The 56,318-nt window shown below is 65.1% G+C and carries 52 protein-coding genes and 1 tRNA gene (2 of these 53 cut by a window edge); 22 read left to right on the plus strand and 31 right to left on the minus strand.

The window, feature by feature from the left end; genetic code table 11:
- From dcd to F3J17_RS20190, 3 genes are all read left to right on the plus strand, one after another.
- On the plus strand, window positions 1-382 hold the 3' portion of the coding sequence (dcd, locus tag F3J17_RS20180) for a dCTP deaminase (RefSeq protein WP_167062572.1). It extends 188 nt beyond the left edge of the window; 382 of the gene's 570 nt are visible here — the last part of the coding sequence; its start codon lies off the left edge, out of view; its stop codon occupies window positions 380-382.
- Window positions 383-471: 89 nt separating this feature from the next.
- A complete protein-coding gene (locus tag F3J17_RS20185) occupies window positions 472-2,751 on the plus strand; it encodes an arginine/lysine/ornithine decarboxylase (RefSeq protein WP_167062575.1) in 2,280 nt (759 codons plus the stop codon).
- A 15-nt stretch (window positions 2,752-2,766) separates the two neighbouring features.
- Window positions 2,767-3,471 carry a lysozyme inhibitor LprI family protein gene (locus F3J17_RS20190; RefSeq protein WP_167062578.1) on the plus strand — a complete coding sequence of 235 codons (705 nt, stop codon included), beginning with the start codon at window positions 2,767-2,769 and terminating at the stop codon, window positions 3,469-3,471.
- A 96-nt stretch (window positions 3,472-3,567) separates the two neighbouring features.
- On the opposite strand, the gene F3J17_RS20195 is transcribed toward F3J17_RS20190, so the two are convergent.
- The 3 genes from F3J17_RS20195 to F3J17_RS20205 form a co-directional block, all read right to left on the minus strand.
- The gene (locus tag F3J17_RS20195) at window positions 3,568-4,497 is read right to left on the minus strand and encodes a bestrophin family ion channel (protein WP_167062581.1); all 930 of its coding nucleotides are present in this window, start codon (window positions 4,495-4,497) and stop codon (window positions 3,568-3,570) included.
- A 231-nt stretch (window positions 4,498-4,728) separates the two neighbouring features.
- The gene (gene argH / locus F3J17_RS20200) at window positions 4,729-6,135 is read right to left on the minus strand and encodes an argininosuccinate lyase (RefSeq protein ID WP_167062584.1); all 1,407 of its coding nucleotides are present in this window, start codon (window positions 6,133-6,135) and stop codon (window positions 4,729-4,731) included.
- Window positions 6,136-6,264: 129 nt separating this feature from the next.
- A complete protein-coding gene (locus F3J17_RS20205) occupies window positions 6,265-7,104 on the minus strand; it encodes a helix-turn-helix transcriptional regulator (protein WP_167062587.1) in 840 nt (279 codons plus the stop codon).
- Window positions 7,105-7,225: 121 nt separating this feature from the next.
- On the opposite strand from F3J17_RS20205, the gene F3J17_RS20210 reads away from it, so the two are divergent.
- Window positions 7,226-7,990, plus strand: coding sequence for a class I SAM-dependent methyltransferase (locus F3J17_RS20210; RefSeq protein WP_167062590.1), 765 nt, complete (start codon window positions 7,226-7,228; stop codon window positions 7,988-7,990).
- Between the two features lie 10 nt (window positions 7,991-8,000).
- On the opposite strand, the gene F3J17_RS20215 is transcribed toward F3J17_RS20210, so the two are convergent.
- Window positions 8,001-8,207 carry a type II toxin-antitoxin system VapB family antitoxin gene (locus F3J17_RS20215; protein ID WP_167062593.1) on the minus strand — a complete coding sequence of 69 codons (207 nt, stop codon included), beginning with the start codon at window positions 8,205-8,207 and terminating at the stop codon, window positions 8,001-8,003.
- Between the two features lie 132 nt (window positions 8,208-8,339).
- The gene (gene ppc, locus F3J17_RS20220; RefSeq protein ID WP_167062596.1) at window positions 8,340-11,492 is read right to left on the minus strand and encodes a phosphoenolpyruvate carboxylase; all 3,153 of its coding nucleotides are present in this window, start codon (window positions 11,490-11,492) and stop codon (window positions 8,340-8,342) included.
- Between the two features lie 587 nt (window positions 11,493-12,079).
- On the opposite strand from ppc, the gene hemC reads away from it, so the two are divergent.
- From hemC to F3J17_RS20235, 3 genes are read left to right on the plus strand one after another with little or no spacing between them, the layout of a single operon-like run.
- Window positions 12,080-13,144, plus strand: coding sequence for a hydroxymethylbilane synthase (gene hemC / locus F3J17_RS20225; RefSeq protein WP_167062599.1), 1,065 nt, complete (start codon window positions 12,080-12,082; stop codon window positions 13,142-13,144).
- On the plus strand, window positions 13,141-15,378 hold the full coding sequence (gene hemDX / locus F3J17_RS20230) for a fused uroporphyrinogen-III synthase HemD/membrane protein HemX (RefSeq protein WP_167062602.1): 2,238 nt from the start codon (window positions 13,141-13,143) through the stop codon (window positions 15,376-15,378). Before hemC ends, hemDX begins: the two co-directional genes overlap by 4 nt.
- A gap of 3 nt (window positions 15,379-15,381) precedes the next feature.
- Window positions 15,382-16,581, plus strand: a complete 1,200-nt coding sequence (locus tag F3J17_RS20235) for a heme biosynthesis protein HemY (protein ID WP_167062605.1) — start codon at window positions 15,382-15,384, stop codon at window positions 16,579-16,581.
- A 79-nt stretch (window positions 16,582-16,660) separates the two neighbouring features.
- Here F3J17_RS20235 and F3J17_RS20240 read toward each other — a convergent pair whose 3' ends face one another.
- The 3 genes from F3J17_RS20240 to F3J17_RS20250 all read right to left on the minus strand — a co-directional run bounded on the left by F3J17_RS20240 (window position 16,661) and on the right by F3J17_RS20250 (window position 20,364).
- Window positions 16,661-17,980 (minus strand): MFS transporter, encoded by a 1,320-nt coding sequence (locus F3J17_RS20240; RefSeq protein WP_167062608.1) that lies wholly within the window; start codon window positions 17,978-17,980, stop codon window positions 16,661-16,663.
- 149 nt (window positions 17,981-18,129) lie between these two features.
- On the minus strand, window positions 18,130-18,888 hold the full coding sequence (locus F3J17_RS20245; protein WP_167062611.1) for an SDR family oxidoreductase: 759 nt from the start codon (window positions 18,886-18,888) through the stop codon (window positions 18,130-18,132).
- Between the two features lie 36 nt (window positions 18,889-18,924).
- Window positions 18,925-20,364, minus strand: a complete 1,440-nt coding sequence (locus F3J17_RS20250; protein ID WP_167062614.1) for an aldehyde dehydrogenase family protein — start codon at window positions 20,362-20,364, stop codon at window positions 18,925-18,927.
- A gap of 325 nt (window positions 20,365-20,689) precedes the next feature.
- Between F3J17_RS20250 and ppa the strand changes: the two genes are divergently transcribed.
- Window positions 20,690-21,217, plus strand: a complete 528-nt coding sequence (gene ppa / locus F3J17_RS20255; protein WP_167062617.1) for an inorganic diphosphatase — start codon at window positions 20,690-20,692, stop codon at window positions 21,215-21,217.
- Between the two features lie 76 nt (window positions 21,218-21,293).
- Here ppa and F3J17_RS20260 read toward each other — a convergent pair whose 3' ends face one another.
- Both F3J17_RS20260 and F3J17_RS20265 read right to left on the minus strand, forming a co-directional pair.
- Window positions 21,294-21,620, minus strand: a complete 327-nt coding sequence (locus F3J17_RS20260; protein WP_167062620.1) for a GIY-YIG nuclease family protein — start codon at window positions 21,618-21,620, stop codon at window positions 21,294-21,296.
- A 2-nt stretch (window positions 21,621-21,622) separates the two neighbouring features.
- Window positions 21,623-22,795 carry a GNAT family N-acetyltransferase gene (locus tag F3J17_RS20265; RefSeq protein WP_167062623.1) on the minus strand — a complete coding sequence of 391 codons (1,173 nt, stop codon included), beginning with the start codon at window positions 22,793-22,795 and terminating at the stop codon, window positions 21,623-21,625.
- Window positions 22,796-22,932: 137 nt separating this feature from the next.
- Between F3J17_RS20265 and F3J17_RS20270 the strand changes: the two genes are divergently transcribed.
- The gene (locus F3J17_RS20270; RefSeq protein ID WP_167062626.1) at window positions 22,933-25,014 is read left to right on the plus strand and encodes an NAD(+) synthase; all 2,082 of its coding nucleotides are present in this window, start codon (window positions 22,933-22,935) and stop codon (window positions 25,012-25,014) included.
- Between the two features lie 88 nt (window positions 25,015-25,102).
- Window positions 25,103-25,441, plus strand: a complete 339-nt coding sequence (locus F3J17_RS20275; protein ID WP_027816588.1) for a P-II family nitrogen regulator — start codon at window positions 25,103-25,105, stop codon at window positions 25,439-25,441.
- Between the two features lie 209 nt (window positions 25,442-25,650).
- On the opposite strand, the gene F3J17_RS20280 is transcribed toward F3J17_RS20275, so the two are convergent.
- The 5 genes from F3J17_RS20280 to F3J17_RS20300 all read right to left on the minus strand — a co-directional run bounded on the left by F3J17_RS20280 (window position 25,651) and on the right by F3J17_RS20300 (window position 30,717).
- A complete protein-coding gene (locus F3J17_RS20280) occupies window positions 25,651-26,802 on the minus strand; it encodes a porin (protein ID WP_167062629.1) in 1,152 nt (383 codons plus the stop codon).
- 607 nt (window positions 26,803-27,409) lie between these two features.
- Entirely contained in the window at window positions 27,410-28,192 is a 783-nt protein-coding gene (locus F3J17_RS20285) for an ABC transporter ATP-binding protein (protein ID WP_167062632.1), read from the minus strand.
- 16 nt (window positions 28,193-28,208) lie between these two features.
- Window positions 28,209-28,922 carry an ABC transporter permease gene (locus F3J17_RS20290; RefSeq protein WP_167062869.1) on the minus strand — a complete coding sequence of 238 codons (714 nt, stop codon included), beginning with the start codon at window positions 28,920-28,922 and terminating at the stop codon, window positions 28,209-28,211.
- 41 nt (window positions 28,923-28,963) lie between these two features.
- Complete coding sequence (gene hisQ, locus F3J17_RS20295; protein ID WP_167062635.1) at window positions 28,964-29,653, minus strand: histidine ABC transporter permease HisQ; 690 nt, start codon at window positions 29,651-29,653, stop codon at window positions 28,964-28,966.
- Window positions 29,654-29,940: 287 nt separating this feature from the next.
- Window positions 29,941-30,717, minus strand: a complete 777-nt coding sequence (locus F3J17_RS20300) for an ABC transporter substrate-binding protein (RefSeq protein ID WP_167062638.1) — start codon at window positions 30,715-30,717, stop codon at window positions 29,941-29,943.
- Window positions 30,718-31,165: 448 nt separating this feature from the next.
- On the opposite strand from F3J17_RS20300, the gene F3J17_RS20305 reads away from it, so the two are divergent.
- Window positions 31,166-31,864 (plus strand): pirin family protein, encoded by a 699-nt coding sequence (locus tag F3J17_RS20305; RefSeq protein WP_167062641.1) that lies wholly within the window; start codon window positions 31,166-31,168, stop codon window positions 31,862-31,864.
- 133 nt (window positions 31,865-31,997) lie between these two features.
- Here the strand turns inward: F3J17_RS20305 and F3J17_RS20310 are convergent, their stop codons facing one another.
- Window positions 31,998-32,558, minus strand: a complete 561-nt coding sequence (locus tag F3J17_RS20310) for a periplasmic heavy metal sensor (RefSeq protein ID WP_167062644.1) — start codon at window positions 32,556-32,558, stop codon at window positions 31,998-32,000.
- A gap of 236 nt (window positions 32,559-32,794) precedes the next feature.
- On the opposite strand from F3J17_RS20310, the gene F3J17_RS20315 reads away from it, so the two are divergent.
- Both F3J17_RS20315 and F3J17_RS20320 read left to right on the plus strand, forming a co-directional pair.
- On the plus strand, window positions 32,795-33,526 hold the full coding sequence (locus tag F3J17_RS20315) for a response regulator (RefSeq protein WP_027816580.1): 732 nt from the start codon (window positions 32,795-32,797) through the stop codon (window positions 33,524-33,526).
- Window positions 33,510-34,823: an ATP-binding protein gene (locus F3J17_RS20320; RefSeq protein ID WP_167062647.1), complete on the plus strand. Its 1,314-nt coding sequence runs from the start codon at window positions 33,510-33,512 to the stop codon at window positions 34,821-34,823. Before F3J17_RS20315 ends, F3J17_RS20320 begins: the two co-directional genes overlap by 17 nt.
- 82 nt (window positions 34,824-34,905) lie before the next feature.
- Here F3J17_RS20320 and F3J17_RS20325 read toward each other — a convergent pair whose 3' ends face one another.
- The 3 genes from F3J17_RS20325 to F3J17_RS20335 all read right to left on the minus strand — a co-directional run bounded on the left by F3J17_RS20325 (window position 34,906) and on the right by F3J17_RS20335 (window position 37,671).
- A complete protein-coding gene (locus F3J17_RS20325; protein ID WP_027816578.1) occupies window positions 34,906-35,172 on the minus strand; it encodes a hypothetical protein in 267 nt (88 codons plus the stop codon).
- Window positions 35,173-35,370: 198 nt separating this feature from the next.
- Complete coding sequence (locus F3J17_RS20330; protein ID WP_167062649.1) at window positions 35,371-37,050, minus strand: sensor domain-containing diguanylate cyclase; 1,680 nt, start codon at window positions 37,048-37,050, stop codon at window positions 35,371-35,373.
- Between the two features lie 180 nt (window positions 37,051-37,230).
- The gene (locus F3J17_RS20335) at window positions 37,231-37,671 is read right to left on the minus strand and encodes a hypothetical protein (protein WP_167062652.1); all 441 of its coding nucleotides are present in this window, start codon (window positions 37,669-37,671) and stop codon (window positions 37,231-37,233) included.
- A 27-nt stretch (window positions 37,672-37,698) separates the two neighbouring features.
- On the opposite strand from F3J17_RS20335, the gene F3J17_RS20340 reads away from it, so the two are divergent.
- Together F3J17_RS20340 and F3J17_RS20345 are read left to right on the plus strand one after the other, a co-directional pair.
- Window positions 37,699-39,474, plus strand: a complete 1,776-nt coding sequence (locus F3J17_RS20340) for an ABC transporter permease subunit (protein ID WP_167062655.1) — start codon at window positions 37,699-37,701, stop codon at window positions 39,472-39,474.
- A gap of 95 nt (window positions 39,475-39,569) precedes the next feature.
- A complete protein-coding gene (locus F3J17_RS20345) occupies window positions 39,570-40,919 on the plus strand; it encodes a nitrate/sulfonate/bicarbonate ABC transporter ATP-binding protein (protein WP_167062658.1) in 1,350 nt (449 codons plus the stop codon).
- Window positions 40,920-40,994: 75 nt separating this feature from the next.
- On the opposite strand, the gene F3J17_RS20350 is transcribed toward F3J17_RS20345, so the two are convergent.
- From F3J17_RS20350 to F3J17_RS20360, 3 genes are all read right to left on the minus strand, one after another.
- A complete protein-coding gene (locus tag F3J17_RS20350; RefSeq protein ID WP_240161070.1) occupies window positions 40,995-41,531 on the minus strand; it encodes a hypothetical protein in 537 nt (178 codons plus the stop codon).
- 8 nt (window positions 41,532-41,539) lie between these two features.
- Entirely contained in the window at window positions 41,540-42,178 is a 639-nt protein-coding gene (locus tag F3J17_RS20355) for a hypothetical protein (RefSeq protein ID WP_240161071.1), read from the minus strand.
- Between the two features lie 247 nt (window positions 42,179-42,425).
- Complete coding sequence (locus F3J17_RS20360) at window positions 42,426-43,604, minus strand: sigma-54 dependent transcriptional regulator (RefSeq protein ID WP_167062664.1); 1,179 nt, start codon at window positions 43,602-43,604, stop codon at window positions 42,426-42,428.
- Between the two features lie 513 nt (window positions 43,605-44,117).
- On the opposite strand from F3J17_RS20360, the gene F3J17_RS20365 reads away from it, so the two are divergent.
- The 5 genes from F3J17_RS20365 (at window position 44,118) to otsA (ending at window position 48,987) form a co-directional block, all read left to right on the plus strand.
- The gene (locus tag F3J17_RS20365; RefSeq protein WP_167062667.1) at window positions 44,118-44,435 is read left to right on the plus strand and encodes a hypothetical protein; all 318 of its coding nucleotides are present in this window, start codon (window positions 44,118-44,120) and stop codon (window positions 44,433-44,435) included.
- Between the two features lie 384 nt (window positions 44,436-44,819).
- A complete protein-coding gene (locus F3J17_RS20370; protein WP_167062670.1) occupies window positions 44,820-46,214 on the plus strand; it encodes a sigma-54 dependent transcriptional regulator in 1,395 nt (464 codons plus the stop codon).
- 245 nt (window positions 46,215-46,459) lie between these two features.
- A complete protein-coding gene (locus tag F3J17_RS20375; RefSeq protein ID WP_167062673.1) occupies window positions 46,460-46,819 on the plus strand; it encodes a hypothetical protein in 360 nt (119 codons plus the stop codon).
- 177 nt (window positions 46,820-46,996) lie between these two features.
- Window positions 46,997-47,263 carry a hypothetical protein gene (locus tag F3J17_RS20380; RefSeq protein WP_167062675.1) on the plus strand — a complete coding sequence of 89 codons (267 nt, stop codon included), beginning with the start codon at window positions 46,997-46,999 and terminating at the stop codon, window positions 47,261-47,263.
- 248 nt (window positions 47,264-47,511) lie between these two features.
- The gene (gene otsA / locus F3J17_RS20385; protein WP_167062678.1) at window positions 47,512-48,987 is read left to right on the plus strand and encodes an alpha,alpha-trehalose-phosphate synthase (UDP-forming); all 1,476 of its coding nucleotides are present in this window, start codon (window positions 47,512-47,514) and stop codon (window positions 48,985-48,987) included.
- A 66-nt stretch (window positions 48,988-49,053) separates the two neighbouring features.
- On the opposite strand, the gene F3J17_RS20390 is transcribed toward otsA, so the two are convergent.
- The 9 genes from F3J17_RS20390 to F3J17_RS20430 form a co-directional block, all read right to left on the minus strand.
- Window positions 49,054-49,602 carry a hypothetical protein gene (locus tag F3J17_RS20390; protein ID WP_167062681.1) on the minus strand — a complete coding sequence of 183 codons (549 nt, stop codon included), beginning with the start codon at window positions 49,600-49,602 and terminating at the stop codon, window positions 49,054-49,056.
- A 131-nt stretch (window positions 49,603-49,733) separates the two neighbouring features.
- Window positions 49,734-51,167 (minus strand): MFS transporter, encoded by a 1,434-nt coding sequence (locus F3J17_RS20395; protein WP_167062701.1) that lies wholly within the window; start codon window positions 51,165-51,167, stop codon window positions 49,734-49,736.
- Between the two features lie 119 nt (window positions 51,168-51,286).
- Window positions 51,287-51,790 carry a YbhB/YbcL family Raf kinase inhibitor-like protein gene (locus F3J17_RS20400; RefSeq protein WP_167062704.1) on the minus strand — a complete coding sequence of 168 codons (504 nt, stop codon included), beginning with the start codon at window positions 51,788-51,790 and terminating at the stop codon, window positions 51,287-51,289.
- Between the two features lie 87 nt (window positions 51,791-51,877).
- A complete protein-coding gene (locus F3J17_RS20405) occupies window positions 51,878-52,345 on the minus strand; it encodes a very short patch repair endonuclease (RefSeq protein ID WP_167062707.1) in 468 nt (155 codons plus the stop codon).
- Between the two features lie 6 nt (window positions 52,346-52,351).
- A complete protein-coding gene (gene dcm, locus F3J17_RS20410) occupies window positions 52,352-53,722 on the minus strand; it encodes a DNA (cytosine-5-)-methyltransferase (protein WP_205194879.1) in 1,371 nt (456 codons plus the stop codon).
- Between the two features lie 129 nt (window positions 53,723-53,851).
- Window positions 53,852-54,151 carry a hypothetical protein gene (locus F3J17_RS20415; RefSeq protein WP_240161072.1) on the minus strand — a complete coding sequence of 100 codons (300 nt, stop codon included), beginning with the start codon at window positions 54,149-54,151 and terminating at the stop codon, window positions 53,852-53,854.
- A gap of 376 nt (window positions 54,152-54,527) precedes the next feature.
- The gene (locus F3J17_RS20420; protein WP_167062710.1) at window positions 54,528-54,818 is read right to left on the minus strand and encodes a hypothetical protein; all 291 of its coding nucleotides are present in this window, start codon (window positions 54,816-54,818) and stop codon (window positions 54,528-54,530) included.
- Window positions 54,819-55,027: 209 nt separating this feature from the next.
- Window positions 55,028-55,102 (minus strand) — tRNA-Arg (locus F3J17_RS20425).
- Between the two features lie 170 nt (window positions 55,103-55,272).
- The gene (locus F3J17_RS20430) at window positions 55,273-55,455 is read right to left on the minus strand and encodes a rubredoxin (RefSeq protein WP_167062713.1); all 183 of its coding nucleotides are present in this window, start codon (window positions 55,453-55,455) and stop codon (window positions 55,273-55,275) included.
- Between the two features lie 243 nt (window positions 55,456-55,698).
- Here F3J17_RS20430 and F3J17_RS20435 point away from each other — a divergent pair, with 243 nt between their 5' ends.
- Window positions 55,699-56,085, plus strand: a complete 387-nt coding sequence (locus tag F3J17_RS20435) for a DUF4399 domain-containing protein (RefSeq protein WP_240161079.1) — start codon at window positions 55,699-55,701, stop codon at window positions 56,083-56,085.
- A 75-nt stretch (window positions 56,086-56,160) separates the two neighbouring features.
- Window positions 56,161-56,318, plus strand: partial view of an ATP-binding cassette domain-containing protein gene (locus F3J17_RS20440; RefSeq protein WP_167062719.1) — the start only. The gene runs 1,771 nt beyond the window's last position; the window shows 158 of its 1,929 coding nt (coding positions 1-158); the start codon lies at window positions 56,161-56,163; its stop codon lies beyond the right edge, outside the window.

Genomic DNA, 56,318 nt, shown 5'->3' on the forward strand with positions numbered 1-56,318 from the left:
CATCGTCGATCCGAAGAATTTCGACGAAAAGTCGTTCGTGGACTTCAAGGGCGACGTCTGCATCATCCCGCCGAATTCGTTCGCGCTGGCGCGTACCGTCGAGTATTTCCGCATTCCGCGCAGCGTCCTGACGGTGTGTCTGGGCAAGTCCACTTATGCGCGCTGCGGCATCATCGTGAACGTCACGCCGTTCGAACCCGAGTGGGAAGGTTACGTCACGCTCGAATTCTCGAATACGACACCTTTGCCTGCCAAAATCTACGCGAACGAAGGCGTAGCCCAGGTGCTCTTCTTTGAGAGCGACGAGGTCTGCGAAGTGTCTTACGCGGATCGCGGCGGCAAGTATCAAGGCCAGCACGGCGTTACTTTGCCGAAGACCTGACGTTCGAGCGCACTTAACCCACCGGATTTACGACATACGGGGACCGCTGCGCGTTACATGCAGCGGTCGTTTCATTTGGAGAATCGCCCATGAAGTTTCGTTTTCCCGTCGTCATCATCGACGAAGACTTTCGCTCCGAGAACATCTCGGGTTCCGGCATCCGCGCTCTCGCCGAAGCCATCGAGAAAGAGGGCGCGGAAGTCCTCGGGCTGACGAGCTACGGCGACCTCACGTCGTTCGCGCAGCAGTCGAGCCGCGCCGCGTGCTTCATCCTGTCGATCGACGACGACGAGCTGCTGCCCTACGTGGAAGGCACGGACGGCGACGCGCCGGAGCACGCGCCCGCGATCGTCGCGCTGCGTGCGTTCATGGAAGCGGTGCGCACGCGTAACGCCGACATTCCCATCTTCCTGTACGGCGAAACGCGCACCTCGCGCCATCTGCCCAACGATATCCTGCGCGAGCTGCACGGCTTCATTCACATGTTCGAGGACACGCCGGAGTTCGTGGCGCGTCACGTGATTCGTGAAGCGCGCGTGTATCTGGACGCGCTTGCGCCGCCGTTCTTCAAGGAACTCGTCAAGTACGCCGACGAAGGCTCGTACTCGTGGCACTGCCCGGGTCACTCGGGCGGCGTGGCGTTCCTGAAGAATCCGCTTGGCCAGATGTTCCACCAGTTCTTCGGCGAAAACATGCTGCGCGCGGACGTCTGCAACGCCGTGGAAGAACTCGGCCAGCTGCTCGATCACACCGGCCCGGTTGCGGCATCGGAGCGCAACGCGGCGCGCATTTTCAGCGCCGACCACGTGTTCTTCGTGACCAACGGCACCTCCACGTCGAACAAGATCGTCTGGCACGCAACGGTGGCGCCGGGCGACATCGTGCTGGTGGACCGCAACTGCCACAAGTCGATCCTGCACGCGATCACGATGACGGGCGCGATCCCCGTGTTCCTCACGCCGACGCGCAACAACTTCGGCATCATCGGCCCGATTCCGCGCGACGAGTTCAAGCCGGAAAACATCCGCAAGAAGATCGAGGCGAACCCGTTCGCCCGTGAAGCGCTGGCGAAGAATCCGAACGTCAAGCCGCGCATTCTGACGATCACGCAGAGCACGTATGACGGCGTGGTCTACAACGTCGAGATGATCAAGGATCTGCTCGGCGATATGCTCGACACGTTGCACTTCGACGAAGCCTGGCTGCCGCACGCCGAATTCCACGAGTTCTACCAGGACATGCACGCGATCGGCGCAGGCCGTCCGCGCACCAAGGCGCTGGTGTTCGCCACGCACTCCACGCACAAGCTGCTGGCCGGGATCTCGCAGGCTTCGCAGATCGTCGTGCAGGACTCGGAAGACAGCGCGTTCGACCGCCATCGCTTCAACGAGGCGTATCTGATGCACACGTCGACCTCGCCGCAATACGCGATCATCGCGTCGTGCGACGTGGCGGCCGCGATGATGGAAGCGCCGGGCGGCCCGGCGCTGGTGGAAGAGTCGATCGCCGAAGCGCTCGATTTCCGCCGCGCCATGCGCAAGGTCGACGCCGAATACGGCGACGACTGGTTCTTCCAGGTCTGGGGTCCGGACGATCTGGCCGAAGAAGGCATCGGCTCGCGCGAAGACTGGATCCTGCGTCCGAACGATCACTGGCACGGTTTCGGCGCGCTGGCCGAAGGCTTCAACATGCTGGACCCGATCAAGGCGACCATCGTCACGCCGGGTCTGGACGTGGACGGCGAATTCGGCGAAACCGGCATTCCGGCCGCCATCGTCACGAAGTACCTGGCCGAGCACGGCATCATCGTCGAGAAGACCGGCCTGTATTCGTTCTTCATCATGTTCACGATTGGCATCACCAAGGGCCGCTGGAACTCGATGGTCACGGAACTCCAGCAGTTCAAGGACGACTACGACAACAACCAGCCGCTGTGGCGCGTGCTGCCGGAATTCGTCGCGCAACACCCGATGTACGAACGCGTGGGCCTGCGCGATCTGTGCCAGCAGATCCACAGCGTCTACCGCGCCAACGACATCGCGCGTCTGACGACCGAGATGTATCTGTCGACGATGGAACCGGCGATGAAGCCGTCCGACGCGTTCGCCAAGCTCGCGCACCGCGAGATCGATCGCGTGCCGGTCGACGAACTCGAAGGCCGCGTCACGTCGATCCTGCTCACGCCGTACCCGCCGGGCATTCCGCTGCTGATTCCGGGCGAGCGCTTCAACAAGACGATCGTGAACTACCTGAAGTTCGCGCGCGAATTCAACGAGCGCTTCCCGGGCTTCCACACCGACATCCACGGACTCGTGGGCGAGACCATCAACGGCCGCATCGAGTACTTCGTGGATTGCGTGCGGGCCTAAGCGGGAGCGCGCGGTATGACGGTGCGGCTTCTGCGCAAGGCGGTGCGGGCGTTTGTATCGGCAGGGGTGCTGGCGGGTGCGCTTGCAGGTGCATCGGCGGCGCACGCCGAAGTCTCGGCGGCGGACCCGATCGATGCGGGCATGCGCGCGTGTCAGTCCCGCGCCGACCGCTCGTCAACGGCGGGCCAGGTCCAGTGCATGGATGAAGCGCGCGCGGCCTGGCGCAGCGCCGCCGACGCCGCGCTCGCGCAGTTGATCGCGAAGCAACCGGCCGCGCAGCAAAAGCGCTGGAAGGCGAGCCAGCAAAAGTGGGTCGCTTGGCGCGACGCCGAAGATACGATGCTGGGCGCGGCCTTCGCCACCTCCAGCGGTTCCTCGTATCAGCTTTACGAGGCGGATATGCGCCTGCAGCCCGTGCGCGACCGCGCGCTCGCGCTGCGCGCATCGCTGGCGACGGCGACGGGCAAGCCCGTGCGTGCGCGTGCCTGTAGCGCCGATGCGCGCTGCGAGCATGTGAGCTACGACCTGGACCGTTACTACCGTCAGTTCTACGCGCGCATGCCGAAGCACGCGCGGCCCGCGGTGGCGCGCGCTCAGAGCGCGTGGCGCGCCTATCGTGACGCCACCACGCCGCTCATCGACGAACATGCGCGGCTCGATCTGCTGGGCGCGCGGCTGGCGACGCTCAAGCGGCTGTCGGAGACGGTGAATAACCGCTGAAACCGCTGCATCAATCGATACGAAAACGGGCGTGAATCCTTGCGATTCACGCCCGTTTCTTTTGGCGCCGTCTGGCGGCACAAGCGCGCGCCGCGCTCAGTCGATCACGAAATCATCGGGCGCATGGGTGGGCAGCGTGGTCGGATCGCCGAGCAGGTCGTGCAAGGCGGCCTCGATATAGATGGACATGGCGCTGAGCGCGAGATCGTTGTCCTCGGTGCCGAACGGGTCTTCGATCTGCGAAGCGATGGCTTCGTGCGCCATGAACGCGTAAGCGACGAACACCGCGAAGATCGGCGTGAGCGAGCCGATGCTGTCCACCAGACCGAACGGCAACAGCGCGCAGAAGAAGTAGACCGTGCGGTGGATCATCACCGTGTAGGCGAAGGGCAGCGGCGTTGAGGCGATGCGCTCGCAGCCGCCGATCACATCCGATAGCCCATTCAGATTGCGCTCGAAGGCCAGCACCGCGAAACCGTCGAGGCGGCCTTCGCGCGTTTCGTTGCGCACCCACTCGGAAGCGCTGAGCAGCAAGGTCATCGGCCGGAAGCGCGAGGCCATCACGCGCGCGAGCAAAGCGGGCGGCAGCAGTCGCGCGAGATCGGCTTGCGGGTCGGTGTGGCGCAACTGATGGCGCAGGGCGTGCGGCAGTGCGCTCAATACGGTGACGAATGCGCGGGCGCGCGCGATGGCGTCGCTGGCATCGCCGCCATTCGGCAGCGTCAGCGCCTCGCGCGTGAGCGAGCGGGTTTCGTTGAGCAACTGGCCCCAGAGCTTGCGGCCTTCCCAATAGCGGTCGTAGCTGGCGTTATTGCGAAAGCCCAGAAAGACGGCCAGCGCGATGCCGATAAGCGAAAACGGCACGGTGCTGAGATTCACCGTCACGCGCAGGATGTGATCGTGCGCGGCCACGGCCACGAACGACAGGCACAGCACGATAAAGAGGCGTGGCAACAGTTGCGGCAGGACGGAACCGCGCCACGCCAGCAGCATGCGGAACCATTCGAGATGAGGGCGGACGATCATGAGTGCGTGCAGGTCGGGTCTGACGGGCAACCCTGCAACGATACGATGCCGCGGGCCGCTTCTGCAAAAAATCATACGCGGATGGATCGGTGCGTCGGGCGCACACTTCGCGTAATTTGGGGCGGGTACAGCGCCCCGCTATGTGTCTAACACTGATCTGCGGATAAAAAACGGGGCGCGCGACAGAGAATCGTCGCGCGCCCCGTTTCAGGCGTATTGGCCGCTGAAGGCTTACTTCAGCGCCGCACGCGCCGCAGCCACCGCCGCGCGAACCTGCTCCGGCGCGGTGCCGCCCGGATGATTACGCGCCGAGACTGAGCCTTCCAGCGTCAGCACTTCGAACACGTCTTCGGCGAGCAGATGCGCGACGGCCGGCAGTTCGCTGCGCATTTCGTCGAGCGTCAGATCGGCGAGATCGCAATTGCGGTCCACGCAGATACGCACGGCGTGCGCCACGGCTTCGTGTGCGTCGCGGAACGGCAGACCCTTCTTCACGAGGTAGTCGGCCAGATCGGTGGCCGTCGAGAAGCCTTGCAGCGCGGCGGCGCGCATCGCATCGGCCTTGACCGTGATGCCCGCGACCATTTCCGCGAAGATGCGCAGCGTGTCCGCGACCGTATCGACGGTATCGAACAGCGGTTCCTTGTCTTCCTGGTTGTCCTTGTTGTACGCGAGCGGCTGGCCCTTCATCAGCGTGAGCAGGCCGATCAGATGGCCATTCACGCGGCCGGTTTTGCCGCGCGCGAGTTCGGGCACGTCCGGGTTCTTCTTCTGCGGCATGATCGACGAGCCGGTGCAGAAGCGATCGGCGATATCGATGAAACCGACGCGCGGGCTCACCCACAGCACCAGTTCTTCCGAGAAGCGCGACACGTGCGTCATCACCAGCGCCGCGGCGGCGGTGAATTCGATCGCGAAGTCGCGGTCGGACACGGCGTCGAGCGAGTTCGCGCAGATGCCGTCGAAGCCCAGCGTCTTCGCCACGGCGTGACGGTCGATCGGATAGCTGGTGCCCGCGAGCGCCGCCGCGCCCAGCGGCAGACGGTTCACGCGCTTGCGGCAGTCGACCATGCGCTCGGCGTCGCGCGAGAACATTTCCACGTAGGCGAGCAGGTGATGGCCGAAGGTGACCGGCTGCGCCACCTGCAGGTGGGTGAAGCCGGGCATGATGGTGCCCGCGTGCTGCTCGGCCAGATCGAGCAGCGCGCCGCGCAGATCGCCCAGCAGGCCGCCGATGCGATCGATTTCGCCGCGCAGCCACAGGCGGATGTCGGTTGCGACCTGGTCGTTGCGCGAGCGGCCCGTGTGCAGGCGCTTGCCGGCATCGCCGATCAGCGCGGTCAGGCGCGCTTCGATGTTCAGGTGCACGTCTTCGAGGTCGAGCTTCCACTCGAACTCGCCGCGCTCGATCTCACCCTTGATTTGCGCCATGCCGCCCTGAATGGCGGCGAGGTCGTCGGCGGAGATGATCTTCTGCGCGGCCAGCATCGACGCGTGCGCAAGCGACCCCTCGATATCGACCAGCGCGAGGCGCTTGTCGAAGAAGACCGACGACGTATAGCGTTTGACCAGCTCCGACATGGGCTCGGAGAAGCGAGCCGACCAGGCTTCGCCTTTTTTGTGCAGTTGGGACGTCATGGTGATGGGGCGTGATGAGACGTGAGCGAACGGGCAGGGCGCTCTGGAGCGAACTCCAGCGCCGCGCACAGCGGGAAAGTTAGCGATTTTAACATCGGCGCGAGCCTTGCCCGGCGCGGCCGACGTTGCTTACAGGCGCACCAGCACGACCAGCTTGAGGTCTTCGCGATGCGCGGGCTTGAGCGTGATCTGGTCGTAGGCGATGCGGCCGTGGCGCGGATGGTTGAATTCGCGCCGGCCGCCCTCGCGCTCGAACACGTCCTGCGAACCCCAATAGCGCGCGAATTCGTCGCTTGAGGCCAGCAGGGAATCGATCAGCGCGCGGGTGGGCGCGTCGTTCAGATGGCGGATCGAATCGGCGCGAAATTCGGCGGCCAGACGCCGCGCGCGCGTTTCCCAGTCGACGATCAGCTCGCGCCCGAGCGGCTGCGTAAAGGTGAAGCGCAGCAGATTGCGGTCGTGATCGCCGTCGAGCCAGCCCGTGAACAGATCGGCGGCATGGGCGTTCCAGGCGAGCGCGGTCCACTGGCGGTCGAGCACATAGGCGGGTGCATCCACCAGCTGCACGGTCTGCAGCAGCGTTTCGGGCGCGGCGCCCGCGCCTGGTGCGTCGGGCTCGGCCGGATCGCGCTGCGCGGCCAGCTCGAACAGATAGGCGCGTTCGGCGCGCGACAGGCGCAGCGCCACGGCAATGCGCGCGAGCGCCTCCGCCGACGCCGACACCGGGCGGCCCTGTTCGATCCACGTGTACCAGGTGGGGCTGACGCCGCACAACTGCGCGACTTCCTCGCGGCGCAAGCCGGGCGTGCGGCGACGCGGGCCCGGCGGCAGACCGACTTCCTCGGGCGAAAGCCGCTCGCGATGGGCGCGGATAAATTCGCCGAGCGCGCGTGCGGGCGTGGCTTCGAGGGTTCGGGCGGAACCGCTTTCCGGGGAGGCGGGCGACGCTGCGGGGGTATCGATGCTCATGAGACTGGGGCAGGTGCTGTTGATACCAGAATAAATGCTTAACTTGTACTGGTACAGATGGGGCTCTATTGTAGCGGCACGCCGTCCAATTCCCGAGATTCCCCACAAACAGGAGCATGCGATGAAGCATCACGATCAGGTCGCCGACGCCTTCGGCTCGACCGCCGCCGCCTATCTCACGAGCCAGGTTCACGCGAGCGGCGCGGATCTGGACAACCTCGCCGCCACCTTCGCGGCGACCTGCGGCAATGCGACGGTGCTGGACATGGGTTGCGGCGCGGGCCACGCGAGCTTTGCCGTCGCGCCGCACGTGAAGGAAGTGGTGGCCTACGACATCGCCCCGCAGATGCTCGCGACCGTCGAAGCCGCTGCAAAAGAGCGCGGCTTGAGCAGCGTGAGCACGCAGCAGGGCGCCGCCGAGACCTTGCCGTTCGACGATGCGCGCTTTAACTGGGCGATCAGCCGCATGAGCGCGCACCACTGGCGCGACGTGCCGCGCGCGCTTGCCGAAGTGCATCGCGTGCTCAAGCCGGGCGGGCGCATCAAGTTCATCGATATCGCGGGTATCGACGATCCGCTTTACGACACCTGGATTCAGGCGGTGGAAGTGCTGCGCGACGCCTCGCACATCCGCGACTATCGCGCCGACGAGTGGATCGCGATGCTCGACCGCGCGGGTTTCGATGCGAAGGTAAGCGAGCGCTGGCGCATTGATATCGACTTCGATTCGTGGGTGGCGCGTATGCGCACGCCGGCCGAGCGCGTGACGGCGATCCGCTCGCTGTGGGGTAGCGCGCCGGATGAGGTGAAGCAGTATTTCGACGTCAAGGCCGATGGGTCGTTCAAGCTCGATGCGCTGATGATCGAGGCGACGCGGCGGGGGTGAGGGGAGCTTTTTACAGCGTGTCGGCCTCGTCTCGCCGACGCCGTATGTCGATCAGGTCAGGCGTGCTCCCGCCCAGCGCGGCGAGTCGCCTCGCTGTCCGAACCCGAATGAAGGTCTCGATGGCCACGCGAAACAGATCGGCTTCGTCCATGCCGGGGTCTGCCATTGCAAGCGCTGTTTCGTAAAGCGCGTCGTCTAGCGTGACGGTCGTTCGCACGATGCTCCTCTTTGTTGGGCGTCGTTTTCATGGAAGCGGATCAGCGTGCCATCGTGCTGTAAAACAAAAAAGCCTCGCAGATCAACAATCCGCGAGGCTTTTCAACCAATCAGGCACTAACCCAGAACCCGCTCAACCCGTATTGCGCAACCCAGCCGCAATCCCGTTGATCGTCAAATGAATCCCGCGCCGCACGCGCGGGCTCGGATCGCCAGCGCGGTAGCGTTTGATCAGCTCGACCTGCAAGTGATTGAGCGGATCGAGATACGGGAAGCGGTTCTTGATCGAGCGCGCGAGCAGCGGGTTATCGGCCAGACGCCCGTTCGAACCGGTGATCTCGTCGAGCACCTTCGTGGTGCGTTCCCACTCGGCGACGATGCGCTCGAACACGTGCTTGCGCAGCTTTTTATCCGCGACGAGTTGCGCGTAGCGCGACGCCACCGCCAGATCGGTCTTCGCCAGCGTCATGTCCATGTTCGAGAGCAGGTTCGAGAAGAACGGCCAGCTCTTGTACATTTTCTTGAACATCGCGAGACGGCGCGTGCGCTCGGCGTCGCTGCCCGCTTCGTCCAGATACGCCGACACGGCGCTGCCAAAGCCATACCAGCCCGTCAGCAGCAGACGGCATTGGCCCCACGAGAAGCCCCAGGGAATCGCGCGCAGATCGTCGATCTTGCGGTTCTTCGGATCCTGCAGCTTGCGCGAAGCCGGACGGCTGCCGATGTTGAGTTCGGCGATTTCGGTGATCGGCGTCGAAGCGAAGAAGTAGTCGGTGAAGCCGGGCGTCTCGTACACGAGCGAGCGGTACGCGGCCATCGCGTCATCCGAGAGCTTTTGCATCGTCTCTTCAAATGCGGCGAGTTGATCCGGCGCATGCGTGCCGGCCTGCTTGCCCATCGGCAGCAGCGTGGCTTCGAGCGTCGCCGCCACCACGGTTTCCAGATTGCGTCGGCCGATTTCCGGATTGCCGAACTTCGAGGCGATCACTTCGCCCTGTTCGGTCAGGCGGATCTGGCCTTCGACCGTGCCCGGCGGCTGCGACAGAATCGCGTTGTAGGTCGGGCCGCCTCCGCGTCCGACCGTGCCTCCGCGGCCGTGGAACAGGCGCAGCGTGATGCCGCGCTGCTTGTAGAGCGCCACCAGCGCGAGTTCGGCGCGATACAGCTCCCAGTTCGAAGTGAGGAAACCGCCGTCCTTGTTGCTGTCCGAATAGCCGAGCATGATTTCCTGCTCGTTGCCCCAATGCTCGACGATGCCGTCGATGCCCGGCAGCGCCAGCAGGTCGCGCATGATGCCCGAGGCGTGGCGCAAGTCGGGAATCGTTTCGAACAGCGGGATCACCATCAGCGCGGCCTTCGCGGGATCGTCCGCGTGACCCAGACGTCCGCTCAGGAGGCCGGTTTCCTTCTGCAACAGCATCACTTCCAGCAGGTCGGAAACCGTTTCGGTGTGCGAGATGATGTAGTTGCGCACCGCACGCGCGCCGAATTTGTCGCGCGTCACGCGCGCCATTTCCAGCACGCCCAGCTCGCTCTTCACCAGATCGGAATAGTCGAGATACGGCGAGCGCAAGGTGCGCGGCTCGGCCAGTTGCGCGAGCAGCAGGCTTTGCTTGGCTTCTTCGGAGAGCGCGGCGTAATCGGCTTCGACGCCCGCACGCGCGAGCAGTTCGGTGATGACGGCTTCGTGGATGTCCGAGCTTTGGCGCAGATCGATCGACGCCAGATGGAAGCCGAACACTTCGACCGCGCGCAGCAGCGGCGCGAGTCGTGGCGTGGCGAGCGACGCGCCGTGATGCTCGGCGAGCGAATCCATCAGGATGCGCAGGTCGCGCGAGAATTCGGCGGCATCGGCGTAAGGCGTGGCGCGCACCGGCGCGGCGTTGCGGCCGGCGCTGCGCACAGCCACGACGCCTTCGCCCAGACGCACGCGGGCGCTGGCGGCCAGGCGCGTGTACACGCCGATCAGCGCACGGCGGTACGGTTCATCGACACGATGCGGCGACTGATCGGGCGAGGCTTCGGCCAGCGCCTTGAGTTCGTCGCTCGCGCCCGCGAGCAGGTCCGAGACCGACAGCTCGGCGCCCAGCTTGTGCGTTTCGTCGAGGTAGTGTTGCAGGATCACCTGCGCCTGACGCTCGCTCGCGTCTTCGAGCGTGGCGGCCGTGACGTTCGGATTGCCGTCGCGGTCGCCGCCGATCCAGCTGCCCATCTGCAGGAAGGCGGGCAGGCGCGCGGCCAGACCGTGTTCCTTCAGCTGCGTTTCGATCTCGCCGTAGAGTGCGGGAATTTCGCTCAGGAAGGTGGTGTGGTAGTAGGACAGCGCGTTTTCGATTTCATCGCCGACAGTCAGGCGCGCGTCGCGCAGCATGCGCGTCTGCCATAGCGAGGTCACGCGCGCGCGCAGCAGCGCTTCGTTCTGCTCGCGTTCGCGATGCGTGAGCGGCTGGTCGCGCTCGGCCAGCAGACGCGCGACATCGTGCTGCGAATCGAGCGTGCTTTTGCGCTGCACTTCGGTGGGGTGCGCGGTCAAAACCGGCACGATCAGCGCATCGTTGAAGAACTGCTGGAGCACCGGCGTGGCGGCCGCGCCCGCTTGTGCGAGACGTTCCAGCGAATGCGCGATGGTGCCTGCCTGCGGCGCGGAACCGGCCAGATCGTGAATGCGGCGACGACGATTGCGATGGCGGTCTTCAGCGATGTTCGCAAGATGCGAGAAATAGCTGAAGGCGCGCACGACGCTCACGGTCTGTTCGGGCGAGAGCGCGCGCAGCTGTTTTTCCAGTGCGAGCGCGGCGGCGTTGTCGTCTTCGCGGCGAAAGCGCACGGCCGTCTGGCGGATCGTTTCCACCACGTCGAATACGGCGTCGCCTTCCTGTTCGCGCAGCACCTCGCCGAGCAGACGCCCCAGGTAGCGGATGTCCTCGAACAGCGGTTGATCCTTGTCGTCGCGCGCGCGGCCATTGCGGCCGGTGTGGGCGGCTTTCGCGGGCTTGTCCGCGAGGCGGGGCGCTTTGGGCGCTTTCGGCACCTTCGCTGCCTTCATGGCTTTGTCTGCCTTCGCTGCTTTCACCGCCTTGGACGCTTTCGCGGCCTTCGGCGCGCTGGCGGATTCAGCCGCGCTGCGCGTCGTGGTCGGCGTATCGATATCGGTTTGAGTCGTGGCTTTCGCTGTCTTCGTGGTCTTCGTGCCAGTGGATTTTTCCGCCTGCGCCTCGGCGGCGGAAGTTGCGTTCTGCGATGCGTTGTTGCGGCGCTCTGCGCGCGCCGATCCGGAAGACTTCACGATGTTTTCCTTAAGACAAGCCAGCAATTGCCCTGCACGGGCCTCATTCGGGCGCGTTTCGTCCCGACTCAGGCCCACAGGGGTGGACAGATTATTGTTTGGGGACTGCCAACTGCATGGCCGCGGCCAGGGCCGCGACTCAGTACGACTTCGAGGTGCTACCTGGGGTGCTGCCTGGGGTGCTGCGTCAGGTACGACTCGGGGTGCAACCAGGAGCGCTACGCGCGAGGTGAAACAAAAGACGCAGTGGTGAATCGGGAGCAGGTCTTGCGGGGCAGCGTCGCCGAGCGCACGAGTGCGCACACATGGCGGGCCACCAGACGGAAAGGGAGAGAATGAGGCAACGCGCGCGTCATGGCAATGCCATATGGGCGCTTTGTCCGTGCATTGGAACGCACGTGCGGCTCTTGTGGAGCCTGGTCTCTTCCTTGCCGCCGCACACGCTTGAATTGCGACCTGCATTGCTACCTGCAGGGGCATTTCGCCGCCTTCGCTCGCCCAGCGGGCAAGCGGAAAAAGGGGCGCGTGCTAACATTGCCTGTTATCCGATTCTGTTTTTTTCGAACCCGTCATTCGATGTGCTTGCCATGAATTCCGAGACGTTATCCGCGCCTGATCCGGCTACTCCGTCGGCCACACCGCGCACGCTGGTCATCGCTTCGCGCGAGAGCCGCCTTGCGATGTGGCAGGCCGAACATGTTCAAGCTGCGCTGCACAAATTATATCCATCCTGCGAGGTGAAAATCCTCGGAATGACCACCCGTGGCGATCAAATTCTCGATCGCACGCTGTCGAAAGTCGGCGGTAAGGGTCTGTTCGTCAAGGAACTGGAGCAGGCGCTCGCCGAAGGCCGCGCCCATCTCGCCGTTCATTCGCTCAAGGACGTGCCGATGGAGCTGCCCGAGGGCTTCGCGCTCACGGCCATCATGGAGCGCGAAGATCCGCGCGACGCTTTCGTCTCGAATGACTACGACTCGCTTGCTGCACTGCCGCCGGGCGCGGTGGTCGGCACCTCCAGCCTGCGCCGCGAATCGATGATCCGCGCGCGTTATCCGCATCTGGATGTGAAGCCGCTGCGCGGCAACCTGGACACGCGTCTGTCCAAGCTCGATCGCGGTGACTACGCGGCCATCATTCTGGCGGCGGCGGGTCTCAAGCGTCTGGGCTTAAGCGAGCGCATCCGCGCGCTGCTCGCGCCGGAAGACAGCTTGCCCGCAGCGGGGCAGGGCGCGCTCGGCATCGAGATCCGTGCTGATCGCGCGGACATCGCCGCATGGCTTGCGCCCCTGCACGACGACGCCACCGCCAAGGCCGTCGAGGCCGAACGCATGGTGTCGCGGGCGCTGGGTGGCAGCTGCTCGGTGCCGCTCGCGGCCTACGCGCAATGGCAGGACGGCCAGCTCGCGCTGCGCGGCAGCATCGCCACGCCGGATGCGAGCCGCGTGCTGGCCGCCGAAGAAGCCGCCGCGCCTGCCACGGTGGCGGAAGCCGTCGCGCTCGGTCGCAAGGTCGCCGACGATCTGATCGCCCAGGGCGCGCTAGAGATCGTGCGTGCGCTCGCCGAAGCCGGCCCCGACGAGCAGCGCGTGCCGAATCTGGCACCCTCGGCGTCGCCGTCGAACGCCTCATCCAGCGGCACGGACGGACGATGACGAGCCCCTGGCAGCCGCGCCGCGACGGCCCACCCGGCTCGGCCCAGCCCGATGAATGGGGCGGCCCCGCCGATGCTGCGCAGTCCGAACCAGTTCAAGGACATACCGGCGCACCGTTTTCGGTCGTCATAACCCGGCCGGCCGGTCAGTCGGATACGCTCGCCAGCCAGCTCGCCGCACGCGGTCTCAAACCGCTCGATTTCCCGCTCATCGCCATCGCGCCCGTGCGTGACGACGCTCCGTTGCGCGAAGCGCTCGGCGCGCTCGACCGCTACGCGCTGGTGGTGTTCGTTTCGCCCAATGCCGTCGACCGCGCGTTCGATTGCTATCGCGAGATCTCGTCGATCTGGCCGCATGCGCTGCCGGTTGCCGTGGTCGGTCCGGCCAGCGTCGCCGCGCTCGCGCGCCAGGGCGTGGCCGCGCCCGATCATCGGGTGATCAGCCCCGCCGGTTCCGCCGACGAAGAACCGGCGCGCTTCGACTCAGAATCGCTTTATGCGGCGCTCGAAAAGACGCTCGGCGAGAACGCCTTCGCGGGCAAGCGCGTGCTGATCGTGCGCGGCGATGGCGGCCGCGAATGGCTCGCCGACCGCCTGCGCGAAGCAGGCGCCGAAGTCGAGGCCGTGGCCGCCTACCGCCGCATCGTGCCGGAGCCGCCCATTGGCGCGTGGGCGGCGGTGCATGCGCTGCTCGAAGGCGCGCCGCACGCCTGGCTCGTCACCAGCTCCGAAGGCGTGCGCAATCTCGACGAACTCGCGCGCGAACACCTCACGGCGGGCGAAATCGTCGAGCTGCGTCACGCGCATCTGGTCGCGCCGCACCCGCGGATCGCCGAGACGGCGCGCTCATTGGGTTTTGATAGGATTACGGTGTCCGGCGCGGGCGACGAGCGCATCGTCGACACGCTGCTCGGGCTCGCATCGTCCCAGTCTGCGCAGTCAACCTCAGCGGCATCCTCGGTTTCCCCAGAAGGTTCTTCAGCCGCGCAGTTCGCGGCTCAACCGGTTCAGAACACCCCGGCCTCGCCGCCGGCACAATCACGCATGACTGACCAGAACGATTCCAGCCACGTTCCCCATTCAGGCGCAACGCCCGCTTCCGCGTCCGCTATCACGCCAGGCGCCGCTGCGGCTTCGTCCGCTTCTTCGTCCACCGCGCGCCCCGCATCGTCTTCATCGTCGTATGCATCGGCGCCGCCGCCCAGTTCCAGTGCGCGCCGCAGCGGCGCGGGTTCCGCGATCCTCTGGCTCGTGGTGGTGCTGGTGGCCGCAGGCGCGGGTGCGGGCGGCTATGCGCTCAACCGCAAGCTTGAGCGCATGGATGCCGCGCTCGTGCAGCGCCAGCAGAGCGCCGATCAGCAGACCGCCGCGCTGCGCGCACGCGCCGATCAGGCCGTGACCAGCGCCCAGCAGATCGACAAACAGATGGCGCAGCTCGAAGGCAAGATCGCTGACGCGCAGACCTCGCAGCAGGCGCTCGCGCAGCAATATGCCGATCTCGCTAAAAACCGCGACGACTGGACGCTCGCCGAAGTCGGCCAGATGCTCTCTAGCGCCAGCGAGCAACTGCAACTGACCGGCAACACGCAGCTCGCGCTGTTCGCGCTGCAAAGCGCCGATACGCGCCTCGCCGCCTCGGACAGCCCGCAGGCGCTGGCGGTGCGCAAGGCCATCGCGGCGGACACTGACAAGCTCAAAGCCGCGCCGTCCACCGACCTCGCCGGGATGGCGATCAAGCTCGACACGGCGCTCGCCGCGATCGACAAGCTGCCGCTCGCGGGCGAAGCGCTCGTCGCCCACACGCGGCCCGAAGCCGCTACGCCGGCGGATGTGACGAAGACCGCCGCCGCAACCGGCGAGCCGCGCTGGAAGGCCTGGCTCGACACGTTCGTGAATGGCATCGGCCAGCAGATCGCCAGCCTCGTGCAGGTGCGCCGCATCGATAACGCCGACGCCATGCTCGCCTCGCCCGATCAAGGCTATTTCGTGCGCGAGAACGTGAAGCTGCGCCTGCTGTCGGCGCGCCTCTCGCTGCTCTCGCGCAACGAGCCCACGCTCAAGTCCGATCTCGCCGCCGCCGACGCCGCGCTCGCGCATTACTTCGACAGCGCGTCGAAGGAAACGCAGAATGTGCGCGACCTGCTCAAGCAGGTGGATGCGGGCTCGGCTGCCGTAGCGCTGCCCACGCTCGACGAGAGCCTGAAGGCCGTCCAGCAATACAAGAGCCGGGGGTAAGACATGGCGATCCGTGGACTTCTCTGGCTCGCGCTCCTCTTCGCGGTGGCCGTCGCGCTCGCCACGGTGGGGCGCTTTGACGCGGGGCAGGTGCTGCTCGTCTATCCGCCGTATCGCGTCGATGTCTCGCTGAACCTGTTCGTGGTCGGCATCGTCGTGGCGTTTTTGCTGCTCTACGCGATCCTGCGTTTCGTGCGCAATGTCGTGACGATGCCGCGCCGCGTGGCCGCGTATCGTGCGCGCGCACGCAAGGAAAAGGCGAATTCGGCGCTGCGCGATGCGGTGAGCAATCTCTACGCGGGCCGTTTCTCGCGTGCTGAAAAAGCCGCGCGGGACTCGCTCGTCGACGAGAAAAACAAGGGTGCGGCCGGTCTGATCGCCGCGAACGCCGCGCATCGTCTGCACGAGTACGCGCGTCGCGACGAATGGCTCACGCAGGTCGAAGACCCCGAGCTTCAGGAAGCGCGCCTGATGGCCACCGCCGACATGCGCGCCGATGGCCGCGACGCGGATGGCGCGCTCGCCGCGCTCACCGAAATGCGCACCCAGGGCGGCCGCCGCATCCACGCGCAGCAGATCGCGCTGCGTGCGCAGCAGCAGCTCAAGAACTGGGGCGAAGTGCTCAAGCTCGTCAAGACGCTGGAAAAGCGCGAGGCGCTGCATCCGGCCGTGGCGGTGCGTCTGCGTCAGCTGGCGGCGGAAAACCTGCTGCGCGATCGTCGTCACAACGCCGATGCCTTGCTCGAACTGTGGCACGCGCTCACGCCGGTCGAGCGCCATTCGCCGCGTCTGGCCGATTGCGCGGCTGAACTGCTGATCGCGCTGGAACGCCAGAACGACGCGCGCAAGATCGTCGAGGAAGCGCTGGCGCAGAACTGGGATGCGCGTCTGCTGCGCCGCTATCCGGATACCGCGGGCGCCGATGCGCTGCCGCTGATCCAGAAAGCCGAAGCCTGGCGCAAGGAACGTCCTGAAGACGGCGACCTGCTGTTCGCGCTGGGTCGTCTGTGCCTGAAGCAGCAGTTGTGGGGCAAGGCGCAGTCCTTCCTCGAAGCGGCGCTCAAGTCGGCCAACGCGGTCCACAACGAGCCGCTCAAGATCCGCTCGCATCGCGCGCTCGCGCGTCTGCACGAGGAACTTGGCGATGCCGGCAAGGCCGCGACGCACTATCGCGAAAGCGCACTGGCGATGAACGTGGTTTGACGCGTCGACTGCGTTGATATCGCGATAAAAAAGGCCGCTGACAAGCGGCCTTTTTCTTTACAGGCCAGACGCCGCGCGATCAGCGATTCACCAGCTTCGCAGGCGCGGAAAGCGCCAGCAGCCCACCCAGAATCATGCACGCCGCGAGCATATACATGCCCGAGTCATTGGCCGACGTCGCCTGCTTGAGCCAGCCGACCGCATATGGGCTCAAAAAGCCCGCGAGATTGCCGATCGAATTGATCAACGCGATGCCCGCCGCCGCGCCCGTGCCCGCGAGCCAGGCGGTCGGCAGGCTCCAGAACAGCGGCAAGGTCGTGAGGATGCCGAAGGTGGCGAGCGTGAGCGCTGCCATCGCCAGCACGGTGTCGTGCGCCCACGTGACCGACAGCACGAGGCCAAGCGCGCCCACCGCCGCCGGAATCGCGATATGCCAGCGGCGCTCGCGCAGACGGTCGGCGCTGCGCGCGACCAGCACCATGCCGACCACCGCCGCCGCAAACGGAATCGCCGAAAGCAGGCCGATCGCCAGCGCATCCTTCACGCCCGTCGCCTTGATGATGGTCGGCAGCCAGAAGCTCACGCCGTACAGCCCCATCACGAACGAGAAGTAGGTGAGGCTCATCAGCAGCACGCGCGGGCTCGTGAGCACCGTGCGCAAGGGCGGATCTTCCTTGGTGGCGTCCTCGGCGGCGATATTGCGTTCGAGCAGCGCGCGCTCCTCGGCCGTGAGCCATTTGGCCTTGCCGATGCGGTCGTCCAGCACGAAAAACACCAGCACGCCGACGATGACCGACGGCAGCCCTTCGAGCAAAAAGAGCCACTGCCAGCCTTGCCAGCCGTTTGCGCCATTGAATGACTTGAGAATCCAGCCCGAGACCGGCCCGCCGATCACGCCCGACAGCGCAATGGCCGTCATGAACCATGTCGTCATGCGCCCGCGACGGTGCGCCGGATACCAGTAAGTCAGGTAGAGAATGATGCCGGGGAAAAAGCCCGCTTCACACAGGCCCAGCAGAAAGCGCATCACGTAGAACATCGTCGGCGTGGTGACGAACATCGTGAAAATCGATACGAGGCCCCACGTGACCATGATGCGCGCGATCCACACGCGCGCGCCCACGCGATGCAGGATCACATTGCTTGGTACTTCGAACAAAAAGTAGCCGATAAAGAAAATGCCCGCGCCGAAGCCATAGACCGCATCGGAAAGACCCAGCGCCGTGCTCATCTGCAGCTTGGCGAAGCCGACGTTGACGCGGTCCAGATAGGCGACCACATAGCAGAGCATCAGAAGCGGGATCAGCCGCCACGCGACCTTGCGGTAGGTGGCTTCCTCGAAGGCGGGCAGGGGCGCGCCCGCGCCCGCATGCGGCAGGTGATTCGCTGGACTGGCCATGGTGTCTCCGTGCGGGCCGCTGTCTCGGCCTGCTGGTATTGCCACCTCGTTATGGCGGCTATTCGTGGACAAAGCACGACCATTCTATACGCGCCGCCAAGGCCGGGCGGCGCGGGAAAACACCAATGCGTCAATGACTTAGGTGGAGGCTAAACGCAACGCCCGCCGTCCACTTCGACACAGGTTCCGGTGATGAACGCGGCTTCGTCGGAAGCCAGATAGAGGCAGGCGTTCGCCACGTCCTGCGGCGTGGAAAAGCGCCCAAGCGGGATCGTGGCGATAAAGCGCTGACGGTTCTCGGGCGTATCGGGCACGCCCATGAATTCGGCGGTCAAACCCGTATCGCCGATCACGGGATTCACGCAGTTCACGCGGATGCGATCGGGGCCAAGCTCGGCGGCCAGCGCCTTGCTGGCGACGATCATCGCGCCCTTGCTGCCGTTGTACCAGACGAGTCCGGGCCGTGGCCGGATGCCCGCGGTCGACGCGATATTGACGAACGCGCCGCCGCCGCGCTCGCGAAAATGCGGCACGAACGCGCGCACGCTCCAGTAAAGGCCCTTCACGTTGACGGCGTAGACGCGGTCGAATTCGGCTTCGCTCACGTCCATCACCGGTTTGTTGCGATGCGTCGTGCCCGCGTTGTTGACGACGATATCCACGCCGCCGAATTCGTCGACGGCGGCTGCGCGCAGCGTGTCCCAGTCGGCCTCGCGCGTGATGTCGCCCTGCACGGCGATGGCCTTGCCGCCCGCGAGCGCAATATCGCTCGCCACGCGCTGCGCGGCCTCCAGGTTGAGATCGTTGATGACGACGTTCGCGCCCTCGCGCGCGAAGGTTCTGGCGATGCCTTCGCCGAAGCCCGAGCCCGCGCCCGTGACCACGGCCGTCTTGCCTTTGAGTCGCATGGTGTCTCCGTTTTTTTGCTCGCGATGGAACGGGTCTTAGCCGTGGCGGATCGCGATGGTTTTGAGCACGGTGAAGCCATAGAGCGCTTCGAAGCCCTTTTCGCGGCCGTGGCCCGACTGGCGCGTGCCGCCAAAAGGTAGTTCCACGCCGCCGCCCGCGCCATAGTTGTTGACGAACACCTGCCCCGCGCGCACGCGCCGCGCGAGGCGCATCTGGCGCGCGCCGTCGCGCGTCCAGATCCCCGCGACGAGGCCATACGGCGTGCCGTTGGCGAGCGTGAGCGCTTGCGCTTCGTCGTCGAAGGGCATGGCGGCGAGCACCGGCCCGAACACTTCTTCCTGCGCCAGACGGCTGTGCGGCGGCACATCGCGCAAAAGCGCCGGGACTTCGTAAAAGCCGCTATCGGACGCGCGGGCGTCGAGCTGGCCGCGCGCGGCTACGGCAATGCGTTCGCGCTGCGCCTCGTCGAGGAAATCGCGCACGCGCCGCCGCTGTTTCTCGCTGATGAGCGGGCCGCAGTCGAGATCGGCGCTCGCAGGGCCGACGCGCAGCGCGTCGAACGCCGCCGCGAGCCGGTCGAGCAGGGGTTCATACGCGCTGCGCTCGATCAGCACGCGGCTGCCCGCCGAGCAGGTCTGTCCGGCGTTCTGCACGATTGCGGCGACCAGCACGGGCAGGGCGGCGTCGAAGTCGGCATCGGCGAACACGATTTGCGGCGACTTGCCGCCCAGTTCCAGCGTGACCGGGACGTGGTTTTCGGCGGCCATCTGCGCGACCCGCTTGCCGGTGAGCGGCGAGCCGGTGAAGGAGATGTGGTCGATACCCGAATGCGCCGCGAGCGCCGCGCCCGCCTCATGGCCGAGTCCCGTCACGATGTTGAGCGCGCCCGGCGGCAGGCCCGCTTCGCGGGCGAGCGCCGCCACGTGCAAGAGCGAGACGCAGGCGTCTTCGGCGGGTTTGACCACGCAGGCGTTGCCTGCTGCGAGCGCGGCGCCGACGCTGCGGCCGAAAATCTGCATCGGATAGTTCCACGGCACGATGTGGCCCGTGACGCCGTGCGGCTCGCGGATCGTGAGCACCGTGTAGCCGGGCTGATAGGGCAGCGTTTCGCCGTGCAGCTTGTCGGCGGCGCCCGCGTAGAACTCGAAGTAGCGCGCCAGCGCGGCGGCATCGGCGCGGGCCTGTTTGAGCGGCTTGCCGGTGTCCTGCGCTTCGAGTTGCGCGAGCGTTTCCTTGTCGCGCGTGACGAGCCCAGCAAGCGCGAACAGCAGACGGCCGCGTTCGGCGGGGGACAGAGCACCCCATGCGCCCTCGAAGGCGCGGCGCGCGGCCTGGACGGCGGCGTCGATATCGGCGGCATTGCCGCGCGCGAGCTCGGCGAAGGGGAGACCCGTGGAGGGATCGAGGGCGGCGATGGTCTCGCCGCTGGCGGGCGGACACCATTCGCCGCCAATGAAATGCTTTGCTGATTCCATGCATGCGCCTCGCTGGATAGGGAGTGAAACGCCGGACGGGACAGAAAGTAAGGCAGACGGTAAGACAGACGTTACGGCAGACAGCCGCTTCATTATCGCGCCATTCGCGGCGGCGGCGCGCGGGAATTCAGCAGCCGCTACATCCGCGCGATGGAACGCTTGCGGCCCGCACCAGGGTTCGTCCTGGACGGCTTGCCAGATTGGCTATAATGGCCGACAACCTCGAACGTCCGGTTTCGCGCCGGCGCGCCGCGCGGGGTCTGCCTCGCGCGCGCCGCCGTACCGTGCAACCGTCGCTTTTTTCCCTTTTCAACAGAGAGCGCTCATGAGCTTCGCAAACGTGCCCGCCGGCAAGGATCTGCCGCAAGACTTCAACGTCATCATCGAGATTCCGGCGCAAAGCGACCCGGTCAAGTACGAAGCCGACAAGGAAATGGGCGTGCTCGTCGTCGACCGTTTCGTCGGCACCGGCATGCGCTACCCGGTCAACTACGGTTTCATTCCGCAAACGCTGTCGGGCGACGGCGACCCCGTCGACGTGCTCGTGATCACGCCGTTCCCGCTGCTGGCCGGCTCGGTGGTGCGTTCGCGCGCCCTCGGCATGCTGCAGATGACCGATGAGTCGGGCGTCGACGCCAAGCTGATCGCCGTGCCGCACGACAAGGTTTGCCCGATGACGGCCAACATCAAGTCGCTGGACGACGTGCCCGAGTACCTGAAGGACCAGATCAAGCACTTCTTCGAGCAATACAAGGCGCTCGAAAAGGGCAAGTGGGTCAAGGTCGACGGCTGGGCAGGCATCGAAGCCGCTCACAAGGAAATCACGGAAGGTTTTGCCAACGCGCAGAAGTAAGCGTTCCGGCTTTCCGCGAATTTCGCTGGAAAAACCGCAAAAAAAACCGCACGAGTCGCAAGACCGTGCGGTTTTTTTATGCTTCGGGTTCGGCGCTCTCGACGGGTTCTGCCGATTCGGCGGGTTCAGGCGGCGGGGGCAGTACCGAATCGATCGAGCGCTCGCCCGCCGCGAGCGCACGTTTTTCGGTCGGCTTCAGACGCTTGACCCAGTATTCGGCGCTCGACGCGCTGGAGCGGTTGGCGAACTCGAATTGCGCGAGCACCTGCACCGGCTTGCGCGCACGTGTGTAGCGCGCCCCCGTGCCGTTGGCGTGCTGGGCGAAGCGCGCTTCCACGTCGATGGCGATGCCCGTGTAGACGCTGCCATCGGCGCATTCGAGCAGATAGAGAAACCACGACATGGTCAGCTTCGGAAGGGATTGTGCTCGTTCAACTCGTGCACATACGCGTGGATCTGGTTGGTCTCGCTGTCCAGAAAGCGCGCGACCGCATCCGAGAAGGCCGGATGCGCGAGCCAGTGCGCCGAGCGCGTCACTGTGGGCATGAAGCCGCGCGCCATCTTGTGCTCGCCTTGCGCGCCGCCTTCGAACACGGCGAGCTTTTCCTCGATGCAGAATTCCAGCGGCTGGTAGTACGCGGTCTCGAAGTGCAGGCAGGGCACGTGTTCGAGCGCGCCCCAGTAGCGGCCGTAGAGCGTGCCGCCGGTGCCATCGGCGTCACGCTGATAGACCACCAGCGAGCTGGCGATGGGCTTGCCTTCGTATTCGGCGATCACGAGCAGCAGGTTCTCCGGCATGCTCGCGCCGATCATGCGGAAAAAGTCCAGATTCAGATACGGCGACGAAAAATGCTCGCGGTAGGTCTGGCGGTAGCAGCGGCTGAAAAAGCGCCAGTCCTCGTCGCGGATGTCCTCGCCGCGAATGCGCTTGAGCGTGACGCCCGCGTCGCGCACCTTGCGGCGTTCGGCGCGGATGTTCTTGCGCTTCTTCTGTTCGAGCGTGGAAAGGAAGTCTTCGAAGTCGCGATAGCCGTTGTTGAGCCAGTGAAACTGCACGCCCTCGCGCTGCATCATGCCCAGATCGGTGAGCGCGGACGCGTCTTCAGCGGTCGGAAACAGCACATGCAGGGACGACACGTCGGTCTGCTCGGCGAATGCCAGCAGCGTGGCGGCGAGGTGGCGATGCGCGGTGTCGTCGGTCGCCATCAGGCGTGTGCCCTGGACCGGCGTGAACGGCACCGCGCACAGCAGCTTCGGGTAGTACTCCAGGCCGTTGCGCTTGTAGGCATCGGCCCAGGCCCAGTCGAACACGTATTCGCCGTACGAGTGGCCCTTGAGATAGACCGGCGCGGCCGCCGCGAGCTTGCCCGTGCGCGCATCCGTGAGGGTGACGAACTGCGGCGCCCAGCCCGCGTCGGGCGTGGCGCAGCGCGTGGCGTCGAGCGCCGCGAGGAATTCGTGGCGCAGAAACGGCGTCGGCTGCGCCTGGCGCGCGAGCAGCGCGTTCCATTCGGCGGCGTCGAGCTCGGACGGTGAGCCGATAATGCCCGTGCGATAATCGAAATGTTCCTTGTCCAACTGGCGTGCCCGTGTTTGCTGCGCTGTGCAAACGGCCATGGTAAAGCAAACGACCCGAACGGGTGAGACCGCGGGGTGATACCGCGATCGCCATCCTGCCTCCACGCCCTCCGGCTTTTCGCTTATCGGTTATCGAAATGAAAGAGCGCTTCTTCAATCTCTATTCGCACGGTTTCGCGCGCGTGGCCGTGGGCGTACCGCGCTGCCGCGTGGCCGATCCGGCCTTCAACGTCGCCCAGACGCTCGCGCTCGCGCGCGAAGCCGCCGCCAAAGGCGCGGCGCTGGTCGCGTTCCCGGAACTCGGTTTGTCGGCGTATAGCTGCGACGATCTTTTCCATCAGCAGGCGTTGCTCGATGCCTGCGAACAGGCGCTCGCGCAGATCGTCGAGGCTTCGGCGGAATTGCCGCTGGCGATGATCGTCGGCCTGCCGGTGCGCGTGGGGCATGCGCTCTTCAATTGCGCGGCGGTGGTGTCGGGCGGGCGCGTCGCGGGCATCGTGCCGAAGAGTTTCCTGCCGAATTACGGCGAGTTTTACGAGCCGCGCCAGTTCAGCGCCGCCGATAGCGCAAGCGTGGATAGCGTGCGCATCGCGGGCATGGAGGCGCCGTTCGGCGCGTCGCTGCTGTTCGAAGCGGCGCAGATTCCGGGGCTGCGCTTTCATGTCGAGATCTGCGAAGACGTCTGGGTGCCGATTCCGCCGTCGTCGTTCGCGGCGCTGGCCGGTGCTTCGGTGCTGGTGAATCTGTCGGCGTCGAACGTGGTGGTGGGCAAGGCGGGGTATCGGCAGCAGCTGGTGTCGCAGCAATCGGCGCGCTGCCTGGCGGCTTATCTCTATACCTCGGCGGGTCAGGGTGAATCGACCACCGACATGGCATGGGACGGCCAGGCGCTGGTCTGCGAAAACGGCGAAACGCTCGCGCAATCCGAGCGCTTTCTCGCCGACTCGCATCTGATCTTCGCCGATGTCGATCTCGAACGGCTGCAGCAGGAGCGTATCCGTCAGACCACCTTCGGCGATTCGATCCGCCGTTACGCCGACGAAGTGGCCAAATTCCGCGTGATTCAATGCGAACTCGGTGCCGAGGGCGCGTGGACGCGCGAGACGCTGGCGCTCGAACGCCGCGTCGAACGCTTCCCGTACGTGCCGGCCGACCCGAAGCGCCGCGACGAGCGCTGCAACGAGGTCTACAACATTCAGGTGCAGGCGCTGGTGCAGCGTTTGCAGCAGGCGGGCATCAAGAAGGTAGTGATCGGCGTGTCGGGCGGGCTGGATTCGACCCACGCGCTGCTGGTCTGCGCCAAGGCGATGGACCGTCTGGGCCTGCCGCGCGCCAATATCCTCGCGTACACCATGCCCGGCTTCGCGACTAGCGAGCGCACGCTGCGCCAGGCGCGCGAACTGATGAACCTCGTGGGCTGCACGGCGCGCGAGATCGACATTCGCCAGAGCTGCATGCAGATGCTCGAAGACCTCGGCCATCCGTATTCGGAAGGTAAGGAGGCCTACGACATCACCTTCGAAAACGTGCAGGCGGGCGAGCGCACCAATCACCTGTTCCGTCTCGCCAACTTCAATCACGCGATTGTGATTGGCACCGGCGATCTGTCGGAGCTGGCGCTGGGTTGGTGTACGTACGGCGTGGGCGATCACATGTCGCATTACAACGTCAACGCCAGCGTGCCGAAGACGCTCATCACGCATCTGGTGCGCTGGGTCGCGGAAACCGGGCAGATCGGCCAGAACGGCGAAAGCGGCGCGGACGTGCTCGAAGCGATTCTCGCCACCGACATCAGCCCGGAACTGATCCCCGGCAAGACCGATGGCGCGCCCGAGCAGAAGACTGAAAGCACCATCGGCCCGTACGAATTGCAGGACTTCAACCTTTACTACACGCTGCGCTTCGGCTTTGCGCCCACCAAGGTCGCGTTCCTTGCGCGTCACGCGTGGGGCAGCGTCGCGTCGGGCGCGTGGCCCGACAACGCCAAGGTCGCGCGCAATGCGTACGACCTCGTGGCGATCAAGCGCAATCTGCGCATCTTCCTCGACCGCTTTTTCCGCACCAGCCAGTTCAAGCGCACCTGTATTCCGAATGCGCCGAAGGTGGGTTCGGGCGGCTCGCTGTCGCCGCGCGGCGACTGGCGCGCGCCGAGCGATTCGGAAAGCGCGGTGTGGCTCGCCGATCTCGATCGGGTGCCCACGCACGAGCCCAAGGCTTGAGCTGCGCGCGCGCAGCGTAGAATTGCAGGATCAACGCCGTTTTAGCGTTACCGCTTAACCGAAATCACAACCTCCCAAGGGGCACGCCATGAAACGCATTACCGCCGTCATCAAACCGTTCAAGCTCGACGAAGTGCGCGAGGCGCTCGCCGAAGTGGGCCTCACCGGCCTGACCGTCACCGAAGTCAAGGGCTTTGGCCGCCAGAAGGGCCACACGGAGCTGTACCGTGGCGCCGAATACGTGGTGGACTTCCTGCCGAAGGTGAAGATCGAAGTGGTGGTCGCCAACGACCAGAGCGATCAGGTGATCGACGCGATCATCGGCGCGGCGCGCACGGGCAAGATCGGCGACGGCAAGATTTTCGTCACCGACGTCGAACGCGTGATCCGCATCCGTACCGGCGAAGAAAACGAAGCCGCGGTTTAAGGCGCGTTGCGCTTCACACCATAAAAAACAAAAGGGACGGCGCCGCAAGTCAACCTCGCGGCCCGTCCCACAATAAAAAACGGTGCAGTACCCTTTCGGACACCGCACCGATACGCGCCTCTCGCAGCAGCGTGAAAACGTCGATGTAGCTGTTCTGTCTACACCCGGTTCAGGTGGAGGCGCGGGCTGGAAGGCCCGCGCTCACACACTTAGAACGAGTGCTGGATGCCTGCGTACACGCCGCTCTGGCTGTGGCCGATGAGCGGGTTGCCCGTGGCAGCCGACGTACCGTAGTTGTTGGCGTTCAGACCGAAGTTGGCCGTCTTGCTGTTCTGCACCGTAGCTGCCTGGATGTCGAGCAGCGTGCGCTTGGACAGGTTGTACGAGCCGCCGACCGTGTACAGCGTGGCGTTGCCGCCACCGTTGTTGGCGTTCACGTGGTAGACCGCTGCGATCAGCGCGGCTGCCGGCGTCAGCTGCCACGTCACACCGCCCCATTCGTGATCGAGCGTGCTCGGCTGGCCGATTGCCAGACCCGACATGCCCGACGAGCGGACGGCTTCGTAGCCGCCTTGCAGCTTGAACGGGCCGAGGAACACGTTGACCATCGCCATGTAGTCACGCGAGTAGGCGAACACGCCTTGTCCCGTGTTGGCCGAGTTCACGCCGGTCGGATCGTAAGCGCCGCCGAGCGTGCCGGTATTCGGGTTGCGGATTTCGTCGTACAGGCCGCGGATCTGGAACAGCGAGTTCGTGTACGTCAGTTGCAGACCGTCTTCACGACCTTGCGCCGTCGTGCCGTTGCCGTTCCAGCTCGTCGAGTTCGAGAACGAGTACTGGCCGTACACGTCGAAGCCAGCGAACTTCGGCGACTGGTACGAAATGTTGTTGCTCGATTGCGGCCAGTTGCGGCCACGCACCAGCGACGCCGACGACCAGTTCGACTGACCGAACGGGTCGAAGTCCCAAATGCCGTTGGAGATGAACAGTTCGCGGCCCAGCAGCAGGGTACCGAACTGGTCGTTCGACATACCAACCGTTGCCCAACGATTGAAGAGACCACCGTTGCCCGGGCCTTGACCGTTTGCGGTGCTGAAGCTGCCTTCCAGCTGGAACAGTGCCTTGTTGCCGCCGCCGAGGTCTTCAACGCCCTTCATACCCCAGAGGCTGGTGCCCCAGTAGCCGCTTTCGAGCTGAACCTGGCTCTTGCCGCTGGTTGCAGCGCCCGTGCCGCCACCCGTGCCGACGCCGCTCATGTAAGCGAAACCCGCATCGAGGCGGCCGTAGAGCGTCACGCTGCTTTGCGCATGCGCGAGGACGCCAGCGGACATCAGTGCCGCGGCGAGCAATGCTTTCTTCATCTTCTCCTCCATACCCTGTCAAAGAGTCAACCTTAGTACTGCGAAAGACGTCCGCGCGCCTTCGGGGTGCTGCGGACAGAAATAGTCGCGTAAAGGGAGTGTGACCCGAGGGATCGGCGTGTTACGGAACGATGCGAGCAGGACAACCTGTTCGAGTCGTCATGCAGATCCCCTGGTTGACTGGCATCTCCCGTTCTTATTTGAAGTGAAACTACTTTTAATGAACTTTGTTTTGCTACTTTGGTTACTAATTTAGCAAAAAAGGTCGGCGCTGGCGAACGAAATCGCGTGTGGCTCGCGGGGTGTCGTCAAATTGCCATATGCACTTCCTGGATGGTGGTCAGTGCAATCTGAAAAGTATGCCTAAATCCTTGTAGGACAAGGCACACACGGATTTCCCCGAGGCCGCTTCAGGATTGCCTCTATTGACGTAAGAAACAGTCAGGAGTAATGCGAAAAGTGCGTTTTTTACCCGAAAAACAGGTCTTCGGAAGCGCGCTTGAAGGAAAAAAGAAAAGGCGCTGAAAGCGCCTTGAAATACTACTTTTACTACATCGCAAGTTGGCGGATGTAGTCGACTACATGGCGTAGCCGGATCAGATGCGGATCACTTGAGACTGCCCGACAGGAACTGGCGCAGACGCTCGCTGCTCGGGTTGGCGAACACCTCGGCGGGCACGCCTTCCTCTTCCACACGGCCCTGATGCAGGAACATGACGTGGTTCGACACGTTGCGCGCGAAACCCATTTCGTGCGTGACGACGATCATGGTGCGGCCTTCCTCGGCGAGCTTCTGCATGACCTTGAGCACTTCGCCCACGAGTTCGGGGTCGAGCGCGGAAGTCGGCTCGTCGAACAGCATCACGTCGGGGTTCATGGTGAGCGCGCGGGCAATCGCCACACGCTGCTGCTGGCCGCCCGACAGATGCGACGGATACTGCTTCTCCACGCGCGGCGCGAGACCCACTTTCTCCAGATAGACGCGCGCGCGGTCTTCGGCTTCCTTGCGCGAGAGACCGAGCACATGGACCGGCGCTTCGATCACGTTCTCCAGCACCGTCATATGCGACCACAGGTTGAAGTGCTGGAACACCATCGCCAGCTTGGTGCGCACGCGTTGCAGCTGCTTCACATCGGCGGCTACCAGCGCGCCGGTGCGGCGGTCGGTCTTCGTGGCGACTTCTTCGCCGTCGACGACGATGCGTCCGGAATTCGGCTGCTCAAGGAAGTTAATGCAGCGCAGCATCGTGCTCTTGCCCGAACCCGACGAGCCGATCACGCTGATCACGTCGCCCGCGTTCGCCTTGAGCGAGACGCCCTTGAGGACTTCGTTGTCGCCGTACTGCTTGTGGATGGAGTCGACGAAAAGTTTTTGCTTCTGGGAATTCATCTATGACCTCGATGGCTCACTTGCCTTGCGGTCGCAGGTATGCGAGCCAGCGGCGCTCGGCCTGGCGGAACAGCCACACGAGCGTGAAAGAAATGATCAGGTACAGCACGGCGGCGATGCCGAAAGCGCCAAACGACTGATACGTGGCCGAATTGACGTCGCGTGCGATCTTCAGGATGTCCGGCACGGTGGCCGTGAACGCCACGGTGGTGGCGTGCAGCATCAGGATGACTTCGTTGCTGTAGTAGGGCAGCGCGCGGCGCAGCGCCGACGGCAGGATCACGCGCCGATACAGCGTGAACGGCGACATCCCGTACGCGCGCGCCGCTTCGATCTCTCCATAAGGCGTGGCCTTGATGGCGCCCGCGAAGATTTCGGTGGTGTACGCGCAGGTATTGAGCGTGAAGGCGAGCAGCGTGCAGTTCATGCCGCTGCGGAAGAACGCGCTTGTCAGCTCGTGATTGCGGATGATGTCGAGGCTGTAGAGGCCCGTGTAGCACAGCAGCAGCTGCACGTAGAGCGGCGTGCCACGGAAAATGTAGGTGTAGAGCCACACGAGGCCCGACAGCCACTTCTTCTTCGAGACGCGCGCCACGGCGAGCGGCACCGAAAGGCAGAAGCCGAGACCGATCGACACCACCAGCAGCCACGCCGTGATGGCGACGCCGGTGAAGTGATAGCCGTCGGTGTAAAGGTAGTTGCGCCAGTATTGCTGGATCAGCTGGATCAGGTCTTGCATTGTCGTTGGCCTTGTCCTGTGCCTGAGTCGCTTCAGAGATCCGCTTTGCGCACGCCGGTGGAGTAGCGCTTGTCGAGATACATGAGCACGAAGTTCGAGACGGTCGTGATGACGAGATAGATCGCGCCTGCGAGCAACGTGAAGAAGAAGAACCGCAGCGTACCCTTGCCGGCGTCCTGGCTGGCCTTCACAACATCGGCGAGACCGATGATGGAGACGAGCGCCGTGGACTTCACCAGCACCTGCCAGTTATTGCCGATGCCGGGCAGGGCGAAGCGCATCATCTGCGGGAACATCACGCGCGTGAACACCTGCCAGTTGGTCATGCCGTAGGCGTGGCCCGCTTCCAGCTGCCCGCGCGGCACGGACAGAAACGCGCCGCGGAAGGTCTCGGTGAAGTACGCGCCGTAGATGAAGCCCAGCACGATCACGCCCGCGAGGAACGGATCGATGTCGATCTGATCCATGCCGAAGTGGTCGGTGACCATGTTCAGCCAGATCTGGATGCTGTAGAACAGCAGCAGCATCAGCACGAGGTCGGGCACGCCGCGAATGATCGTGGTGTAGGCCGTGCCCGCGCCGTGGACGAAGCGGTTTTTCGACAGCTTCGCCGCCGCGCCCAGCAGGCCCAGCACGAAGGACAGCACGAGCGAGAGGACGGCCAGCTTGACGGTCTGCCAGGTGCCGGCGAGGATCAGCGGGCCGTAGCCTTGAAGAAACATAGGTGAGTCCCTGACGGGGCGCCCGCGACTAGCGTAAGGCGTGTCCCGCGAAAGACGCGGCAGTCGCTGCCGCGGTTCAATTGCCGTTCATTCGCGGCCGGCGAGGTGCGGCCGGCGAGGGTCACTGTCCCCTCGTGGCCGCGTTCCCGTTGGTGCGATGGTCCGTTGTTCTGCCTGGGCACTGCGCGGTGTTACTGTGCGGTGCCACTGCGCGGTTGCCACTGTATACGAAGGCCCTGCGCGGTCTATCGGGGCAGGCCCCCGGGCGCGTGGCCTGCCCAGCCTGCTTACTTGCCTTTATAGATATCGAAGTCGAAGTACTGCTTCGCGATCTTGTCGAAGGTGCCGTCCTTGTGCATCGACGCGAGCGCCGCGTTGAACTTCGCCTTCAGGTCAGCATCGTCCTTGCGCAGGCCGATGGCGGTGCCGTCGCCGATGGTTGCCAGATCCTCGACTTCCGGCCCGGCCCAGGCAAAGCCCTTGCCGCGCGGCGTCTTCAGAAAGCCGTAGTCCGCCTGCACCTCATCCTGCAGCGTGGCGTCCAGACGGCCCGACATCAGATCCTGATACACCTGGTCCTGGTTCGCATACGACACCACGTTCACGCCCTTCGACGCCCAGTGGACCTTAGCGTAGGCTTCCTGGGTCGAGCCCTGCTCGACGCCCACGTTCTTGCCCTTGAGCGAAGCCGGCGTCGGCAGCAGCGGCGAGCCGGTGCGCGCGATCATGCGCGCGGGCGCGTCGAACATCTTGTCGGAGTAGTCGATCTGCTGGGCGCGCTGCGGCGTGATCGTCAGCGACGAAATGATCGCGTCGAACTTGCGGGCCTTGAGCGCCGGGATGATGCCGTCGAGGTCGTTCTCGACCCAGACGCACTTCACGTTCATGCGCGCGCACAGCGCCTTGGTGAGATCGACGTCGAAACCGGTGATCTGGCCGTTGGCGGCCTTGGACTCGAACGGCGGATAACTCGCATCGACGCCGATACGCACGGTTTTCCAATCCTTGGCCGCGACGCTGCCTGCAACGAGGGCGAGCGCGACGCACACTGCGAACTTCTTCATCTTTCTCCTGATACACGGGCGCGGCTCGTTGCGGGGTGTCGCGAGGAGCCATTCGATCGACGCCGCGGCGCGGGCCGCTCGCCGGCGGGCCGGCTCATGACCGGGCGCCGCCATTTTAGGCGATCAAAAATGCGGGTCGGACGCGCGATGCGTCCCCGACCGGTGCGTGCCGGCTGGCGGCTCCGAACGTCGAGCCGTGCGAAGGCGCGGACGGTGGCGCCGGCCGAAAAGGGCGGTATTTTACCCGAAGCGCACGCCCGCGCGGACCGTTCCCCGCGCCGCTGTGGCTTTGGTCTGACAGAGCGGGGCGCCAAATGAAGCTAATCGGCGTTCTGAAGACCTTGATTGATGTTGCTGGCGAAACGATCCGGTGCGCCGCTGCGGATTGTCCCTGCGGCCGTTCGCCCCTATCTTCTGTCATCGACACGAACATGACCCGGAGAACCCCATGCTTGCCATCCGACGCTCCGACGAACGCGGCCACGCCAACCACGGCTGGCTCGACTCGTTCCACAGCTTCTCGTTTGCCGATTATTTCGACGAAGAACACGTCCACTACGGCGCGCTGCGCGTGCTCAACGACGACCGCATCGCCGGCGGCCAGGGCTTTGGCGCGCACGGCCACCGCGACATGGAAATCGTCACCTATGTGCTGTCGGGCGCCTTGGCGCACCGCGACAGCATGGGCAACGGCTCGACCATCCGTCCCGGCGACGTGCAGCGCATGAGCGCGGGCACCGGCGTGATGCACAGCGAATTCAACGCCTCGCAGGACGAAGAAGCGCATCTGCTGCAGATCTGGCTGCTGCCGTCCCAGCGCGGCGGCGCGCCGGGCTACGAGGAAAAGCGCTTCGACGACGCCGACAAGCGCGGCCGTCTGCGCGTGATCGCCTCGCCCGACGGGCGCGACGGATCGGTGACGGTGCAGACCGACGCGTCGATCCACGCGGCGCTGATCGACGGCGACGAACGCGCGGACTATGCGCTGGCGGCAGGCCGTCGCGCCTATGTGCACGTCGCGCGTGGCGCGGTTGACGTGAACGGCCAGCGCCTGGGCGCGGGCGATGCGGCGATGATCGACGCCGAAGCAACGGTCACGCTGGCAAATGGCGATAAGGCCGAAGTGCTGCTGTTCGACGTCGCCTAAGCCTTAAAGCGGCTCACGCGGCGACTCACGCCGAACAAAAAAACGCCACGGGAGGCAAGGCCCGTGGCGTTTTTCATTGCGGCGGGCTCAACCCGCCGCCCGGACGTCAAATCCGGGGGATACTGCGCGGAACTTACTGCGCAGCCGGGGCCGAAGCGCCGCCCTTGTGGTGCTGCTCCCAGCGCTCGTGCATCTTCTCGTGGCGCTGTTCCATCTTCGCGAAGTGCTCCTTGAGCGCCGAGCTCACGGTGGTCTTCTGCTGATCGTTCAGGCCGTTGTAGAAGGCGAGCCAGGCTTGCGCGGTCTGCTCGCGCAGCTGCGCATCCTGCTGGTCGATCTGCTGATGCGTGTTGTGCATCGCGTTCAGATCGAGGATCGGCTGGTTCTTCTGGGCGTCGAACTGCTGCTTGAGCTGCTCGTGGTTCTTGTGCATCGCTTCGCCGTTCTGCTTCATGGTGTCGACGGCGGCTTGCCACTGCTTTTCCTGCGTGGCGTTCAGGTTGAGCTTGTCGTGCAGCTTTTTGGCGGCCATCATGAAATCGCCGTGCATGCCCGGGCCGCCGTGATGGCCGTGCATCATGCCGGGACCGCCCGGGGGCGGCGGAGGCGTCTGGGCGTGAGCGGCGGTAGCGCCGATAGTCAGTGCGAGAGAAGCAGCGGCGATCGCGAGAAGGCGCGAAGGGGTCTTGTACATGGTGAAGCTCCTGACAAATCCTTGAAGGTTTGGTCCGGTATGGCACGTCGCTTCGCAAAAAGGTGCGGGCGTTCGCAACCGGTGACCCTAGCGTATAGAGCGGTTGCGCCCCCCGTGTTACCGCTGGGGGCGCGGACATTACGCGACATTACGGCGCCCTTTCGCGGTAACTTCTCGTAACCCAAACCCGGTCCGTGTAAGCAAACGGCCCTCACACGCGCGTTAAACTTCGTCCCATGGCTACTCAAATTCTGGTCGTCGATGACGACGTCGAACTGCGCGATCTGTTGCGCGACTATCTGGCTCGGCAAGGCATGGAAGTGTCGGTGCTGCACGACGCGGGCTCGCTTGAGCGCCGCCTCGAGCGCGAGCGCCCCGATCTGATCGTGCTCGATCTGATGATGCCGGGCGTGGACGGCCTCACCGCGTTGCGCAAGCTGCGCGCGTCGGGCGACGACATTCCCGTCATCATGCTGACCGCGCGCGCGGACGACGTGGACCGTATCGTCGGTCTCGAACTCGGCGCTGATGACTACCTCGGCAAGCCGTTCAATCCGCGCGAACTGCTCGCGCGCGTGCAGGCGGTGCTGCGCCGCCGCCGCACGGTGCCGTCGGCGGCTGCTCCCGAACAGCGCGAGCCGTTCTCGTTCGGCCGCTTCACGCTCGATTTCCAGTCGCGCACGCTCCAGCAGGAAGGCAAGCCCATCATGCTGTCGGGCAGTGAGTTCGCGCTCCTGAAGATTTTCGTCAATCACCCCATGCGCACGCTCACGCGCGAGCGCCTGCTCGAACTGCTGCACGGTCCGGAATACGACGGCACCGACCGCGGCATCGACGTGCAGGTGTGGCGTCTGCGCCGCATTCTCGAATCCGATCCGTCCACGCCGCGCTTCATCCAGACCGTGCGCGGCCGCGGCTATGTGTTCGTGCCGGATGGTGAGCAGGGCAGCCATGCGCCGGCCGGTTGATTCGCTGTTCGGGCGGCTTGCGCTGCTCTTTATCGGCGTTCTGCTTTTGTCGCACGTCGCCTGGTTTGCGCTCATGCGTCTTGAGCGCGACCAGATGCAAACGCGCTATGCGGTGGAAGAGGCGATGTTCCTCGTCGACGCCGTGCGTCAGCACGTCGAGCGCGAGCCGGACCAGCCGCTGCCGTCGCGCGTGCGCGTGGTCGCGGCGGACAGTCCCGACGTGCCCGCGCTGCGCAGCGATTATCCCGAGCCGCTGCGCCGCTTTATCGACGATATGCGCGAGCGCATGCCGCCTGGCACCGAAGTGCGCGCGGGCCTGCCGGGCCGTCCGCCCACGCTGTGGGTGAAGGCGCCGACGGACGCGCAATGGATCGTCGTGCCCGGCCAGCCGCTGCGCATCATGCGGCCGATCGACCGCGCGCCGTGGTTCATCATCATTTTCTCGGCGGCGCTGGTGGCCGCGCTGGTGGCGGCGTGGATGGTGCAAAAGCCGCTGCGCGCGCTCGCTCATGCGGTTGCGCGCTTCGGTCGCGGCCAGCCGGTTCCGCCGCTCGCCGAGCGCGGGCCGCGCGAGTTGCGTCAGCTCACGCGCGGCTTCAACCAGATGGTCAAGGAAGTCGAGCGCACCGATAAAGACCGCGCCGTGATGCTCGCGGGCGTCGCGCACGACCTCAAGACGCCGCTCGCGCGCCTGCGCCTGCGCGCTGAAATGATGGACGAGCAGAAGATGCGTGACGGCGTGGTGCGCGATGTCGATTCGATGGCGCATATCGTCGACCAGTTTCTGGTGTTCGCGCACGACGGCGCGGATCGCAGCGAACCGCTCGAAGTGGACGACCAGTGCGAGCGCATTGCGCGCAACTACCGCACGGTGGGCGGCGAGACGCTCATGATCGAGCGGCGCTTCAAGGCCGGGCCGGATTTCCGTCTGCCTGCGGCCACGCTCGATCGCGTGGTGTCGAATCTGCTCGACAACGCGCATGCCTATGGCGCACCGCCGGTGGTGATCGAAACCTCGCGCGGCTCGGACGGCTTCACGCTGTGCGTGCGCGACCACGGCAAGGGCATCGCCGATCAGGACCTTACGCAGGCCAGCCGGCCCTTCGTGCGGCTCGATCCGGCGCGCGGCGGCAACGGCCATAGCGGGCTGGGGCTGGCGATCGTGGAGCGTCTGGTGCGGCGCGCGGGTGGCGAGATCGCCATCGGCAACGGTGAAAGCGGCGGCCTGGCCGTACGGATGACGTTCCCGTTCGAAGTCGTCGAGCGCACGGTCGCCGAGGCGGCGCAGATCTGGTGAGCGCCTCGCGGCGCTGACTGGAGAGAGTGGGATTGGCTTCGGTGGGCGCGCCCGTCATGTACGGGCGCAAATCAAGCGCAGATCAAACAGAAAACAGCGTGTCGAGCGCGGCGGCGGCTTCGTTGTCGACAGTGTTGTACGTCACGCTGCCCGCTTCGAAGATGTAATGCGTCGTGTACTTGCCCAGGCGCGCAAGAATCTCTTCCTGCACCAGCTCAGGCGCGGCCTCGAGCTTCAGGTACCACGCGGTCGATGACAGGCGCGTTTGAAACGCTCCGTATTCGACCATCAACTGGTCGAACGCGAGAGCATCCTGATCGCGACAGACGATGACCAGATTTCCCTTCATGCATGCCTCCTCAATGTGCTGTGACTACGGTGCATTGCTCACACGCGCGCGCCGCATGACGCCGCGCGGCGCTGATAAACGACGCACCTCGCTTAACAGATTTAACCGATGATACCGCGTTAGCGGCGATTGGCCCGGCCGAGTCTTGCAGCGCACCATGCGCGCGGCTTTCCCGCAGTTTTCCGTCTGTTACGGAGATCACCACGTTTCGGCGGCGGTGCGCGGCGGCACCGCGCCATCGGCGGTCATGGCTTCGCAACGGTCGCGCCCGCCCGCCTTGGCCATATAAAGCGCGAGATCGGCGCGGCTCATCAGGCGCTCGGGCTGATCCTGGGACGACGCGAGTTCGGTGATGCCGATGCTCACGCTCAGGTTGGCTTCCGCAGGCAGGCCCGCGCAATGACTCGCTTTCACCTCGCGCCGCAGCCGTTCGATCACGTCGTGGCCGGTGGCCAGCGCGGTGGCGGGCAGCAGGATGCCGAACTCCTCGCCGCCAAGACGCCCGACCGCGTCGTCGGAGCGTAGTTCGGCGCGGCAGGTCTCGACGAAATGCTGCAGGGCGCGGTCGCCCGCCGGGTGGCCGAAGCGGTCGTTGATCTGCTTGAAGTGATCGAGGTCGGCGATCGCCATGCACAAGGGTTTGCCGCTCGCATAGGCGGCGTCGATTTCACGGCGCAGCAGGTCGAGGAAGTAGCGCCGCGAGAGCGCGCCCGTGAGCGCGTCGTGACGGGCCTCGGCGGCCAGCAGTGCGTTGGCGGCCTGCAACTGGCCGGTCAGATCGCGGCTCGCGCGATGCAGACGCCGCTCGCGCACCCAGGAAATCGAAATCACGGCGGCGAGCGCTGCGGACCCCGCGAGCGTCAGAAAAATCAGCAGCCGGTCGCGCCGATGGTTGGCAAGCAGTTCGGGCCATGCCACCAGCGGATCGACCAGATGCGCCGACAGCCCCGAATTGAGGCCGCCGCGCTGTTCGTAAAGCGAGGGGGCGTGATGGCCGGGCAGATCGACGAGCGACTGCGCATCGGCCTCGGACATCCACGGCGCCTGCGAAGTGGCGGCGCGCGCCGCGCTCTGCAGGGAAATTTCGCTGAAACGCTCGCGCAGGTAGGTGTTCACGCGATCGACGGCGTTCATTTCCTCGACGTGCGAACCGGGCATCGCCAGGCCTTCGAGGCTGCTGTCGTGCGCCATCACGATCACGCCGTTGCTGTCGGAGACGAAGGTGCCGGGATGCGTGACCCAGTGGCGCAGCCGCGCAATGCTGACCTTCGCGACCACCGCGCCGACCAGCAGGCCGTTGTCGTAGGCGGGCGCGGCCACGAAGATGCCGGGCTCGCCGCTGGAGGTGCCCACGCCATAGGTTTCGGAAAACGCGCCGAGCAGCGTGTCGGTGAGATAGGCGCGCGGGCGCATGTCCACACCCACATAGGAGATTTTGTCCATCGCGTTGCTCGACGCGATGCAGATGCCGTTGGCGTTCACCAGCCAGATCGCGTCGAGTCCGGAGAAACCTTGAGCGTCGTGCAGGAAGCGATTGACGCCGGTGAGGTCGCTCACGTGCTGGAGTTCTTCGCGCCGCGCCAGTTCCGTCGAGGCGTGCGAGGCGGCATAATGCGCGGCCGTCGTCAGCGCCTGCTGAACAATGTGGGTTTCGGCCATGGTGGCGGGGATGGCGCGCGACATCGACAGATCGCTGGCGATCACCTCGGCCATGTTGTCGACCACCGAACGCGTCATCTGGCGCTGCGAGGCGAGCGCGCTATCGAGTTCCTGGCGCACCATGCGGTCGGCGAGCCAGCCGGCGCCCAGCCAGCAGACGAGCGCGACCACCACGACCCCGATGGGTCCGGCAGCCTGACGCAAGAGTCTCCTGTTCATCGGCCTTCTGGTTCGTGAGTGCGAGGGGGGGCGCCTGGAAAACGTGGCGTCGTGGCACGGCGTCCTTCGGTCCCGGAATGGCCGGGCTGTCAGGACTGTCGGCGAGCCTTGCCGTGACGCGATTTTAACTCTCGAATGACAGGGGAGAAGGCGCAAAAGGTGCGCATACGTCCGGTATACCTACACAAAACCTGCGCCTGCGACCTTTAGCGCGCCGCATTCATGCAGTGCGCATGGCAAAGCCAGAAGACGACAGGAAAGCACCAGGAAAGCAACAGGCAAGCACCAGGCCAGAAGCAACATCGCCGCGATGCCGGAGCGCAATCGCGCCGACAGCCGCTGGAAGGTCGACGGAATGCCCTCGAAAGCAGCCCGAAAGCCCCGTCTGGTGGGACTTTGCGGCGAATCGCCGATATCGGCCGCAAGGTTGAATGTGTCACGAATGTTGGTGTAGTGTCGTGCCGTTCCTGAGCAAGGCCGACCCGCGCCGCTTACAGCGCTTAAGCAAATCCACGCTAACGAAACACCGAGTCCATGCGTCTTGCCTTTCCCAACAGCTTTTTCCGCCTTGTTCTTTCTCCGCTGCACCTTGCGCGCAGTGCCGCCGGGTGTTGTGTTCATCTACCGCAATGCGGGGAGGGCGCCTGAATGGACTTCAGCTTCAACCTGAATCGCACGGCCAACGCTTCGGCGTGGCGCGTGCTGCCCAATCGCTGGGACTTCGTCGCGTTTCCGCTCATCATCTGCCTGATCGCGATGGCGGCCGTCGGTTTTCACGAAACCATGGCGCCCATCGCCGTCCTGAAAACGCAGGCGATCTCGCTTGATCCGGCCAATCTGCCCGAGTACGCGCTGCGCACGACGCTGCGCATGCTGGCGGCGATGGTCGCTTCGCTCGTCTTCACGCTGGTGTACGGCACGCTCGCGGCCAAAAGCCGCCGCGCGGGCCAGGTGCTGGTGCCGATCCTCGACATCCTTCAGTCGGTGCCGGTGCTGGGCTACATCTCGTTCACGGTGACGTTCTTCCTCGCGCTGTTTCCGTCGCGCGTGCTGGGCGCTGAACTGGCGGCGATTTTCGCCATCTTCACCAGCCAGGCCTGGAACATGACCTTCAGCTTCTACCAGTCGCTGCGCACGGTGCCGCGCGATCTGGATGAAGTCTCGAAGGGCTTCCACCTGACCGGCTGGCAACGCTTCTGGAAGCTGGAAGTGCCGTTCTCGATGCCGGGCCTCATCTGGAACATGATGATGTCGATGTCGGGCGGCTGGTTCTTCGTGGTGGCTTCGGAAGCGATCACGGTGGGCAACAACACGATCACGCTGCCGGGCGTCGGCGCGTATCTCGCTCAGGCCATCACCGAGAAAAACATGCACGCCATCGGCTGGGTGATTCTGGCGATGACGGTCGTGATCCTGGCCTACGACCAGTTGCTGTTCCGCCCGCTGGTCGCCTGGGCCGACAAGTTCCGCATGGAGAACACCAGCTCGGGCGATGCGCCGGAATCGTGGCTCCTGAACCTGTTCCGCCGCACCCATCTGATCCATCAGTTGATGGTGCCGCTCGGCTGGTTTTTCGCCAAGGCCGCGCGCGTGCCGTTCCGTCTGCCGTTCGCGCTGCCCTCGTTCCCGGTGGTGCAGCGCGCCGCGCCCGCGAAAGCCGGCGCGGGCGGTTTGCGCGGCAAGCTCGGCGATGCGATCTGGGCGGTATTCGTCATCGCGCTCACGGTCTATGTGGTGTGGCGCGTGGTCGCCTATGTGCGCACCGGCGTATCGCTCGACGAAGTCGGCCATGTGCTGGTGCTCGGCGTGATCACGTTGTTCCGCGTGATGTTGCTGATTGCGATTGCCTCGGTGATCTGGGTGCCGCTGGGTGTGCTGATCGGCCTGCGTCCCGCGCTCGCCGAAAAAATCCAGCCGCTCGCACAGTTCCTCGCCGCCTTCCCCGCGAATCTGCTGTTCCCGGTGTTCGTGATTGTGATCGTGCGCTTTCACCTCAATCCTGACATCTGGCTGTCACCGCTGATCGTGCTGGGGACGCAGTGGTATATCCTGTTCAACGTGATCGCGGGTGCGAGCGCCTACCCGAACGATTACAAGGAAGCCGCGAAGAATTTCCATATCCGTGGTGCGCAGTGGTGGCGTCAGGCGATGCTGCCGGGCATCTTCCCGTACTACATCACGGGTGCGATCACGGCGTCGGGCGGCGCGTGGAACGCGAGTATCGTCGCCGAGTTCGTGCAGTGGGGCGACACCAAGGTCTCCGCGCACGGCCTGGGCGCGTATATCGCGCAGACGACCGCCGCCGGCGACTATCCGAAGATCATCCTCGGCATTGCCGTGATGTCGTTGTTCGTCACGCTGTTCAACCGTGTGCTCTGGCGTCCGCTGTACACCTATGCCGAGTCGAAGCTGCGGCTGGATTGATCGCCGCTGATGAACCGGTGACACACGGGTGACACGTTGGTGACGCACAACTGACACGAAACTGATCGAAAAATCGAACGCTGGAAGGCAAAGCGATGCAAAACCCGAAGACCCTCAGCACCCCGCACGGCGACGTTCAGACGGCGCCGAATCCGCCGCGTATCGGCGAAGAACTCCTGCGCGTGCAGAACGTGTGCCGGGGTTTCAACAAGAACCAGGGCGAACTCCTCGTCCTCGACGACGCCAATCTGTCGCTGCGCGAAGGCGAGATCGTCGGCCTGCTGGGACGCTCCGGCTCCGGCAAATCGACGCTGCTGCGCATCATCGCCGGTCTGATCTCGCCTACTTCGGGTGAGGTGACGTGGCGCGGCAAGCCGGTCGACGGCCCGGCCAAGGGCGTGGCGATGGTGTTCCAGACCTTCGCGCTGTTCCCGTGGCTGACCGTGCTGCAGAACGTGGAAGCGGGTCTGGAAGCGCAGGGCGTGGGTGCGCGCGAGCGCCGCGAACGGGCGCTGGCCGCGATCGATCTGATCGGTCTGGACGGGTTTGAGAACGCCTATCCGCGCGAGCTCTCGGGCGGCATGCGCCAGCGCGTGGGCTTCGCGCGCGCGCTGGTGGTCGATCCGAACCTGATGCTGATGGACGAGCCGTTCTCCGCGCTCGACGTGCTGACCGCCGAAACGCTGCGTACCGACCTGCTCGATCTGTGGACGCAAGGCCGTCTGCCGATCAAGTCGATCCTGATCGTCACGCACAACATCGAGGAAGCGGTGTTCATGTGCGACCGCATTCTGGTGCTGTCGTCCAATCCGGGCCGCGTGGTCGCCGAGATCAAGGTGCCGTTCAAGCACCCGCGTAATCGTCTGGACCCCGCCTTCCGCAAGCTGGTGGACGACATCTACGCGAAGATGACCGCGCGCCAGACCGACGAATCGACCAAGAAGGGGCTGGAGCTGGGCAGCTGGCTGCCGCGCGTGTCCACCAACCTGATGGCGGGTCTGATCGAAACGCTGGCGGCGGCGCCGTATCACGGCCGCGCCGACATGCCGGAAATCGCGCGCTCGCTGCATCTGGAAGTGGACGATCTGTTCCCGATCGCGGAAGTGCTCCAGCATCTCGGTTTCGCCGATGTGCGCGAAGGCGATGTGCTGCTCACGCCGCCTGCGCGCGTGTTCGCGGAGTTCGGCACCCAGGAGCGCAAGATGATGTTCGCGGAACATCTGCTGCGTCACGTGCCGCTGGCCGCGCGGATCAAGAAGGTGCTCAACGAGCGTCCGGGCCACCGCGCGCCGCGCGTGCGCTTCGAACAGGAGCTGGAAGACTTCCTCTCGGATGGCGCGGCGGAAGAGACGCTCGACACCGTGATCGACTGGGGCCGTTACGGCGAAATCTTCTCGTACAACGACCAGTCGGAAGTCTTCAGTCTGGAAGACGTGGAATCCTGATCCCGCCGGTTTTGCGGATCGGAAAATGAAAAACGGTCGCCGCGGCGACCGTTTTTTTCATCTGCAATGCAGGGCTTATTGCAGCGTGCCCCAGCGCTCCACGGCGGGTTCGGCAGTGGCCCATTTCCAGCCGCTGTTGTCCTGGCAGGCGCTGGCGGTGTACCACTGCTCGGGCGAATCCGGCTTGTCGCCGTCCTGCACCGAGAACGCGAAGTCCTTGCACAGCGCCAGCGCCGATGCGAACGCACGCGTCACGCGCACTTCACCGTGACCGTTCTCGACCGGCAGCGTGTGCTTGATGCGCCAGGTGTCGCTGCCGCCCACGGGCAGGCGTCCGGCGGTTTCGGCGATCAGCTCCTGCTGGTCGGCGTGCATGTTCTTCATGAAGCGGGCGACGGCTTCGTCGGTCGCTGCCTGCACGGCGATGCCCACGCCCACGCCGATGGCCGGATTCGCCGTGGCGATGCCGGTGGCCGCCGCGGCTGCCGCGCCGCTCGCTGCGCCGATCGACGAACAGCCGCTCGCGCCCAGCGCCACGCCTGCGCACAAGGCCGCGAGCGCGAGCAGTCGCGTGCCGGGCAGCGCTGACAGGGCGATACGGGTTACGCGCATTGCGCCGCTCATTGCAGCGCGCCCCAACGGTCGGTGGCGGGTTCGGCGGAGGCCCACTTCCAGTTCTCGCCGTCGCGGCACACCGAGGCCACGTAGAAGGCGCTCGACGCGGCCTTGTCCTTGGTGGCGTCCTGATCGACGGAGAACACGATCTCCTTGCAGTCGAGCGCGCCCGTGCTGATCGCGCGGCTCACGGTCACGCGGCCATGCGCGTCTTCTTCGATCGGGAACGAATGGACGATGGACCACGGCGCGACGCCGCCTACATCGAGCGGACCGGCGGCTTTGGCGATGCTGTCCTGGGTGTTGCGGTGCACGACGCGCTCGGAGTACTGCACGCCGGCCTTCGCGGCGGCAACCGCGCCCAGACCGATGCCGGTGGCGACCGCGGCGTTGCTGGTGACCTTCGAGGCGATCGCCGCGCCGCCGATACCCGCGCCCGTGATCGCGCCTTCGGAGTAGAGCGAACTGCACGCGGAGCAGGCGAGGCTCGCAGCGGCCACGAGCAGCGTGAGCGACGCGCTGCGTCGCCAGCCGGTGAGCGCCGTGGTGAGGTTTCGAGGCCGTGCAACACCCAGGCCCAGGCCCGGCGCGTTACGCGGTGCCGTCGATGGCGCGTTGCACGCCCAGGCACGTTGTTCTTGCATGTTCATTCCCTGCTGCTGGCGGCCGGACGTCGCCCAGCGCAACGTTCCAGCACGTATTGATGCACCTTTGAATGAGAACAGGGTGCTATTTCGTGCTGCGGATTGTGCAGGATGACAATTGCAAAAGGGATAGGGAAAATGCAAGAAATTGAAAAAGGTCGTGCGCCGCTTGACGTTGCATGGTTGCGGGCACGACCTTTTTGTGCGTTTCAGCGCGGGTTTATCCTGCACTTTTCAGGGTTTTCAACTAACCGGCGTCGCGCGCCTCGTCGTCATTTTCGCCATCGTCGGTGAGCGGGGCTTCGCCATCTTCCGCGCCGTAGCTGCCGAGGCGGTTGTAGAGCGTCTTCAGGCTCACGCCTAGCGTGCGCGCCGCGAGACGCTTGTCGCCGCCGCAATATTTGAGCGTGCCGAGGATGATCTGCTTCTGCGCGTCGGCGAGCGGCGTGCCGATCCACACGCTCATCGCATCGCCCTGCGTGACGGGCTTTTTCACCTTCGGCACGAGTTGCGGATGGGCGATCTCGACCTGCTTTTCGGCGAGGATGAAGGCGCGGTACACGGCATTTTTCAGCTCGCGCACATTGCCGGGCCACGACCAGTTGCGCACCGTTTCCAGCGCGCGCTTGCTGAAGACTTTCTGCGTGCCGCTTTGCTCGTTGAGCTCGGTGAGAAAGAGCTGGGCGAGCAGTTCGCGGTCGCGCTCGCGCTCGCGCAGCGGCGGGGCGCGCAGCGGAAACACGGCGAGGCGATACATCAGATCCTCGCGCAGCGCGTTGTCCTTCACGGCCACGACGGGGTCGCGGTTGGTCGCCGCGATGATGCGCACATCGCCGTGGATCGTCTCGTTGCTGCCGACCGGACGATAGTCGCCGGTTTCCAGCGCGCGCAGGAGCTTGACCTGATGCAGCAGCGACATCTCGGTGACTTCGTCGAGGAACAGCGTGCCGCCGCGCGCATGCTCGAAGTGGCCGTCGCGCGCCTGCACCGCGCCGGTGAAGCTGCCTTTCTCGTGGCCGAACAGCTCGGCCTCGATCAGCTCGTCGGGGATCGCGCCGCAGTTCACGGCGATGAACGGACCATCGCGGCGATCGCTGCGGTCGTGGATCGTGCGCGCGACCAGTTCCTTGCCGGTGCCCGATTCGCCGACGATCAGCGCGGTGGCGTCGGTGACCGAGACGCGCTCGATCTGCGCGTAGAGGTCCTGCATGATCGCCGACGAACCGTACAGCAGACCATAGGATTGCAGACCCGGAACGCGCGGTTGAGCCTCGGGCGCGTCACGTCCAGATTCACGTCCAGACTCACGGCCTGCTTTACGACCTTGTTCGTTGCCTTTCTCGTTGCGGCGCGCTTCGCGTTCATCACGCGTGGTGCGCGGTTCATCTCGTTCGGCGGCGGGCGAGCCCGGCTCGATTGACGCCATAGGGTATTCGTCCTGCAAAGTTGGTAAATGGCCCGAAGCCGGTAAGGCCGAGGCCGGGATGCATTCGTGCGGCTCGCTGCTTGCGCACAGTCGCCAACCTGGCTGCACGCACGATGCTTCGTATGGCTTGGTCGCTTCGGACGGGCGGCGGCCAGCCAGAATTCGCGCGAACGAAGTCGCGTCGGCGGCCGCAGGATTTCCATCTCGTAAACATTTAACCACTGCGACGCCTCGCAGGGCAATGGACGTGCCCGGTTCTGGAGGTCCGATGGCCGCTGCGAGCCGTTGTCTGGCGGCAAGACAACGACTGGCCGGCGACTGACAGCCGGCTTTTTTTGCAACGATCCGGTTATTTTTGCCGGTTTTCGGCCTGGCTGGCACGCCTCGTGCTGCGCAACTTCGATAGCGCGTACGCGTCTACGCTAGATGCGATGCGTCGAACCGGATAGCCGCACGCGCGGTACGAGCCAATCTGCTCGTTGCGTGTCTGGCAGAGATACTGGGAGAGTCGAAATGTCGAAGAACAAGCCTGGACTGTTCGGAACCCTGTTTGCCGTGGGCGCGCTGGGCGCGACGGCGGGCATGCTGGCCTTGCGCTGGTCGCAGCGTCACCGTATGCAGCGTCAGCATCTGCATGGCGATTTGAGCCGCTGGGAGGACGAGGGCGGCTCGCTGTCCGAATCCGCCAGTCATGCGGCGAACGGCGCAGTGGCGAAGTCCGCCGCGGCGGCCGGCCCCGTATCGATGAACGAGCGTGGCGCGTCGCAGGACGATAGCGGCGCCGCATGGCCGTTTCCGACCAGCGACGCGGATTCCGCAACGCGGCATTGATCGCACGGATGGACGTGAGGCCCGCGAGAGCGGGCTTCATGGCGAGCCGCAGGGCGCGCACACCGCTTGGGCTCATTGCGCCCGAGCGTTGGGAAACGCGCGCCGGGCTATCTCGAAACTGTCTATAATAGTTATATCTACAACAATCGAGGTTCGGGTTGCACGTTGCTCGCGGTATTGTTGCGCTTTGTCGCTACAGTGCCGTTAAAACCGCGCGTTAGCTGTCTTGAGCGCGCCCGACCGTTTCGCACTCCACTGCAGCGCATCGCATGCACCGCCAAGGCGCGCGGCGCGGGCTGAGATTGTCCGGCCTGTCCGTCTTGCTTGCGGCGTGGTATGTATCGCGCATGGGAACCACTCACCTTTCAGGGCTGACGAGACGCGATGCCACATGTATTGATTGTCGATGACGACGCAGAAACCCGCGAAGCGCTAGCCGCCGTGGTGGGCGAAGACGGGCTCACCACCGCCCAGGCCGGCGATTTGCGCGAGGCGCGCATCCAGCTGATCCGGCAGATGCCCGACGTCGTGTTCACCGACCTGAAGCTGCCCGATGGCAGCGGCACCGATCTGTTCCAGGACCTCGATCCGCGCTCCGGCGTGGAACTCGTCGTCATCACGGGCCACGCGACCGTCGAAACGGCCGTGGACGCGCTCAAGAATGGCGCGATCGACTACCTCGTGAAGCCGATCAACCTGCAGCGCGTCAAGGCAATCCTGAACCGCCTGCCGCGCGCGGGCGATCTCAAGGCCGAAATCGGCAATCTGCGTGGCGAACTGCGTCGCATGGGCCGCTTCGGGCTGATGCTCGGCAACTCGCCGGCCATGCAGGACGTGTACGACCAGATCAGCCGCGTGGCGGTCACGCCGGCGTCGGTGATGCTGGTGGGCGAATCGGGAACCGGCAAGGAAGTGGCCGCGCAGACCATTCACCAGCTGAGCCTGCGCCGCAAGCACGAATTCCTCGCCGTGAACTGCGGCGCGATCTCGCCGAACCTGATCGAATCGGAAATGTTCGGCCATGAGCGCGGCTCGTTCACGGGCGCGGATCGTCAGCACAAGGGCTATTTCGAGCGCGCGAACGGCGGCACGCTGTTCCTCGACGAAATCACCGAAATGCCGATCGAGCTGCAGGTAAAGCTGCTGCGCGTGCTCGAAACCGGCATGTTCATGCGCGTGGGCACGACCAAGGAAATCGAAACCGACGTGCGCCTGATTGCGGCGACCAACCGCGACCCGGAACAGGCCGTCGCCGACGGCAAACTGCGTCTGGACCTTTATCACCGTCTGAACGTGTTCCCGATCAACCTGCCGCCGCTGCGCGAGCGCGGCAAGGACGTGGAACTGCTGGCGCAGGCTTTCCTCGACGAGCTGAACGAGCGTCACGGCACGAAGAAGCAGTTCCCGGCGGCGGTGCGCGAGATGTTGGCGACCTACCCGTGGCCCGGCAACGTGCGCGAGCTGAAAAACTACGTACAGCGCGCGCACATCATGGCGGGCAACGAGGGCGATCTCACGGCGGCGGTGCCGTTGCAGATTTCGCTGTCGAAGCCGGTGGCGGGGACGGCGGTGACGATTCCGTTCGGCACGTCGCTCGCCGACGCCGATCGCCAGCTGATTCTGGCGACGCTGGAGCAATGCGGCGGCGTGAAGACGCGCGCGGCGGAAATTCTCGGCATCAGTCTGAAGACGCTTTATAACCGCCTCGTCGAGTATGGCAACGAGACGGGCGGCGGCGGTGGCGGCAAGAGCGAAGCGCCTGCGCGCGCCGCGAGCTGATTTTTCCGTCGATCTGACGAGCAGGCAACGCCCATTGCGCGGCGTTTGCCTGCAAGCGATGTAAATCGCACCTTTCTGCAGTCTCTCCTTCGATGTCCTGCTGTGCGCCGGGCGCCACGCGCGCCCGGCGGCGCATGGCCTTGCACGGCGCTCGGTGTGCTGCTCATTGCGCTGCTCAGTGCGCTACCCAATACGCTGGTATGTGGCTTGCAATCCGCTCCATAGAATCTTTCGAGGAGCGCACCATGCCTGGCTGCAGACAATCCGATCCGTTCCGCGTGAAGCCCTGGCTCGCGCATACCCCGCAACCTGACCCGCCGCCCGATCAGCCCGGCACGCCCGACGTGCCGCCCGTGGGCGACCCGCCGCCGCAACCGGGCGAGGTGCCGCGTTCGATCGATCCGCGTCTTTATCCGGCGATGCGCGTGGCGTCGTCGTCCACGCAACAGGCGCGCGAGGAATGGGCGCATGTCGCGAGAACCGCCCGGCTCGCGGGTCGCGCTGCGTGGGCGAGATGGGCACGCTGGGCCGGCTGGACCTGTCATGCCGATTTAGGGGCGAAGCTTGCCGCTCAGGGTGTGGGCGAATTCGATGCAAACAAATAGGACCCGAACAGGCGCGCGGCGGCGCAACATCCCGTCGCCTGACGTTTGTGATCGATTTGAACCTTTTATGTACGAGTTACAAACGCGCGGCCATATTTACCGGCAATTTCACGCGGCGATTCCTAGACTATAAAAACGCCACCGCCGTGTGACGGCCTGTACGCAGGAGACATCGACATGAGACATCCCGCTTTGCGCCGGTCCGCACGTCACTCGGGCAAACGTGGCCCGCGCGACGCCGATCAGAAGTCCGGCAACTTCGCCGATTTCGCCAGCCACGACGCTGCCGCGCCCGGCGAATCTCCGCAATCCGCCACGCCCGATCCCGCTGGCCAGAATCGCCCCGCGCCCGGCGTACCGGCCGATGGCGAGCACAACCAGGGCGGCGCACGGGCTGAAGGGATCGACTATCAGCGCGATCTGGGTTCCGAGCAGGACGCCTGATTTCATCACCGTTGTGGTGCGCTCAGCGCATTGAACTCCGTTGGTGTTGCAGCGCGATTGAACCGGTTCCAGCCGGTTTTCGCGTCGGCTCAACTCGCTCGCGAACACCGTCGACAGCGCGCTGAAAATCCGCGCAAAAAGCCATTAAGGTCCCGATCACGACGCGATTCACCAGGATGAGGCATGCATCTTGCGTGATCTTGCAGTGCACCGTCTACGGACCTAACGAAACAGGAGGTTTAGCCGCAATGGGCAGACTGATCGTGGTATCGAATCGCGTTGCACCGACCCAGGAAGGGCGTCCCGCCGCTGGCGGCCTCGCGGTCGGCGTGCTGGATGCGCTCAAGGAAACCGGTGGCGTATGGTTTGGATGGAGCGGCGAGACCGTTGCCGAACCCACCGAGCCGGTCATCGAACAACAGGGCAGCGTCACATACGCGACGGTCGGTCTGACCCGGCGTGACTATGACCAGTACTACAAGGGCTTCTCGAATACGACGCTTTGGCCGACGTTCCACTACCGCAACGACCTTGCGCGCTATGAGCGCCAGGAATACGGCGGTTACCTGCGCGTGAACGTCACGCTTGCGCGCCAGCTCAAGCCGCTGATCCAGCCCGACGACATCATCTGGGTTCACGACTATCACCTGATTCCGTTCGCACGTTGCCTGCGCGATCTCGGCGTGAAGAATCCCATCGGCTTCTTCCTGCACATTCCGCTGCCGGTGCCCGAAGTCATGCGCTCGGTGCCGCCCCACGAAGAACTGATGAAGTTCATGTGCCACTACGACGTGGTGGGCTTCCAGACCGATGCCGATCGTCAGGCGTTCCTCGATTATGTGGAGCGCGGCGGCCACGGCACGTCGAGCGACGACGGCATGGTGCACGCGTGGGATCGCTTCCTCAAGGTGGGGGCGTACCCGATCGGCATCTATCCCGAAGCGATTGCCAAGGCCGCGACGCAGTTCACCGACCGCAAGCCGGTGCGCAGCCTGCGCGACGCGATGCGCGGCCGCAAGCTCATCATGAGCGTGGACCGACTCGATTATTCGAAGGGTCTCGCCGAGCGCTTCCAGGCCTTCGAGCGCATGTTGCAGAACGGGCCGGGCTGGCATGGCCGCGTCTCGCTACTGCAGATCGCACCGCCGACGCGCTCCGACGTGCAGACGTATCAGACGATCCGCCGCAATCTCGAAGGCGAAGCCGGGCGCATCAACGGCCGCTTCGCGCAACTCGACTGGACGCCCATTCAGTATCTGAACCGCAAATACGAGCGCAATCTGCTGATGGCGCTGTTCCGCCAGGCGCAGGTGGGCTATGTTGCGCCGCTGCGCGACGGCATGAATCTGGTGGCCAAGGAATACGTGGCTTCGCAGAATCCGGAAGATCCGGGCGTGCTGGTGCTTTCGCAGTTCGCGGGCGCGGCCGAGCAGATGCCTGGCGCACTGGTTGTGAATCCTTACGATCTGAACCAGACCGCCGAGGCGCTGGAACGCGCCCTGTCGATGCCGCACGCGGAGCGTCAGTCGCGCTACGAGGACATGATGGCGGCCTTGCGTGAGAACAATCTCTCGGTGTGGCGCGATACGTTCCTCGCCGATCTGCGCAGCGTGGCGACCGCGGCTTCGGTCACCGAAAAAGCGCGTAGCGCCGCGCCGGCGGCAAAGGCGCAGCCGGACGCCACCGTAAGCAAGGCGGCAAGCACAACCAGCAAGGCGAGCTAATCCGCGCTTGCCAGCTCACTCAACGGCGACCTTCGGGTCGCCGTTTTTATTGCGCATCGGCGGCGCTCAGTGAGCCGGTGCGGCGTACGGATGCGGGGCTTCGGTCGGGTCGAAATCGGCCCAGTGACCGGCATGCCATTGACCCGTGGCGCGCTCGACGTCGTCCGCGCCGGATTCGCGCAGCACCTCGGCCGCCAGCGCCTGATTGTCGGGGCTTACATGCACCGTGAGCAGCACGCCCGATTGACGCATTTCGTGATGCACACGCGCCTCATGTTCGGCAGGGCGTCGCCAGCCGCCGCCGATGCGCGCGCCGATCCACGCGCCCACGCCCGCGGCGATCAGCACCGAAGGCAAGGAAGTCGCCAGCAGCGCGCCGAACAACGCGACGCCCACCACGGCGCCCGCGACCGCGCCCGCCGTCAGATTGCGCACGCGATGCGGCGGCGCGGCGGCGATCGGAATGGGATGAGGCGTATGGCGCGCGTGCTGACCGCGCGGATTGACGAAAAAGAGGTTGACGTCTTCCTCGACGAAACCGCGCGAGAACAGCTTCTCGGCGACGGATTCGGCGGCGGGGAAGGTGGTGAACCGGCCAGCGATGATCAGAGACATGGGAATCCCCCTTAATGCATCAGGAAGGTTGACTCGCCAGAAGAACAGGACGGCGGCGCGCGATGCGCCGTAGATTCATGGTAGTGCGTGCGGGCCGTAAAAACGAGGCGGCCCGCATCGTCGCGGAAGAATCAGTTGGGTGCTCGCACCGCGCGTCCGGGCACCAGCCGCATCATGCTCACGACCGCCGCGGCAGCGGCGAAGGCCGTCGCAACGAATAGCGCCAGCGTCGGTCCGTGTTGCGGCGCAACGCCGAAGATCAGCGCGACCAGCGCCGCGCCGAGCGTTTGTCCCGTGAGCCGCGCGGTGCCGAGCATGCCGCTCGCGCCGCCGCTGCGCTCGCGCGGCGCGGACGACAGAATCTGCCGGTTGTTCGGCGACTGGAAAATGCCGAAGCCCACGCCGCACAGCGCCATGCGCCAGGCGATTTCCACGTCGGTGGGATGCGCATGCAGCATGGCCAGCGACAACAGCCCGAGCGCGAACAGCGCGAGCCCGACGCCGCCCAGAATACCGGCGGGATAGCGATCGGACAGCGCGCCCGAAACCGGCGCCGCGACGATGATAACGAGCGGCCAGGGCGTCATCAGCAGGCCGGTTTGCACCTGCGAGAAACCGTAGACGTCCTGCAGCATGAACGGCAGCGCGACGAACGCGAGCATCTGCGCGCAGAACGAGCACACCGACGTGCTGATCGAAAGCGCAAAGAGCGGATTGGCGAGCAGATCGACGGGCAAGAGCGGCGCGGGCTGATTGAGCTGGCGGCGCACAAAGAACCAGCCGATCACCACCGCGCCCGCGAATTCCAGGCCGATCAAGCCGTAGTTCTCACCGTGGCCGAGGCCGTCGACGGCGAAGATCAGCAGTCCGAACACCAGCGCATTGAAGAGCGCGCTCAGATAATCGTAGGGCGCCGGATGACGCGCGTTCAGCGGCAGCGCGCGCAGGCCGAGCGAAAATGCGGCGATGCCGATCGGCACATTGATCGCGAAGAGCCACGGCCACGACGCAATCGACAGCACGCCCGAAGCGAGCGTCGGCCCGATCGCCGAGGCGATGGCGACCACCATCGCGTTGATGGCGACGCCGCGCCCGAGCTTCGCGCGTGGATAGATCATGCGCACGAGCGCGGTGTTCACGCTCATGACGCCCGCGCCGCCGAAGCCCTGCACCATGCGCGCGATGGCGAGCGCAGGCAGCGAGGTTGCGAGCGCGCAGCCCAGCGACGCCACTGTGAAGAGCGCCAGCCCCCACAGATAGACGCGCCGGTAGCCGATGCGGTCGCCCAGCGAGGAAAGCGGCAAAAGCGCAATCGTCACCGAAAGCTGGTAGGCGTTGACGATCCAGATCGAGTTCGCGGCGCTCGCGTGCAGATGGTGCGCGATGGTCGGCAGCGCGACGTTGGCGATGGCGCTATCGAGCACCGCGAGCGTGATGCCGAGCGCGACCACGAGGATCGCGTAATAGCGTTGTGGGAAGGGCAGGCCGCTTTCGGGATCGTTCGGATCGCCTGTTGGCGCGGCGGTCGGTGTTTCGGATGGTGGGTAGTGCGCAGGTGTGGGCATTGATGAGCGGGACGGCGCGCATCGCCTGGCGCGCTGTCTTCTGGTCGATTCAAAAAGAGTGGTGGTGGCGCGCGGCGCACGATGCGCCGCGCTGGCAGATTCAGGCTTTTATCGAGTGCTTACTTGAGCTCATAGAGCCCGACATACGTGGTCGAATCCAGTTCGTTCAGATGCGTCATGAAGCGCGCGACCGCATTGGTGGTGTCGGGCGTCACCGGCAACTGCGGCGCCTTGAGCGCGTGGAGACGGAAGATGTAGCGATGCGGCTTGTCTCCGCGCGGCGGCGCGGCGCCGCCGAAACCCACCGTGCCGTAATCGTTGCGCACCTGAACCGCGCCGGGCGGCAGCAGACTGCCATCGGCCTTGCCTGCGTTGCGGGCGAGCGCGCGCACGTCGGGCGCGATGTTCACGACCACCCAGTGCCAGAAACCGCTGCCGGTGGGCGCGTCCGGATCGTAGACGGTGAGGGCGAAGCTTTGCGTGTCGGCGGGCGGCGCGTCCCATTGCAGCGCCGGCGAGAGATTGTCGCCTTCGACGCCAAAAGCGCGATCGTCGAATTCCTGCGCCTTCGGCATGAAGCCGTTACTCGGAAATTCGTCGGACCAGAGTCGGAAATCAGCCATCGCTTGCCTCCTTTCTCATGAGTTCTGCTTATCCAATCGAGTGTAGCACCGCGATGCGCCGTGCCCAGTGGCACGCTGCGCGCCGTGTCAGGGCGCATCCTGTTGCGCGGCGCGCGCCTCGAACCAGCTCTGGCTGCCGTCGCGCAGCCACGTCGCGAGCCGCTCGACCACGGCTTGCGGGTCCTGCGAAGCACCGCGCAGCGCGCATTCCCAGATCACGGCGACGCGCCAGCCCTGCGCGGTGAGGGCGGCGAGCGCACGGGCGTCGTTGGTGCGGTTGCGGTCGATCTTGGCGCGCCAGAACTCGGGGCGCGTGGACGGCCATTTGAAGAGCGGACAGTTGTGGCCGTGCCAGAAGCAGCCGTGCACGAGCACCACGGCGCGATAACGCGGCAACACGATATCGGGGCGTCCGGGCAGCTCGCGCACGTCGAGCCGGAAGCGAAAGCCGCGTCGATGCAGCAGGCTGCGGATCAGGACTTCGGGTTTGGTGTTGCGCCCGCGGATGCCGGACATCATCCGGCTGCGGGTCGCGCTGTCGACGACGTCGACCATGAGGTGTCAGGCGGCCAGCGCCGTTTCGTCTTTCGACGTCTTGCTGGTGCGCCGCCGTGCAGGCGCTTTCGTCCGGGCTTTGGCGGGCGCGGTGTCGCGGCCCAGCGCCGCGTCGAGGTGCGGCACCATCGCGCGCGCCACTTCGCGCATCACCGGCATCACCACGCTGTTGCCGAACTGGCGGTACGCCTGGGTGTCGCTCACGGGAATGCGGAAGGTGTCGGGAAAGCCCATCAGGCGTGCGCACTCGCGCGGCGTGAGGCGGCGCGGACGCAGCCCTTCGCCCTGATGCACGAGGATTTCGCTGCCGTCCTTGTGATAGCGCGCCGACAGCGTGCGCGTGACGCTATGCGGGAACGCCAGTCCGTAGCCGAAGCCATTGCCCGCCGCGCGATGCTTTTCGGCATATTGCTGCAGATAGGCCCACAGGCCCGGCGTGAGCGTGTACTTCGGCTGCACGCGGCGCGCGGTGTGATCGAAGAAGCGCTCGCCGTCCCATGGCAGCAGCGGCTCGCTGCCGTCGGTGCGATGCAGGACCGAAGCGAGACGCGGGCCTTCGTCGGGCAGGCTGAGCGCGTCCCAGGTGAACGGCGTCGGCTCCCGAAAGCCGACGATGATGATGCGCTCGCGATGCTGCGGCGTGAAATGACGCCCGTCGATCACGCGGTAGTGGACGTCGTAGCCCAGTTCGTCGCGCAGCACTTGCAGGATCACGTCGAAGGTGCGGCCATGATCGTGCGAGAGCAGATTCTTGACGTTCTCCAGCAGGAAGGCGGCGGGACGCTTTTCGGCGATGATGCGCGCGACGTCGAAAAACAGCGTGCCTTGCGTGCTGCACTCGAAACCGTGCGGACGGCCCATCGCGTTCTTTTTCGACACGCCCGCGATCGAGAACGGCTGGCACGGAAAACCCGCGAGCAGCACATCGTGATCGGGCACTTCGGCGGCGGGAAACTCGACGATATCGCCCACGTAGGCATGGCCTTCGCCATCCTTCGGGCCGTAGTTTTCCAGATAGGTCTTCTTCGAGAACGGGTTCCACTCGCTCGTCATCACGCAGGCGCCGCCGTGGGCCTCGAAGCCCATTCGGATACCGCCGATACCCGCGAACAGGTCGACGAAGCGAAAGCGCGCGGGCGCGGCAGGCGCCGCTGCGCGGGCGGCAGCGGGCTCGGTGCTGCGCAGCAACTCGCGCAGCGCGGCGTCGAGCATGGCGGGGCACGGCGTTTCGCCTTTTTCCCATCGACGCACGGTCTTGACGTCCTTGCCGACGTGGGTGGCGATCTGCTGCTGCGTGAATCGTTGACGTGCCTGCGCAAGCAGGTCTCGCGGATTGGCCGGGTGCACGAAGTCCTCTCTGGGTATTTTGGCGGACATTATGACCGATGCCTGACCCGGTACGCCAGGAATTACGGGCGCGATCGAGCTTGAGCGCGCGCAAATGCGTCTACCCCGGCACGCGCGAGCGAACCGGGGAAAGCGGATCCAGTGAGGAACGACGGAAAACTAGTGGTTCGCGATCTGGCCAGTGGCCTGCCTGGCGAGGCTCGCGGCCATCGAGGCGGCGTTCAGCTCGTGCAGGTCGATCTGCACCAGCAGGCTGTCGATGTCGGCAAGCTGGCCTTTATTGATATGGCCAGTGTCGAGCAGCCGATGCAGGCGCGCGCGCCAGTAATTCGCGGAGAGGATCGGTCCGCCGAGGTCGCCCGTGAGGGAGAGCGGCATGACGCGACGGATGTGGGCAATGTCCTGATCGATCAGATTCGACATCAGGTAGCCGGGCGGGAGGGGACGGAGCGTGTCCATGTAAGGAGATTACGACAGCTCCGACCCTAACTTTAATCTAATCGTGCTCCACGTTTACCCTGGGAGGCGTTATTGCCGTGCCATTTGTCCTGTCAACAGGGACGATCCAATGCTGTGATCTGGCGCAAATTAACGATCCTGCCGGTTCAGCGCAGCAACAGCATCGTCAGCGACGAATAGACCACGGCGGTCAGCGCGGCGATGAGGGCGTAAACGTAGGGCGCGTAGGGCGTGGTCATGGCGGGGGTCTCCGAGGGTCTCCGGCTGGGCACCGGTGTGCTGGAAACCATCGTAGGCGATGCGCGAGCGCGTGAAGGTTAACAATTGACAAACCTTGGTGCGCTCGCGGGCGCAACCTCGCCAGAGCGGCGGAGGCTTATTCGTCGGCGGCGGGTGCGGCCGGTTCGTCGGTCGCGGGAGCCGGGCCTTGCACCGCGCCGTCGAAGAAACGGCGCGTCGCTTCGAACGACTGCAGCATCTGCTCGGGCCACGGCGATTGCAGCATCACCGCCTGATGGTTTTCGAACGTCGACGACAGCAGCTTGATCAGCTCCGGCGAGCTGAAGTGGCGCAGCAGCACGCTCACGGCGATGGCGGTGGCCTGGCTCGCGCCGGCGGTCTGCAGTTCGGAGTGGGTGAGAGCGGCGACTTGCTTGTTGATGTCCATGGTGGATCTGCCTCGAAAGAGCGCGCTGCGGCGCGCGTGGATTCAAGCGGAAGCGAACCGCGTGCCGCGCAGCACTGGAAAAATGGAAAACGGAAACCGGGATGGCTGCTCTGGGTAAGACCAGGCTGAACGTGGGCGACGACGGAGCGGGCGAAGGAGACGGGCGGCGCGATCGGCCGCGCACATGGCGCAACGGCGCGGCATCGATCTGGTCCCCCTGGCAGGAATCGAACCTGCATCTAGCGCTTAGGAGGCACTTGTTCTATCCATTGAACTACAGGGAGCGCTCAGTACCGCTCACGGGGATCGGAAGCCCCGACTCCGCCCAGCCGCCATGTTTCCCAAGTTACCCGTCATGGCGCGGAGTCCGCGCGAGGACGTTGCCCGCGCAGGCGCAAGAGTATAGCAAAGGCAATGCGGCTGGAAAATGTCGCCCTGAAGGCGCGCTGGTGCCTCAGAACTCGACGACAGCGAATTCCGGCTTGCCCACGTCGCACAACGGGCAGCGCCAGTCGTCCGGGATATCCGCGAAGCGCGTGCCGGCGGCGATGCCTTCGTCGGGCAGGCCTTCTTCTTCGTTATAGATCCAGCCGCAGATCAGGCAGACCCAGCTCTTGTACTCGATGACTTCGCTCACAACACACCTTTTTCAATGCAGTTCGCGGCGCGCGGCCGCGGAGAAACCCTTTCATGTGGCCCCGTTTATCCGGGGCGAGGGCGAGCCGCGATGTTACCGGAAAACGGCAGGCGCACCTTCAGCTTGACGTTTGCAACGCTGCGGCAGGCGCGCGGCGTCGCGTCATCGGTGCGGTGTATGCTTGGCCGCGAATGGAGTTCACCCAAGGAGCGATCAATCATGAAAAAAACCTGGCTGGCCGGCATGACCTTCGCGGCGTGCCTCGTGGCAAACGGCTTCGCGAGCAGCGTTGCGCAGGCCGAGGGCGTCTACTTCATTGAGCCGAAGGACGGCGCGACCGTGAGCAACCCGGTGCATATCAAGTTCGGCATCGACGGCATGACGGTCACGCCCGCGGGCACCGTCACGCCTGGCACGGGCCACCATCATCTGCTGATCGACGGACAGCCGCTGCCGAAGGGCGAAGTCGTGCCCGTCAGCGACAAATCGATTCACTACGGCAAAGGCCAGACCGAAGCCGATATCACGCTGCCGCCCGGCGACCACACGCTCACCGCGCAGTTCGCCAACGGCGCGCACCAGTCCTATGGCCCCGAATGGAGCCAGACGATCACGGTGCATGTGAAGTAAGCCCGCCACCGGGGCGCACGCCGCGCCCCGTTACAATACGCGCTTGCTCTCCAACGCAGGCCACGGTTTCCATCCATGTCGCTTTACACCATCACCGGCGCTCAACTCGCGTTCGGCCACGTCGCGCTGCTCGATCACGCGGACTTTTCGCTCGAAGCCGGCGAGCGCGTCGGGCTGATCGGCCGTAACGGCGCGGGTAAATCCTCGCTGCTCACGATCGTCGCCGATCTCGC

It is taken from the genome of Burkholderia sp. Ax-1719 (genome assembly GCF_011753055.1).
Taxonomy (GTDB): domain Bacteria; phylum Pseudomonadota; class Gammaproteobacteria; order Burkholderiales; family Burkholderiaceae; genus Paraburkholderia.

Bases quoted from the DNA above. Each gene is read 5' to 3' on its own strand.
- F3J17_RS20305 (WP_167062641.1), top strand. From the start codon at position 31,166: ATGCTTGCCATCCGACGCTCCGACGAACGCGGCCACGCCAACCACGGC.
- F3J17_RS20320 (WP_167062647.1), top strand. From the start codon at position 33,510: ATGCGCCGGCCGGTTGATTCGCTGTTCGGGCGGCTTGCGCTGCTCTTT.
- F3J17_RS20375 (WP_167062673.1), top strand. From the start codon at position 46,460: ATGCCTGGCTGCAGACAATCCGATCCGTTCCGCGTGAAGCCCTGGCTC.
- F3J17_RS20235 (WP_167062605.1), top strand. From the start codon at position 15,382: ATGGCGATCCGTGGACTTCTCTGGCTCGCGCTCCTCTTCGCGGTGGCC.
- F3J17_RS20245 (WP_167062611.1), bottom strand. From the start codon at position 18,888: ATGCGACTCAAAGGCAAGACGGCCGTGGTCACGGGCGCGGGCTCGGGC.
- F3J17_RS20400 (WP_167062704.1), bottom strand. From the start codon at position 51,790: ATGGCTGATTTCCGACTCTGGTCCGACGAATTTCCGAGTAACGGCTTC.
- F3J17_RS20250 (WP_167062614.1), bottom strand. From the start codon at position 20,364: ATGGAATCAGCAAAGCATTTCATTGGCGGCGAATGGTGTCCGCCCGCC.
- otsA (WP_167062678.1), top strand. From the start codon at position 47,512: ATGGGCAGACTGATCGTGGTATCGAATCGCGTTGCACCGACCCAGGAA.
- ppa (WP_167062617.1), top strand. From the start codon at position 20,690: ATGAGCTTCGCAAACGTGCCCGCCGGCAAGGATCTGCCGCAAGACTTC.
- F3J17_RS20340 (WP_167062655.1), top strand. From the start codon at position 37,699: ATGGACTTCAGCTTCAACCTGAATCGCACGGCCAACGCTTCGGCGTGG.
- F3J17_RS20390 (WP_167062681.1), bottom strand. From the start codon at position 49,602: ATGTCTCTGATCATCGCTGGCCGGTTCACCACCTTCCCCGCCGCCGAA.
- F3J17_RS20310 (WP_167062644.1), bottom strand. From the start codon at position 32,558: ATGTACAAGACCCCTTCGCGCCTTCTCGCGATCGCCGCTGCTTCTCTC.
- F3J17_RS20435 (WP_240161079.1), top strand. From the start codon at position 55,699: ATGACCTTCGCGGCGTGCCTCGTGGCAAACGGCTTCGCGAGCAGCGTT.
- F3J17_RS20185 (WP_167062575.1), top strand. From the start codon at position 472: ATGAAGTTTCGTTTTCCCGTCGTCATCATCGACGAAGACTTTCGCTCC.
- F3J17_RS20315 (WP_027816580.1), top strand. From the start codon at position 32,795: ATGGCTACTCAAATTCTGGTCGTCGATGACGACGTCGAACTGCGCGAT.
- hisQ (WP_167062635.1), bottom strand. From the start codon at position 29,653: ATGTTTCTTCAAGGCTACGGCCCGCTGATCCTCGCCGGCACCTGGCAG.
- F3J17_RS20205 (WP_167062587.1), bottom strand. From the start codon at position 7,104: ATGAGCATCGATACCCCCGCAGCGTCGCCCGCCTCCCCGGAAAGCGGT.
- argH (WP_167062584.1), bottom strand. From the start codon at position 6,135: ATGACGTCCCAACTGCACAAAAAAGGCGAAGCCTGGTCGGCTCGCTTC.
- F3J17_RS20280 (WP_167062629.1), bottom strand. From the start codon at position 26,802: ATGAAGAAAGCATTGCTCGCCGCGGCACTGATGTCCGCTGGCGTCCTC.
- F3J17_RS20345 (WP_167062658.1), top strand. From the start codon at position 39,570: ATGCAAAACCCGAAGACCCTCAGCACCCCGCACGGCGACGTTCAGACG.
- F3J17_RS20210 (WP_167062590.1), top strand. From the start codon at position 7,226: ATGAAGCATCACGATCAGGTCGCCGACGCCTTCGGCTCGACCGCCGCC.
- F3J17_RS20325 (WP_027816578.1), bottom strand. From the start codon at position 35,172: ATGAAGGGAAATCTGGTCATCGTCTGTCGCGATCAGGATGCTCTCGCG.
- F3J17_RS20395 (WP_167062701.1), bottom strand. From the start codon at position 51,167: ATGCCCACACCTGCGCACTACCCACCATCCGAAACACCGACCGCCGCG.
- F3J17_RS20240 (WP_167062608.1), bottom strand. From the start codon at position 17,980: ATGGCCAGTCCAGCGAATCACCTGCCGCATGCGGGCGCGGGCGCGCCC.
- hemDX (WP_167062602.1), top strand. From the start codon at position 13,141: ATGACGAGCCCCTGGCAGCCGCGCCGCGACGGCCCACCCGGCTCGGCC.
- F3J17_RS20350 (WP_240161070.1), bottom strand. From the start codon at position 41,531: ATGCGCGTAACCCGTATCGCCCTGTCAGCGCTGCCCGGCACGCGACTG.
- F3J17_RS20190 (WP_167062578.1), top strand. From the start codon at position 2,767: ATGACGGTGCGGCTTCTGCGCAAGGCGGTGCGGGCGTTTGTATCGGCA.
- F3J17_RS20300 (WP_167062638.1), bottom strand. From the start codon at position 30,717: ATGAAGAAGTTCGCAGTGTGCGTCGCGCTCGCCCTCGTTGCAGGCAGC.
- F3J17_RS20420 (WP_167062710.1), bottom strand. From the start codon at position 54,818: ATGGACATCAACAAGCAAGTCGCCGCTCTCACCCACTCCGAACTGCAG.
- F3J17_RS20370 (WP_167062670.1), top strand. From the start codon at position 44,820: ATGCCACATGTATTGATTGTCGATGACGACGCAGAAACCCGCGAAGCG.
- hemC (WP_167062599.1), top strand. From the start codon at position 12,080: ATGAATTCCGAGACGTTATCCGCGCCTGATCCGGCTACTCCGTCGGCC.
- F3J17_RS20195 (WP_167062581.1), bottom strand. From the start codon at position 4,497: ATGATCGTCCGCCCTCATCTCGAATGGTTCCGCATGCTGCTGGCGTGG.
- F3J17_RS20285 (WP_167062632.1), bottom strand. From the start codon at position 28,192: ATGAATTCCCAGAAGCAAAAACTTTTCGTCGACTCCATCCACAAGCAG.
- F3J17_RS20360 (WP_167062664.1), bottom strand. From the start codon at position 43,604: ATGGCGTCAATCGAGCCGGGCTCGCCCGCCGCCGAACGAGATGAACCG.
- F3J17_RS20380 (WP_167062675.1), top strand. From the start codon at position 46,997: ATGAGACATCCCGCTTTGCGCCGGTCCGCACGTCACTCGGGCAAACGT.
- F3J17_RS20415 (WP_240161072.1), bottom strand. From the start codon at position 54,151: ATGGACACGCTCCGTCCCCTCCCGCCCGGCTACCTGATGTCGAATCTG.
- dcm (WP_205194879.1), bottom strand. From the start codon at position 53,722: ATGTCCGCCAAAATACCCAGAGAGGACTTCGTGCACCCGGCCAATCCG.
- F3J17_RS20355 (WP_240161071.1), bottom strand. From the start codon at position 42,178: ATGCAAGAACAACGTGCCTGGGCGTGCAACGCGCCATCGACGGCACCG.
- F3J17_RS20330 (WP_167062649.1), bottom strand. From the start codon at position 37,050: ATGAACAGGAGACTCTTGCGTCAGGCTGCCGGACCCATCGGGGTCGTG.
- F3J17_RS20405 (WP_167062707.1), bottom strand. From the start codon at position 52,345: ATGGTCGACGTCGTCGACAGCGCGACCCGCAGCCGGATGATGTCCGGC.
- F3J17_RS20275 (WP_027816588.1), top strand. From the start codon at position 25,103: ATGAAACGCATTACCGCCGTCATCAAACCGTTCAAGCTCGACGAAGTG.
- F3J17_RS20335 (WP_167062652.1), bottom strand. From the start codon at position 37,671: ATGAACACAACACCCGGCGGCACTGCGCGCAAGGTGCAGCGGAGAAAG.
- F3J17_RS20270 (WP_167062626.1), top strand. From the start codon at position 22,933: ATGAAAGAGCGCTTCTTCAATCTCTATTCGCACGGTTTCGCGCGCGTG.
- F3J17_RS20260 (WP_167062620.1), bottom strand. From the start codon at position 21,620: ATGTCGTGGTTTCTCTATCTGCTCGAATGCGCCGATGGCAGCGTCTAC.
- F3J17_RS20365 (WP_167062667.1), top strand. From the start codon at position 44,118: ATGTCGAAGAACAAGCCTGGACTGTTCGGAACCCTGTTTGCCGTGGGC.